This window comes from Paenibacillus oryzae (genome assembly GCF_001675045.1).
Taxonomy (GTDB): Bacteria; Bacillota; Bacilli; order Paenibacillales; family Paenibacillaceae; genus Pristimantibacillus; species Pristimantibacillus oryzae.
In genome coordinates, this window is the sequence record NZ_LYPA01000060.1 from 1 (window position 1) to 55863 (window position 55863).

A 55863-nucleotide genomic window follows, 5' to 3' on the forward strand; every position below is an offset into this window, starting at 1 on the left:
CTACATAAGTAGGAGGATGCTAATAATGATGGTTCAAGGAATCCCTTGTCCCATCTGCCTTGGCGAATGCCGAGAGGCTATACAAGATAGAAGGAGGGGAAATGATGAACAAATTAAAACTTTTACTCATTGGTATTCTATCTATTTTGGCTTTGGTAGGTTGTAATCAACCNGATAAAAGGAGGGGAAATGATGAACAAATTAAAACTTTTACTCATTGGTATTCTATCTATTTTGGCTTTGGTAGGTTGTAATCAACCCTTTGCATTTCCTGCGGAGTCAGATTTCACGTTGGTATCTAATGTCTCAAATCGCAGTCCAAACGTTGGGGAAGAATTTGAAATTAATGCAGTCTTACAAAATTCATTGGATTCAAACTATAAAATTGCTCATGGTCCTGATGTGATTGGAATTTATGTGGTTGAACTAAATCAGCCAGTTATTAAAACAGGACCAGGAAGAACAACTGATTTGAAAGCAAAAGAGAAGATTACAAAAAGTCATAAACTGAAACTTGAAAAAGCAGGTAAGTACGAAATTGTTGTCGATGCCGACTTTTCAATTTCTAATCCAAAAACAAATGAACAGAAGACTTACCTTATCAAAACTGAACCGATTGTAATTGAAGTGAAATAACTCTCAACTTACGGCAATGATAGCCCAATAAACCGCCTTTCAAAACATAGGCGGTTTTCATATGGTCAAAAATCAACATTAGAATTTAACATAGCCTTTGTTTTAAAACCGGTCTAATGCCGCTAATATCGCTAATGTCGCTTTCACTCATACAACCACCTCCTTAGAACATATTCCTTATTTTACCATACAATATTTTACTACATGACTTATGCAGTTCGTCCCAATTGATGGAAGTTTCATAGGTGTCATGCAAATGTACTCAAAAATCCTGAAAACCCCTTNGTTTATTTAAATGCTGGTATTGAACTTCAATACTGGGAGGAAAGGAGCAGCAGCTAAATGATATTTTTTGCTTTTGTAGGATTTTATCTTATGCCTATTATAGCCTTTTTATTTATTGTAGCTTTATTGAGGGCCATCAAGAAAATTGTGAAGGATAGACCCTATACCAAGGAAGTATTTTGGGGCGGAGTGTTGTTTGCTACGATGACATGGACAATCACACTCCTAGCAATTTACCCCAATGGATGATGGAAGCCGAGTTGCGGGAAGAGAAGCCAATGCTAATAAAAATGATTAAGTGTGAAGTAGATGAACAATTTAAAGATAGGTTTCATTTGGCACAAACTAAATGGACAGAGCTTAAATTAGCAAAAGGATTTGTTGCCCAATTTGGCGGCTGGAATCTTTTGAATAAGGAAGAGGCAGTCATTATAGGGGTATGGGAATCTATAGATGCATATACCCTATTTATGAATCAAAATCACGATAAAATAGTAGATGAAAATGGACAAGTGGAAACGTATAAAAATATAGAAGTGAGTTTATGGAGTACTAACGAAATCATTAGTAGTTCAGATATTGAATACTTTACATTTTTTGCACTCCATGATGCAGGAGATTTCAAAAATAATAAAGGTAATAACGACAAGACGATATTTATGACACAAATAAAAAATGAAGAATTAAAAAAAGTACTGATATGTAAGAGTGAATTAGAGGGGAATTACGGGGATTTTGAAACCGTTATAGAACTAGATAAAGAGTGGATTGTTTAATATCTTGTTTGTGCCGAGTTTCAAGACAAAAGGATAGGTGATGTAATGGAATATAAGATTATTGACCTAAGAGACTTTCCTAATCTATTAGAAACAAGTATTGAGTATGTTTCCCAAAGATGGGGATTAAATAAAAAGATATTTGAGGATTGTATCACTTCGAGCATGAATGCAGCTAACTCGCTTCCAAGATGGTATTTTATGATGAAATCCGATCTAATTATAGGCAGTTATTCGCTTATGACGAATGATTTTGTGAGTAGACAAGATTTATGGCCCTATTTATCTAACCTGTATGTAGAGGAAGAGGAGCGTGGGAAGCAATTAGGGGCAGCCCTATTAAATCATGCTCGAAGAGAAGCGTATATGCTAGGTTTTAAAAAGATATATTTATGTACGGATCATGAAAATTACTACGAAAAGTATGGGTGGACCCATCTAACAAATGGTTATCATACTTGGAATAGAGAATCAAAGATATATGTTGCTGCAACATTGGGGCAGGAATAGATTAAAAGAGCCAGTTGGATTCATTATCAACAGGTGAATTAAGCGAGGTAATCTTATGGATTTTCTTATTGATAAGACAATCAATGCATTAAAGCAAAGGCTGCAAGAAAATAATGGAGTCATTCGAATCCAATCTCCTGAAGGCAATTTGTCTTATGGAACTTGCAGCTTTTACCATCCCATTCATGAAAATGACATAATTCTGTTTGAGCAAGAGCTTGGATATAAGCTTCCCGGCGATTATAAAAAATTCCTGCTATTAACCAATGGTTGCCGATTTTTTGACCATGGTTTAAATGAAATTTTTGAACAAACGTATGAGGAACCAAGTGATGGGTTTTTAAAAATCGGTTATTTTTATCAAGACAATATTGTTATTGATTTGAAAGCATTTAATGCGGGAGAACGGAATTATTTATTAGTCAAAGGATATTTAGATCAATTTTACGAAGCTAGAAAACTTAATATGAATTTTGAAATATGGCTTGATAGATTCATTATATGTCAAGGCGCATTATTCTGGAATTGGTCCATATAGACAGCAGAAAATGATTATAGGAGATCAGATGAGCAGGATGAGCAGAATATTAATGATTAGCGATATTCATGGGTGTATTAAACCATTTAATGAGTTATTAGATGCGGTAAAATACATCCCGACAGAAGATAAGTTAATCTTGCTTGGTGATTATGTTGATAGAGGTCCACAGAGCAAGGAAACCGTTGAGCGTGTTAAAGAGCTAGTCCAAAACTATAATGTCATAGCATTGAAGGGGAATCATAATCAAAGGTTGGTTGATCTTATAAGAACAGATGGTGAAGAAGTTCAACCTAAATTTTTGGAGCATGGCGGTATGCAAACCCTTCAAAGCTATTGTCCCTTTATGACGGAGGATTGTAATGAAGAACTAATTAAGCAAGCTAGAGAATATGTGCGAGACCATTATAATACTCATATTGCATTTCTAGAATCCTTGCCTCTTTATCATGAAGATTTATATCATATCTATGTTCATGCTGGACTGAATCCTAAGTATGCAAATTGGCGTGAACAATCGGATTATGACTTTATGTATATAAAAGGAGAGTTTCATCAATCGAAACCTTTTACGGAAAAACCAATCATATTCGGTCACACCAGGACCATTGAACTTCATGATTCTCCGGATATCTGGTTTGGTCAAGGTAAGATTGGGATTGACGGCGGGTGTGCATACGGTATGCAGCTTAATTGTTTAATCTATGATGATGGCCATTATTATACAGCGGATATAAAGAACAGCTAATTCAGGTCGAATACGATTGCATGGAGGTGTCATTGAAATGAATAGCTTGTTTGATGAAAATCATGCAAATCAAATCTTACGCCGAATTAAACAATTACGTCCTGATTCACAGCAAAATTGGGGAAAAATGAATGTTGCTCAAATGCTCGCCCATTGCTCTTCCTTTCAGGATATAGCCACGGGCAGCTCAACTGCTTCAAGAAGTTGGCTTGGGGTTCTAATAGGTAGGATGGTGAAGCCTGTGTTCTATAATGATAAGCCGCTTCCGCAAAATATGTCTACGATTCCGACTATTATCATTGCTGATAACAGAGAAGTTGAAAAAGAAAAGGAAATCTTGATTCAAAAAATAATTAGGTTTCAAAAAAAGGGGCCTGAGATATGTACAAAGAAGCCACATCCGTTTTTTGGGAAACTTTCTCCTGATGAATGGGGCAGGGGCCTCTACAAACATCTAGACCATCATTTAAAGCAGTTTAGCGTTTGACCATTGTTAAGAGCACAAAATCAAAGTAGGTGAGTTCATTGGAATATAAATGTTCAACAGAACTTTCTAAAGCACATTGTGAGTCTGTAATAAGAAATAGTGTTGACTTTTATTCCCTTACACTCGATGGAGGAGAGCTTGTTGGGTGGATTAAGAAGGGGTTATTTAGTGTTTCTGTTAGCAGGGGAATGTTAAAAAGCGATTTAGTTCGAAATAAGGTGCTAGGAAAGATCAGTACAAAAAACAATAAAACGTATGTATATTTTCGAACATATAGAGGTTACACAGATATCGTTTCTATTTTAACTATATGTATGACCTGTTTTATTAGTTTGAGTATAGTTGATATTTCCGTCGGCGGTGGAATCCCTATGTGGTGGAAAATCATCATCCCCCTATTCGTTTGTTTTTTTATTGCAGCCATTTCATGGATCATTTCGCATGCCTCTGAAGATGGTCAAGAAAATGAACAGGTATTAGTTGAATTTTTGCAAAAAGGGCTTGAGCTTACGGATGAAATTGCTTCAAATGAAAAACCACTTTGATTATGGAGGGGTCAGTCAACAGTGTATATACCTAAAGCCTTTTTAGTTGAAGATCGCGCACAGCTATTTGATTTTATTAATGCCAACGGGTTTGGCATATTGTTTTCTACGCATAATAATAGTCCATATGCATCACACCTGCCTTTTTTGTTAGATAGAGAGGAAGAATATTTATACAGCCACTTTGCCAAACCTAATGAACAGTGGAAAGATATAGAGGGGCAGGAGGTAATGATTGTTTTCTCTGGTCCACATACCTACATTTCACCATCCTGGTATGAAACTGATCAAAGCGTTCCTACATGGAATTATGTAGCTGCCCATGTATACGGACGAATTGAAATAATAAATGATCAAAATGAAATTATACGCTCGCTTGAAAAACTAGTGCAGAAATACGAAAAACCTGGTAGCTCCTACAAGCTGAATGAATCAAATAAGATGTTTGTTGACGGGTTATCCAGAGGAATTGTTACGTTTAGAATGAAAATCGACAAGATAGAAGGAAAGTGGAAATTAAGTCAAAATCATTCGGCGGAAAGACAACGCAGGGTCATAGAACAACTCGAAGAATCAAAAGATCAAGATGCCAGGGAGATATCTGCATTAATGAAAAGGAATTTATTACTATGACAAGACGAATTGTTGTTACTGGCGGAGCCATCATTAGAGATAGGTTTGGAAGAATTTTAATGCAAAAGCGATCTGATTATGGAGATTGGGGTTTGCCTGGCGGAGGAATGGATGTTGGAGAGACAATAGAAGATACGATGCTTCGTGAAGTTAAAGAAGAGACAGGTCTTTCCGTAAAACAATACCATCTGTATTCTATTTATTCAGGCTCCAGAATGAAATATACCTATCCTGATGGAAATGAAGTCGTGTTTGTTATGTTTTTATTTGATGTTGAAGCGGAATTGGATGGAAAATTATTAGAAGACGGAAAAACAATAAATTATACAGATCATGAAAATGAATCATTACAGCTAGTATTTAAGAATTTAGATGAAATAGATATAGACACCATAAATATAGTGCAAAAACCTGTGTTTGAGGATTTAATGTCGAACAAAAAAGGAGTCTTAAGAAGTTAATGGAAAATACAAAACTGCATTGGAGGATGCCCGATGAGTAGTGACATTTTTCATCGTCATTTAGGGGTATATGGAGTATGTATAAGAGATAATCAATTACTTGTTATTCATAAAAGTGGCGGCCCATATTCTGGTCGTTATGATCTTCCAGGTGGGAGTGTTGATAAGAATGAGTCGATATTAGAAGCAATAAAGAGAGAATTCATTGAAGAGACTGGATTACAAATCCATATATCTAGCTTCATTGGGACTAAGGATTATATAGTTCCGTGGCGGAGGCCTGATTTTGCACATACTCATTGTCATCATATTGCTATTTTGTATGCTGTTAATTATATAGCAGGAGATATAAGTGAATCCCCCCAAATGGATGATTCTTTAGGTGCCGAATGGATAGATATTACTGACATAGATTTAGAAAACTCCTCGCCTTTAGTTGTTGAAGCCAAACAATGGATTGAAAATGGGGAAATTAAAATAGAAACGATAAAATATGAAGAATGGACTATTAGGGACTGATTTTTGCATGCTGCTCAGAAATAATTAGTAATGTCTGAGATGGAATTTGTATGAAATAGGTTGAAATTGGGGGTGCCGGCTTGAATCTTGCTAATAAAATTACAATCATCAGGATTATACTTATTCCTTTTTTTGTTATCCTTTTATTACCCTATCCTCATTGGTTGGCGAATAAAGCTCAAATCTTTTCACATCTAAATCATTATGGCGTTTATTATGCTGCTATTTTATTTGTGCTTACTGCAGCAACTGATAAGTTAGATGGGTATATTGCACGAAAATATAACATGATCACAAACCTTGGAAAATTACTGGACCCACTTGCTGATAAGCTATTAATTTCTGCAGCGCTAATCATGCTTGTATCTTTAAATAGGATACCAGGCTGGATAGCTATTATTATCATTGGAAGAGAGATCGTTATTACAGCCATAAGGTCTATAGCATCCTCTAAGGGAATAGCATTGGCAGCAGATAAACATGGAAAGCTGAAAATGGTATTTCAAATTATTGCAATAACGGCTATGTTGCTTAACAATTATCCGTTTGCATTACTAATAAGTTATCCAATTGATAAGGCTTTAATGCTAACGGCTGTATTGTTGACTATTTATTCCGGATATAACTACATAAAAACAAATTACAAGAAGCTTCAATTAAATACGTGAGGAGTTAGGCATTTAGGTCATTCGGAAGGAGGAGGATTATATGACGAATTCAAGGAAAATTGCAGGCTTGATCGGACCCTCTATTATTGCGCTTACTGCATCTGAATGGCTAAATCTTCATATCTGGGCGATCAACATGCCAACCATAACTTATCTTAATGGTATTTTATTGTTTATCGCCGGCCTTTCCATTGTCCGTGCTCACAATTACTGGACGACTAGTTGGCCTGTATTGGTAACCCTCACAGGCTGGTTTGCCATCCTTGGCGGACTGTACAGGATGTTTTTTCCGGAAGCGCAACAGCTTGCTGAAAATATCTCCACCTATGTGTTTATCATTTTTTTGGGCGTAATTGGTATCTTTATGACTTTCAAAGCCTATAGCCGGGAAGGCGGGGGAACTACCGCCGATAAAAAGTAGACAGGACGACACTGCTGAAGAGGCAGTGTTTTTCTTTTGTCCATCTGGCGTTTTATTACATTATGTGTTGAATTTGGACAGCTCCCCCTTATTTCGTTACAATAAAGCTACTGTGGACATACCCGTTATTCGTCAGGTGGCGTGAATATAGGAAACGTTAGGAGACGGTGTAAATGAGACATTTTCAGGACGAAAAGATTAATCAAACTTTATCCCTATTTTTGGAGGACATCCCGTTTATTTTGGGAGATAAATTAAGATGCATATTTATTTATGGGTCAGCTTTACATAATGATTTGTGTCCCGGATATGGAGATTTGGATTTCCTGGCCGTACTCAGCAATAATCTTACAGATAATGAAATTGAAAAATTAAATAAGCAAAGAAGCATATACAGAAACAATAATGAATTCTACAGCGTCATGTTAGAAGGCGCCTTTTTGCCCCTGCAATTAATTCGGGGAGAAGAGGGTCAAGCATTATGGTGGGGAACGAGAGATGAAAAAGTCTGGTCTAATAATCAGCTTGATTTATTTACTATGTATACTATCAAAAAACAGGGATTGTTGGTGTATGGCGAATTACAAAATGACGTGCTGCCTGACATATCGGATGATGAGATTAGACAATTCCTTGTTGATTATTCCATTTGCATGAAGGAACATGGCAAGGGAGGGAGGCTGCATTCCATTGACTGGTTATTATTATCGGCTAAATTCATTGGCTGGTTAAAAGAAGGAACTATTTTTTCGAAAAGCGAAGCTGCCGAATGGGGGCAAACCCATTTAAAAAGCAACTGGAAGGAGCATTTGCGGAGGGCTAAGGAGCTTAGACAGAATCCGTCAAAGATAAATTTGCCAGACTATATAGAATGGGTGAATAATCTTGATCCTGTAATACGGGAAGCTTCTAATGATCTGGATAGACATCTCAATATTTCATAAGTAGATTCAAGGAGGTTTTTATGAAAACCACTATTTATATGGTTAGGCATGCTGAATCACCCTATGATGAAGGAGACGAAAGAACAAGAGGGCTTACGGAAAAAGGAAAGAGGGATGCTGAAAAAGTAACGAAGTTGCTTTTTGGCGAAGGAATAGACATGGTGATATCAAGTCCATACTCCCGAGCAGTATTAAGCGTCGAGGGATTGGCTCAGCACTTAAATGTAGAGGTGAAAACCTTTGAAAACCTAAGGGAACGTCATTTTTCCTCAGAATATATTCATGATTTGATGTATGAGATTAGAGAGAATTTTTACAACTTTAAATATGCCTTGCCGGGCGGCGAATCCAATGCGGATTGTCAGAAGAGAGCAATCGTAACGCTCAAAGCCATACTAAAGGAGCATAAAGGCAAAAATATGGTTATTGGCACGCATGGCCTGGTTATGACACTGATGATGAATTATTTTGACTCTACATATGGCCTGGAATTTTTGGATCAATTAAAGAAACCGGATATTTATAAAATGGAGTTTGAAGACCAGGAATTAAAGGAAGTAAGTAGGATGTGGGATGAATAGATGTCCTGCACAAGGTGGAGGCGAATTTATTAATGCAATATACCATTAGAACCATAAGGAAAGATGATATTACATTTCTATGGGAAATGCTTTATGAATCATTATTTGTACCGGAAGGTAAGGAAGCGTTTGATAAAGCTATTATTAAAGATCCGTTCATTTCAAAATATGTTGATGGTTGGGGACGAGAAGGGGATTTTGGGTTTATAGCAATGAATAATGAAGATCAGCCAATCGGCTCTATAACAGCTCGATTTTTTAATGAGGACAACAAAGGTTTCGGGTATATAGATAAGGATACGCCTGAATTAGGGATGGCCATTTTAAATGAATTCAGGGGGAAAGGAATAGGAACTGCATTATTAAATCAGTTATTGGAAGAAGCCAAAAAGAAGGGGATTAGGAAGCTTTCCCTTAGTGTCGATCCGCAAAATCGCGCTGCTGTTCATTTATATAAAAGATTCGGATTTATTGAAGTGGGCATGGTTGACACTTCAATTACAATGGTTGTCAATCTATAGCGGTTTTGTTAAGGAGTGCTATCATATGTTACATTATATTGAAAACAACCGCCAACTATTGGGAAATCGTCCGCAATGCTTTTTAGCAGGCGATTATAATTTGCTTAACATGATGTATGAAAACGGCGAGTTAAAAATTATAGATTTTGAGCGTTTTACTATCGGTGATCCATGGGATGAATTTAATTGCATCGTTTGGAGCGCAATAGCAAGCCCTCACTTCGCAACAGGGCATATCAACGGCTATTCATGGTATTTAAGAGGGCTTAAATGAGATGACAGTGGGAGGAAGCATGAAAAAAATAGGGTTAATTATGTTTGTAGTCATTATTCTATCAGGCTGCACAGCGACTAGGGAGAACGAAGAACGTTCGGTAGGCAGCATTATGAAAAACATTATTACACATGAATTAAACGAAGTGGAGCCTGAACACAAAGATGAAGTTAATGAATGGTTAGCAGATGCAAGGCTGAAGGGAACAGAAGGACAATTTTATATAAAATCGTATTCGGACGAGACCAGTGAGTTTAAGTATTCTTACATATATGGGAAAGGATATTCCGACTATGAGGTTTCTTTTATCTATACAAGCAGTGATTTGACAAGTAAAGGGGATATTCATATAGCTGGCATAAAGAGCGAAAATAATCCAGATTCATTTGTAAAGGTTAAATCAATCAATGATCGCTCGATATTTTTTATAGTGTCGGATGAAAATAGTCAGAATAATAAGTAATTCGGGTCATGAAAGGACAGATATCATGCATTTAATAAATATTAAAAGTCTAACTGAGTCGCAAATTCTTGATATATATAATCTTGCTAACGAATTAAAAGAGAATAAAACGGAAAAAAGACTGGATGGAAAAACATTTGCATTATTTTTCCCGGAAAGCAGCCTGCGAACTCGAATTACTTTTGAAAAGGGAATAAAGGAGCTAGGCGGAACCTGCATCCTGTTTCCTCCAGATACGTTGGACAAGAGAGAAGAATTGGAGGATGTAATAAAGTATTTGGAAAATTGGGTGGATGGCCTTATCATAAGGCATTCCGATCTGGCGAAGATAAAAACATTAGCAAGCTACGCCACTATTTCTGTCATTAATGCTATGACCGCCGAAGATCATCCTTGCGAGATTTTATCCGATCTCTACTCCATTGCTGAAATTCGGAAAAATTATCGGGATTTAACCTATACATTTGTGGGCGTTGCAAACAATATTTCAAGATCGTGGATGGAAATAGCAAAGGTCATGAATCTTACCTTCAGACATGTCTGTGCCTCCGGGAATCAATTCGGAGAAGACTCCAGCCATTATTGCTTTACAACCAACCTGGACTCAGCTTTACGGGGAAGCGATGTTATATTAACAGACTCCCTTTCGGGGGAGTGCAGGAATGATGAATATATTAAAAGCTATCAGATTACAGTGGAAAGAATGCAGCTTGCGAATGAAGGCGCCATTCTAAACCCTTGTCCGCCCTTTTTCAGAGATGAAGAAGTAAGCACTGAGGTGATCAATTCTGACTATTTTGTTGGATATGAGTTTAAGAAAAATCTGATTTATGTTCAACAAGCTATCATTCTATATTGCCTTTTACGTCAATGATATGACTATGCGGGAGGATATAATATGTTAATGAAAAATAAAAATATTATTGTTATGGGAGTTGCTAATGAGAGGAGTATTGCTTGGGGAGTTGCAAAGTCTCTTTACAGGCAAGGAGCTAATCTGATCTTTACCTATCGAAAAGAAAGATCGTTAGAGAAGCTGATAAAGCTTTTAAATGAACAGGAAATGACTCCATTGTGCACCATCTCATGTGATGTATTAGATGATGAAAGTATTACATCAGCCTTTTTGGAGGTTGAACGCCGGGTAGGTCAAATACATGGCATTGTACATTCTGTTGCTTTTGCGGAGAAGGATGAGCTGCAAGGCGAATATGTGAATACAACAAGAGAAGGTTATAGGCTGGCACAGGATTCAAGCGCTTATTCATTGGTAGCCATTGCGCGAGAGGCTAAAAGATTGATGACTGAAGGCGGAAGTATTGTAACACAATCCTATATAGGCGCTGAGCGGGTAGTAAAGAACTACAATGTTATGGGCGTGGCAAAGGCGGCATTAGAGGCAAGCGTCAGATATTTGGCAGAGGACCTTGGAAAATACGGAATCAGGGTTAATGCTATTTCTGCGGGTCCTATTCGTACATTAGCAGCCAAAGGCGTCTCCGGCTTTAATGATATTATGGCAACAATCGAGGAGAGGGCTCCGCTTCGGCGAAATATTGATCAAGATGAGGTTGGCGATGCCACCATGTTTCTTCTAAGTCATCTTTCAAGAGGGATTACTGGAGAAGTTATTCATGTTGATGCCGGATATCATATTTTGGGAATGTAATATAAGGTCGGCCCAAAAAAGAGGTGTACATGTGATTTCAAAATTAGTGGGTCTGGTGCCAAGAGATTGGCTTGTTTATATGTACAAGCATATGCCTTTTAACGGGTTGAAAAATTGGCTTGTTTATCGCGCCCAAAACAAATTTTTAGTAGCGGTTCTTGGAATCTTTACGAATGAAGCTGGACAAATATTATTACTCAAACATGTGTACAGAAAAGAACCGTGGGGGATTCCAGGCGGTTGGATGGAGCTTGAAAAACCGGAATTGGCTTTAGAAAGAGAATTGAAAGAGGAAACCGGATTATCTGTAAAATCAATTGAATTGGTAAAAGCGATATATGGAACAAAGCCTAATCGAGTGGACTTGATTTTTAGAGGCAGGGTCATAGAAGGCGATTTTAAAAAGAGCTCGGAGATTTCAGAAATTATGTATTGTACAATGGATGATTGGCCAGATGGTTTGCCGATGGAACAAAGAAAATTAATTAAAGAATTTGGTTCTGTTGCACCATAAAACGATAAAGGAATGATATGAAAAATGAAAAAAGTGATCTTATTTACCTTGTTATTGTCCCTGCTGTTCATCGTAACGGCGTGTTCCAAAGAAACGGCTCCAGATGAAAAAATGTTTGAGGTTGGAAGCGACGACCTGACAAACATACAAGCTTCTCAGCCTTTTCAAATCAATGGATATGTAAAAAATAAATCCAATCATAAATGGGATATTTCACATGGTGCTGATATCTTTACCTATGAGATTTATGACAGCGAGGGAAATCTTGTGAAACAAGATTATGATATGTTGTTCACAAACAGTATCGGGTATGTAAGTGAATTGAAGCCTAAAGCGGAGTTTCGAAATAATTACGAAGAGCAACGAAACAAAGAATATTACGAATTCCAAATCGAAAAACCAGGAACCTATAAGGTTAAGACAATTGCTACATATCGGATTGAAAATGGAGATGAAAAGGTAGAGTTCGTTTTATCATCTAGTGAACTTAATGAATTTGTAGTGAAATAATAGGATCATTTGGGCGGACGGGTTCACTATTATTCAAATAAGGCGGGATAACAATGGAGTTATCTGTTGAAGCGAGACTGGAGAATTTAGGGATTAAATTGCCTAAAGCAAGCAATCCGGCTGCTAGTTACACTAATTTTGTCATTGTAAATGGGCTTATGTACGTCTCTGGAAAAGGGCCGTCAGGAAGCCCAAAGGGAAAGCTGGGCAGTGCATATACGACTGAACAGGGATTTCATTTTGCCAGGTTAGCAGGCATTGAGGTTTTGGCCGTATTAAAAGATGCATTGGGATCATTAGACAGGGTGAAAAGGGTTGTTAAGGTTCAAGGATTTGTAAATGCTGAAGCAACCTTTGAAGAGCATCATAAAGTATTAAATGGATTTTCAGAATTAATGTATGAAGTATTTGAAGATAAGGGAATACATGCAAGATCGGTTTTAGGGGCTGTTTCATTAAGGGATAACCTGCCTATTATTGTAGATTCGATATTTGAGGTACAGGTTTAATAGATCCAACACGTTGATTGGGTGGGTGATGATGATAATGAATGAAAAACAGGCAGTTGATAAGTTCGGACAGGTGATTATGACTGAATTAAGAGATAAAGCCATTGATTTTTTTGAATTATTAGTTGAAGGACGTTGGAAAGCTCCAGGGCTGCAAAAGCTCCAGGCGGAGCTACAAGAATTGAATAATGAACAGATTGAGCTGGTTAGAAAAATAGTGGTTAAAAGCTTGGATACAGGAATTCATGATTTCTTATTTAAACTCCAGGAGCAAGCTGATTTTGAGAATGATATTGAAATTAAAGTGCAGGGCATTGATGTTATCCAGTCTAGTGATGGGCTGCACGGCGAGTTGTTCACGAAGGACGGCTGGTTTTCCACCTACAGTAAATATGGAGAAAGCAAGGACGAATAGATCGAATTCAAGTAAAGATGGAGACAACTCTCAATCCATAAGGAACTGCAATAAACGTAATAGATGACTATATTCATAGTTAACCTTTGATTGTTCTTGCATATCCAATATTATGATAATGTAATGACTTAATGGAAGATGGATGGAGGAACAATTTTGAAAACAAGCATTTCAAGCAATATTGAAGCTAATAAGAAAGATTACATTAGAAGCAGGTTGATTGAATTTAATCTCAGACACTTTCCAGAGGAGTTAAAAGGGCGTTATGAGGAGTTAAAGCTGCATTTAGTTGATGAAGACGAGGACATAATAGGCGGAATTGTCGGGGAGTTTTGCTGGAATTGGTTAGAGATTCATTATTTGTTTGTCGAGGAAGAGCATCGAAAATCGGGCTATGGCCAACTGCTTATAAGAGAGGCAGAGAAGATGGCTATACAAAAAAAGTGCGATTTTATTAAATTGGATACACTCAGCTTTCAAGCCTTGGGCTTTTATGTGAAGGAAGGATATGAGGTATACGGAACAATCGAAAATGCAGGAGGACATACCCATTATTATTTAAAGAAAGACATAAAAAACCGGGCTTAAGTGAGTAACGGAGGCGCTAATAATGACCAGCAGATCCATCTATATTTTATCGGGCCCCGCCGGTGTCGGGAAATCTACAACTTCCAAAAAGCTTGTTCAGCAGCTTGAACGCAGCTCATACATCTCTGGTGATGTCATCAGCCATTTGCGTCAAGAGATTCCAGCATTCAAATGGGTGAACGAAGCGTAATTCTTTTGAATGAGTTTAAACAAGCTCTTAAGGATAACAAGCATGTATTAAATACCCAGCAATATTCTGTTGATCAGATGGATGAAGTGATTAATGAAATCATGAATAATAGCAGATTTTTATTAGGTGAGGATGATTCATTTTGAAGCAAGGTATGATTGTGCTGTTGAACGGAACTTCAAGCTCGGGAAAAACAAGTATTTCAAATGAATTGTTAGCCCAGAAAGATATTGTTTTTCATCATTTATCTGTAGATGATTTTATTAAGGATTTTTTTAATAACAAGTTCCTGGTTGATATTGAACCTGCAAGAGAAATAGCTGAACAAACGATCATGGAAATTATGTTTGATCCCATAAACTCCTTGTATTATGCGACAGTTAAATTGTATTCGGAGATGGGTTTAAATGTAATCGTAGATACTGTCATCGACAATGACAAATGGTTTAATGATTGTCTGAATGCCTTTAACGATCACCCTACGTTATTGATTGGCGTCATTTGCTCAAAGGAAGAGCTTATCAGAAGAGAGGAACAAAGGGGTGATCGAAATATTGGACTAGCTGTGTCACAGTTTAACCAAGTCTATAGCATTGATGAATACGATGTTAAAGTAAATACGGAAGAGCTTACTCCAGGTGAATGTGCCGATAAAATATTGCGTTTTGTAAAATCCAAGCAAGCTTTTACTGCTTTTAAAAAGTTAGGCAAAAGAAATGTCAAGGCTGCATCTGAGGGGGCGTGTGAGTCTTGAAGCTAAAGCCCTTTTTTCATTTTGACACAGACGAAACCAGACAAAGCTTGCTCGCAAGAGCAAGAAATGTTGCCTTATGGGCTATTCAACAGTATGAGATTGAATGGATTAGCATTCGTTTCATACAACTATCGGATACAATTACTTACAAAATAGAAACAAACACAACAGGCCATTACTTGCTTCGCATTCATTCAGAGAGAATGAACAAAGAAGAAATCATTTCAGAGCTCGTTTTCCTTAATGAACTACGGAAGCTGGGAGGCTTAGTGATGCCTGAAGGAATTGCATGCCGCGATGGCTCTTATGTTCTGGAATGCGAAACAGAGGAAGGGTACCAGAGGCCTTGTGTTTCTCTAATGAAGTGGGTGGAGGGAGAGCATAGGAGCGGCGAGTTCACCGATAGTCATGCATTCAGCATAGGCGCTTTGATGGGGAGGCTGCATGAAGCTTCAGCAAAAATAGAAATACCGCCTCATTTTCATAGACCACATTGGGGAATTGGCAGCTTTAAGGATGAACTCAGCAAATTGGAGCGTTATTACTCACGGTTTTTATCGAATAAATCATGGCTGCTCTATCAAAAAGCTATTGAAAAGATCATGACTCAACTTGAACTCATGCAACAAAACACACGTAATTATGGGCTGATTCATGCGGACTTGCATTCGGAGAACGTTGTTTTTAATAACGATCAGCCCTATCCGATTGATTTTGGAAGATGCGGGTTTGGCTATTATTTGTATGATATGGCGGCAGCACTGCTAGAGCTTTATCCTAAGCATCGCTGGCAGCTTATTCAAGGCTATGAAAGCGTAATCAAATTGGAAGAGGATTATGTTCATATTCTCGAATGCTTCTTTGTCATGTTTATGATCGAAAATTATTGCCATCACTGCTCCGACAGTAGAGAAATACCCGGTTTAATAGAAGAGCAAAAATATGCTTTAGCTTATCTTACCGAATATATAAATGACAGGTCATTTTTATTTCAAGTCATTGAACCTATTGAACCAGAACCATTAGTTTAGCGGTCTAAGGATGACTCAACAATTGTGAGGAGACAACTGAAATGTCGGATGAGGTATTTTGTGAGCTTGCACAGCTAGCTCTTCAGGAATATGACTTAGTGGAGTATGAGCTGAATTATATTGGCCAAAGCGGAACCATCATCTATCACGTTACTGAAACGGGTAATCAAAAGCAATATTCGCTTAGAATCCATCAGTCCTTATCCAAGGGAGATGAGAAAGAGTGGAGCTCAAAAGAAACCATTCAGTCTGAGTTGACTTGGTTAAATGCACTGTCTAAAGAAGCTGATTTGCAAGTCCCTGCTCCTATACGAAATAAGAAAAACAGCTTTATTACTGAACTGAATCATGAAAATTCAATTGTCTATTGCACATTATTGCATTGGATTCAGGGTGAACAAAAGCCATTTATTGCGACTATGGAGGATGCTGCCAAAGTCGGGAGCATGATTGGCAAATTGCATAAGCAATCGAGTAAATGGGAAGCGCCAGAAGGTTTTTCCAGGCCCTTTTTTGATGAGCGGAAGCTTGAAGGATCATTAAGGAAAATTAAGGAGTCTATAAATAACGGGACTTTGAAAAAGAGTGGAGAAAGTCTTCTTTTGGCTGGAGAAAAAGCGGAAAAAGTTATTATGAAGCTGGAAAAAAAGCAAACAAGCTGGGGAATCATTCATGCAGACTTAATACCCTCAAATTATATATTTTACGAGGATAAAGTAAGCCCCATTGATTTTGGCGCGTGCGGATTTGGCTTTTATTTGTTTGATCTGGGGTGGACGTTTTCATACATTCATCCGGCATTCCGGGAAGGCTTCTTGAATTCTTATTCCAGCTTTTTTGAATTGCCATCAAATTATGAGTCATTACTTGAAACCTTTTTTGTTTTAGGACAACTGGATACGTTAGGCTTTTGGTTAGGCTTGCCTGATTCCAGCGAATGGCTGGAGGGTCATATAGATAAATTGCTTGCTAGAGAATTCCAAAGCTACATCAACGATAAGCCATTTCTTTTTTCGGGAACGCCATATTGGGAATAGTTACGTCTATATGGGAGGATTATATGGAGATCCAATTTATTCGACATGGTCATGGTGATCATTTGCTTGATTATCCCAATCGTCTTGATACGATGCATCCTGGTCTCACCGATTATGGAAAAATGCAAATTTCTAACCTTCGAAGTCAATTATCTTTCAATTCTGATGATTTGGTATTGGTAAGCCCGACAAAGCGAACCATTGAAAGTGCTTTGTTGCTGACCGGCAGCACCAGCTTTACGATTTGCCCGCTTGTTGGGCCTAGAATGTTTCCTCAGAACCCTGAGCTCCCCTTTTTAAAATGTGATTATATCTATACTAGAGATGAGATTTCCAGTTTATATAAAAACATAACGATTCTAGACCTTCATTTGGAGTGTTGGGGAGAAGGAATAAATAGAATTAAACAATCAACTTTTGAAGATTATGCATGGAAGCTGCTGAATTGGATTCAAGGCAGGCATAAAAAAGTTTTTATTATTTCCCATGATGGAACCATAACAAATTACAGAGTATTGCTTGGAGAAAAAGAGCTATCAAGAAATGATTTTCTTGGCGAAGCGGGAGTATATAAGATGAACCTGTAAGACAAAAGCCAGGCAACATGAAGGAGTATTTTATGAATAAGAGATTGGAGTAGTTGCTTGTGGCTAGAGTCCAGGCGGTTTTTATTGATCGTGATGGAACCATTGGCGGAGTAGAAGATAGAGTATTATATCCTGATGAAATGATATTTTTTCCTGAGGTTGAGCAGTCTATAGCAAAGCTTAAAGAACAAGGGATATTAGTTTTTTCCTTTACCAATCAGCCAGGTATTGCAAGAGGGGAAGCCAATAAAGAGGATTTTGAAATGGAATTAATGCAAATTGGATTTGATAACATATATCTTTGTCCTCACGAGCACAACTCAGGATGTACATGTCGAAAGCCATTGCCTGGCATGCTGATACAAGCGGCTAACGATAATGATTTAGATTTAAGAAAATGTGTCGTCATAGGCGATAGATGGAGTGATCTTGTAGCGGCTAAAGAAGCGGGGTGCACCAAAATCCTGGTAAAAACAGGCGCAGGTGAAAAAGACTTGGCCAGATACCAACAGGGGCAATACTTTGGAAGCTACAAAGAGTCTTATCCTGATTTTATAGCAGAAGGCTTCAGTGATGCGGTAGAATGGATTGTTAATAACTGTACGGATTGAATTTAATATATAAATAAAAGGAGAATCCATAAATGAATGTGGATATAGTAAAAATTAGCAAAGAGCATAAGAACAAATTTTTAAACCTATACAATCTTTATTTATATGATTTATCACAGTATACAGGCGAAGACACTCAGGAAAATGGGCAATACGATCCAACAAATACATACTTATATCTGGAGAGGGATGAATTACATCCGTTTTTTATTGAATATGAAGGAAAAACCGTCGGATTTATATTAATCTGTTCTCCTCCGTTTGTGCCTGAGGGAGTAGATTATACGATTCAGGAATTATTTTTATTGAAGAAGTATAGAGGAAAAAACATCGCTTCTATATGTGTATCCAAGGTGCTGGAGCGCTTTGAAGGAAACATTAGTATTAGTCAGCTTGAGGAAAATAACCCCGCTGTTCACTTTTGGAAAACCTATTATAGAGAGCATAATCTGAACTATACAGAAGTTCATGATAGCATACAATTGGATGGTTTGGATGGGTGGCATAAAGTATTAACGCAAACATTTGAAAATGCTAAAGCACAATAAAGCATTCCAAAGTAGAAGTTAAAAAAGTTTAGAAAGGATGCATCCTTATGGATTGTTTTGGTTGCCGATTAGCCAATCATATGGAAGAAACAAATGTCGTTTTTGAAGATGAGTACATAACCTGCATTCTGGACATTGACCCTTTGAATGAAGGGCACACGTTGATACTGCCCAAAATCCATTACAAAGAACCTGAAGAAATTGATGAATCAACGATGAAAGCCATCAACAAGGCTTCGGTTATGATATCCAGGGCATTAAAAGCGATTTACAATCCCGATGGAATTACGATTATGCAAAATGGCGGAATTTTTAATGATCTAGGGCATTATCACATGCACGTGTTTCCAAGGTATAAGGACGATGGATTCGGATGGATAGAGCCAGAAAAACCATCAATTAAAGATTTGAAACAAGTAAAGTCGAGGATAACGGAAGGTTTAACTAAATTAAAATAGAAGAGGTGTCCAGTGAACTACGAAGCTACGATTCAAAAAGCCAAGCAAATATCCATTCAAATTATTCGTCAAGCAGGTGCGATTTCGAAAAGAAGGTTTGATCAGTTTGTGGATATTAAAAGTAAAGACGAACATGGCGATGTCGTTACGGAGGTTGATCACTTAATTGAAGACATCATTATCAAGGAAATTCAAGGCGCTTTTCCTGACCATCAGATTCATAGTGAAGAGGCCGGAATTATAGGAACGGCAAACGATTGGCTGTGGCTGATTGATCCGCTCGATGGAACTAATAATTTTGCGATTGGATTGCCTATATTTACGACTTCAATAACGTTAATGTATAAAAGAGAACCTGTGCTTGGGGTCGTTTATGAACCATTGACCGACCGCCTGTTTGTGTCTGCCCTGGGAGAAGGGGCGTATTGCAATGATCAGAAAATGGAAATAAGGAGCAATTCGAACCTGTTCAAAGGAAATGTTGGCTGGATTCAAGGTCATGTCGTGCAAAAGGATGAAGGGGCATTAAGGCTAAGGCAGCATATTGACGTAAGCTTCAAAAGAATGATGCGGTTATGGGCTCCAACGCTTCAATGGTGCATGCTTGCCAAAGGAGATATAGACGGCATTGTTCTGTACAATTCGGAAGGCGACGACTTGTATTCCGGCATTTTGATGGTTAAGGAAGCTGGAGGCATCGTCATAGATTTTGATGGAAATCCATTTACCGGCATGAAGGATGAGCCTTATCTGATTGCTTGTCATCCGGATCATAAGCAAGCTTTATTAAAAGTTGTAAAAGAAGGACTTGGTTAATTTAAGCAGGGAAAGGGGTGCTGCTATGTTTAAAGAGCTTTTTGATAAATTCGGCATAACATTGCCCGCGCCATTAGTTAAGGAGCTGGAAGCTCACAGCAGGAAACAAAGGCAGCAGCCCTTTTTCCTTAAACTAATGAATATTGACGGAATTGTTGAAGTTGCTGATTTTCTGTCGGAGATGGAGGTCTATCAGGATATTCTTCCTTTATGGACGGATGATCATTCCAACTACATAGGCTTATATGTCGGCGGAGCATGTAAATACAGAATCTGTTATATCAATCATGAGGAAACGGATGTGGCTCCGGCATTTAGAAGCATACCTTCATTTATTCAGAGAATTGAGCTGCATCCTGATCTGGATTGGCATGAATTGAAGAAGGAATATCCCTCCGAAGCAGAAAGCGGGACTGCGGAGATGGATGAGGACTTAACCTGTATAGCTGAGCTGGAGCTTTTTCTTGCTTCTAACCCATCCATAAGTGATGATGTACGCTGTCAATCTATTTTCTCGATTATGGCATTAACGCCAAAGTCACATCTGGATTCGTTGCTAGTCTATTTAGAGGATGAAGACATGTTTGTTCAGGAGCGGGCCTGCGAAATTTTTGGTTTTCACTGCTATATGCCAGCCAGAGAACAGTTGATCGAGGTATCCAATAACGGAATGCATAATGGAAAGCTAGCGGCTAAAAATGCATTGGCAAAAATAAGAGAGAAGCAAGCAAAGGATTTGAATCATGGTTTATTTCATCATTTTGCTGCTGTTGCCAACACGTTAAACAAAAGATTTAACATATCTCCGCTTCTGTACGGATCGCTTGGCCTGGAGGCTCTGACAAAAATACCTCTTTATCCTGAGGATATCGACTTGTTAATTCCTTTGACATTTATCCGTGAAAGATGGGAGGAGCTTCAGAGCGAGCTTGAACATCAGGGATATGAGTTGATTGATAGGAATGAGCATGAGTTTAGCAACGGACAGCACAAAATCGGCTTTTCCCATATTGAAGACCTGGAGGAATACGCTGCAATTGATAGCAATGATATCGAGCAGCGGAATTACAAAGGGGCGACATTTAAGCTTCTGAATCTTGAACAGTATCATAGGGTATACAGCAGATCGCTGCAGGACGGATACCGGATAGATACAAGGGGCAAGAAGGATGCAGAAAAAATTAAACTGATTGAAGGGCTATTACGAGCGAAAAAGCATACATAGGCCGTAATGGTGCAGGGCATCGGTTTAAAGTAAATGCGGGCAGCCCCCGGCACAATCCTTATCTTTTCGGAAAATGTCAGGGGCATACGCTCAGTTTCTAGCCCGGTTTCCAATAGCTATGCTTCTAGATCGGCTTCTCAAGCACCTTGCGTTTGGTTGAGGAGCTGCTTTTATGCTGAACCGGGGGAGCTAGTTCTACAGCAGGGACGTAGCCCTGCTCGGTATAGAGCTCCAGTATCTCGGGTTCGGATAAAGCCCGACTGAAAATCCGAAGATCATCGATTGCTCCATGAAAATAGAAGCGGGGCTCCTCTGAATTTTTCTTCCCGATATAAATCGGCTCCTCTGTGCTTGGGCGAAAGGTATATTCCTGGATTCCCTGCAATTTTCCGTTCATATAGAGGGCATAATGGCTTCCATTGTAAGTCACCGCCAAGTGATACCACTGCCCCCGCTGCACGGGATGTTGAGCTGTTACATCTGGCGCATTCATCATCATGTGAACTCTTACGCTGTTATTCATTGTGCTTAATTGAAATACACGTTGCGACTTATCGCTTTGACGTCCGTTATCATCCTGCGAAATAATCGCATTGTTCCACCACTTCATTTTTGCCGCTTCATCATAATTGACCCAAATCGACAGCGAGAATGCAGTGGCGTTCTGAAATAGCTTGGGATCAAGGACAACGAATTCTCCATTTCCTGAAAAAGCCAACGCCCGATCCGGCTCATTAAACCGGTTTACTGTTGGCGTTGCTCCTTCAACCCTGCCATGGTTCCCGTTGCCGCTTGTATCAAGGGCATTCCCGTCAAATAAATATTCCGCAACTAATCCGTTTGTTAAAACCTTCATTTGTTGACCTCCCTTTAATGCTCTGCGTATTTATCAAGCAGACGTGCTAAGAAATATACTGCTCCAGCACCCGATGCATAACTTGCAGCTGCTGTATGCCGCGTTCTTCGGCAGCCAGTGCTTGCTCAAGAAGCGTAATAGCCATTCCGGCGGTCTCCGGGTCGTTAGGCGTACCGCCTTGAGGGAATGGAAAAAGCGTCCTGATTTCTGCCAGATGACGGGCCACCTCTCGATAGTGCTCAGCGGCTGCTAAGGCCAAACGGGATATTTCCTGTGTAACTGGCAATTCGTTAAAGCTTTTTTCAGACAGCCCGGCAAGAAAACGATAGGCGTATTCGCGGGCGTCGCTGACAACCAAGGCGTTATACGCATTTCCGACAACCTCCACCGACCCGGAACGAAATGCTTGTATCCATGCTTCATAGCCTGCAAGTCCATTGCGATAAGGCTCCTCATCGTGACGCGGCAGGTGATTGAACGCATGATCTAAAACCATGTCTAATGCTCCCCGCAATGCCGCTATTTCATCGACCTCAAAGGTATCAGTTACTCCCAGAACAAAAAGCTCTCCAATGCGCCCTCGACCAAGCTTATGATAGGGTAAAAGCCCATCCTCCGCAGTATCCTTGCAGTTGAGGAGCTGCTGGCTATCATCATATCCATAGATAATTCCGAATTCCGGTACAAATAAATCCCAGGCCATAACGGGAATCCCGGTATCAATGCTGCTCTGGACAAATAGCAGGGCTTCCTGAAGCTGCCGGGGCGTAGGCGGGGTCAAATTTGGCTCGCCGATGGATTTGCAAGTAAAGCCCAGATTCATCATGCCTTGCCGAAAAACATCTCCCCAGCTTAAGGAGGCGTAAGGCCCCGCGATATTTACGGTACGGGCATGAATGTTGATCCGAAAAGCCCAGCTTGTGTAGCCCATTACATCAGTGAGAGAAATGTCTTTTTTATCCGTATAGCCAATCATTCTGTATAACGCTTGCCCTGCGCTCGTCTGCGTATACGTGGTGGAGTTGAAATCGCATTGCCTTTGGGACATTTTTTATCACTCCTTTTAGTAGGGGGGAGAAGCCAGCTTTTTTGCTACGGGCAAGCCCAGCTCTCTTCTTGTTTTGAGATAGCCTGTAATCTGAACCTTGATACGTTCCTGCTGCACCTTGCGCCTGGAGTTGGAAATGTAATTATAGACATTGCTTGTGGTAGTTTGAAACATGGCGGCTATTTCGGCAGGACGAAGCTGACTGAAAAAATACGATTCAAAAATGGCTCTTTCCCGCTTGTTCAAGCAATGCAGCAAGTCGTGAATACCCTCCAGCATCTCTTTGCGCATGATGATGGTAACGGGATCATAGCTTTGCTTGTTTGTAACCGACTGATTCAGGCTGTCCAGCACCTTATCTATGGAATCCCAATGATGAGCAGAGGCCGATGCTTGTTCTTTGGCAGGAGGGCTCATTTGAGAGCTATAGCTTGTAAACGGCATCTCATTGGCATAGGGACCACCGCGCCGGAGCTTCATATAAGCGAGATTATGGACAATGGTTCTTAGCCATGGCATGAACCGCTGGGTGTCAACTAAATCTCCCAAATGAAGGAACGCGCGAATAAGCGCGTCTTGAACGATATCCTCGGCGGCAAACGGGTCCTGGGTCAGTTTCTTTGCCCATCCGAATGCTTTCGTCCGATGGCGCCGAACCAGCTCGCCAAAGGCTGGATGATCTCCGGTTTTTGCCAGATCAACTAAATCATCATCTTCAATGGCGGCTAGATCCGCCTCTTTGGATTGCTCGGTATGCAGCAGCATCGCGTCATTTCACCCCTTATCTATATGGATGCCAACAAGCTCGTAAATCTATATGAATCTGAAAAAAATTTTGGCTCAAACCAGAAATCAGTGCTTGACTTGGGCGGAGATGGAACGCTGCGGGACAGAGGGTTCTTCCGATCGCTGTTAAAGCCCGATTCCTTTTATTTATATGAGGACTATGGTGGGAATCGGTCTTTAAAGGCGAACACTGACGTTTCTACAGAATCCCTCCACCCCTCCGCTAAGCTCTGTTTTCTGTCAAGCACTGATTATTAGGTTGAGCCAAAATTTTTGAGAAATATGGGAGGAAATGATACAAAAGTAGGGGGAGACATCCTAAATATACAACATTTTTGCAATAAATGGCGTTATAATAATTGTATGAAAAACGTCAACGGAGATGATCCTTGTGGAATTTGAGAAGGCTGCCCATTTTATATGGAAGCATGGAAGGCTTTTGGAAAGAAGGATTTTTGAATACGTTTTCTATGAGGGCTCCAAGGAGCATATAGTGCGAGCACTAAAGGCATACCAAAATGATGACGGCGGCTTTGGTCATGCGTTGGAGCCGGATTTGCGCGCACCGGAAAGTCATCCGCTCTATATGGAGTTTGCTCTCAGAACCTTGTATGACTGCAATATTAAGGACCTGGACATGTCCTCTAAAGCCTGTGGTTATGTGGAAAAACATGCAGACCTCGCTAATGGAATTCCAACAATTTTTAAATCAGCGACATCTTATCCTCGCGCTAGTCACTGGGACAATCCACTCTCTACAGAGCCCTCGTTCGATAGATTGGTTGGATTGGTAGGCCTGCTCAAGTGGCAAGGGATTAACCATTCATGGCTGAATGAAGCAGCGGCTGTATGCCTTGCTAATTTATCTGCTAGAAAATTTGAGGATGCGCATACGATTTTAACGTCATTTTGCCTCCTTGAAAGCCTTCCTCAAACCGAGCATGTAACGCAGTTGTTTAGCAAATTATCTGCGGAGCTTCTTACTTCTGCAAAGTATTTACGCTTAGACCCAAATATCAGCGAATATGGCCTTTCACCATTAGAATTTGCTCCAACGCCTTCGTCTTATTGCAGTGGAATTTTTTCTAAAGAGATAATCCATGAGCATCTGAATGTTATGAAGTCGCAGCAAAGCGATGATGGAGGATGGCCGATTAGCTGGGAAGCGCCGGGCGAAACCGCAACATGGGAATGGAGAGCTTGTGTGACACTCAAAAACCTGATGCTGCTCCATAACTATAAACAATTAACGGATTAAAAAGCGCGAGGAAGGTTTATATTTCTCCCATTTTAAAGACAGGAGGTTTTTGAATGGAACTGGAAAGGGTTAATCAAAAGCTGAAGGAAACCAGGGCTGAGCTATTAGATATCCTTAATCACTTGGGCAACGAACAATTAAACAAACAAAAAAACGCCGAGAGCTGGACTATTAGTCAAATTTTTCAGCATCTTTCCATAACAGAGGAGCTATATGTGGTAGCGATAAAGAGGGGGCTAAAGAGCAAGGAGGAGTCTTCTATAGCCAACCAGCCGGTAGAGCTCCTGCTGGACAGAAGCAAGCGGCTAGAAGCGCCTGATATTGCAAAACCATCTAATGAGGGAATGGAGCGTCAAGCTATTATAGATAAGCTATATGCTTCAAGACAAAAGCTGAATGAGCTTTTAAGTTCAGTAGAAGACCCTACGCTGTTGAATAGAAGGCATTATATTCATCCTGTTTTTAAGGAACTGTCGTTGATGGACTGGCTTAAATCCTTGTACATTCATGAACAACGGCATATTAAACAAATGAAGGAGATTATTAATTAATAGTGAATTCGAGGAAACTCATGGCAGGAGATGTAATATGAAGAAAAAAGTGACTATTTCAATATTACTTATCATTGTTATTTTATCATCCACCTATTTTCTATTATCCTTAAAGGATAAAAAGGATGTTGAAGCGGCTCTGGACGGGTTTTATACGGATTTCATTGATAGGAAATATGAGGATCTCTACAAGCATTTTGCTTTTAAGTTTTCGGATTATGAGCTTGTCGATATACAGGGGACTATTGCACAAAGCTTAATAAATGATAGAAATTTTTATGGAGATGTCAAACGTATCCGTTACAAATATATATTTTGGACCGGGCCCAATAAACGATTTGTATTTGTGGAAGTACAACGACATGATGGCGGCAATACTTCTACAGATAAGATCAAACTTCAGAAAATGAATAATGAATGGGTCATCGACTCTTACATCAACGGGGACCCAATAAAGTTGCCATAATGGAGGCGTATAGGTTGAATGACAGATATTATTTGGAGATAGCTTTAGAGGAGGCCGAGAAGGCCTTCGCAGAGGGGACTATACCTATTGGCGCGGTCATTGTAGGTCCAGATGGGGAAATCATAAGCCGTGGCCGCAATCGCGTATTTACTTCAATGGACCCCTCCTGTCATGCCGAGATTGATGTAATCAGAAGCGCAGGTAAAGAGCTGTTGAATCCCGAGTATAAAAATAAATGTACGATGTATACAACTGTAGAGCCTTGCCCGATGTGTTCGGGCGCATTGATTCTGGCCGATATAACGCGGGTTGTATGGGCTCTAAGCGATGATTATTTAGGGGCATTGAGAATTATGAAGGAGGGCAATCATTTCAGACATAAATTTGATAAAATAAGCGTTACCCCGATGCCATATCCCGATTTGGCTTTAAGATCGCAGGAGCTGCATAAGCTGTGGGATGAAAAACGGGGAGTCAAATATGTCGTAAGCAAGCTTTCTGCGGAGGAAGCCTGACATCGGAGTGTCGCACAAAAAAACAAACCGCCCGGCACGGAATGAACAGGCGGGCGGTTTGCGTCGTTGTTGATGCGCAGGCTCTGAACCGATAGAGGCTGCTATAGCGCTACACTTGCGAGGTAGTGAGCGGGGCAGCGTCTGTTCTGTCCAGCTCCAGTGATTTTAGAAGCTCCTCGTATGATGATTTCGGACCGGCTGCGCTCGTTTGCTGAGCCGGCTCCGGGCCGGCAGCCGTAAGTATCCACGCTGCGTACAAAGTGCCAAGCCCTCTTAGCATTAGCGGCAACAGCAACGTAAGAATCGCGCCGACTCCTCCGGCAATCCAGGAACGGTGTGCGGCGGTCAAGGGCCAGTCCACCAAGCGGTCAAGTCCCCAGGTGTTTGCAAATAAATTGAATTCAAACCATCGCATGCTTGCTTCATAGGCAAGCGGCGAAAGCAAAACGGAAAATGCAACAATTGGCAGCACAAGAGCCAAGGTGAAAGTCGCGATGCCGATCGGCAGCTGGAGAATGCTGAACAGAATGGCTCTATAGGATCGGCTATCCTTCAGCACGGACCTCAGCCAATGCTTCCAGCTTTGCTGGGCTTCGGGAAGAGGCTGTTCTGCAGCAGCGGCGGGGTATTCCTTTCCAGCCAGCCAACCCTCCACGTATGCTGCTTCATTCATCAATATTTTTCGGCCAAGCGCCAATGTTCCCCCTAGCAGCGGTATGCCGATTAGAACAATGGACAGCGGCAGGCTTGCCGACAATCCTGCAACGATAACGATAAAGGCGCCAATCCCTTTAGGGAGGGCCGTAATAAGCATTTTCCAGGCCAATAAGGCGCTAGGTTTCCTCATGTTCATCCCACGCTTTTCTGTATTGTTGTGTTTATTGTACCCTTAGACTATAGGCATCTTCATCATCCCAACGGATGAATCCGAGCCAGACCAGAGTCGAGGCTTTTGCAAAGGAGCAGACAGAAGCATGAAAGAAACAACTACGATCTATATTACCCGGCACGGACAAACGGAATGGAATATTCAGAAGCGTTTCCAAGGTCATAATGATTCTCCTCTTACCGAGCTGGGAATGAAGCAGGCGTCATGGCTGGGAGAATCGCTGGAGCAGGAACCGATTGATCTGATTTACTCCAGCTCAAGCCAAAGAGCTGTAAAAACAGCAGAAATCATCAGAGGAAAACGGGATATTCCAATCGGCATTTCAGATGCATTTAGAGAAATTAGCTTAGGGGAATGGGAAGGCATTACTCAGGAGGAAGCAAAGGAGCATTTTGCCGAGCAGTTTGATCACTTCTGGAATGATCCGGGTGCATTTCAGGTTGAAAACAGCGAGACCTTCCAGCAGGTATACGATAGAGCTGTTCAGAAGCTGAAAGAAATTATCCATGACCATAGGGGCAAGTCTATTTTAATCGTTACTCATACAGCGGTTATCAAGCTGCTTATGGCGTATTTTGAAAAGCGTTTGTTAAAGGATATTTGGGAACCGCCCTACATTCACCCGACTTGTTTATGCGAAATTGAAATTATAGACGGAGATTGCAATATAGTAAGGCATGGCGATACGGGTCATTACAAAACAGAATTGGATGAGAGTTGAACTAAGTAACTGGAAGTATTATAGGCCGCCATGTGAAAGGAAGGATATAAGCCATGGATATAGATATCAGATTATTAGAGGCTGGCGAAGCTGCGCCTTTTGAGTTATTGCTTTTGGCCGATCCGTCGGAAGCTATCGTTCAGGAATATTTGAGCAGAGGGCAATGCTTCGTTGCCTTAAACAATAATGAGGTCATTGGGGTAGTTGTGCTTATAAAAACGCGCCCTGAAACGATAGAAATTGTGAATATTGCTGTGTCAGAGGACTACCAGGGAAAAGGAATTGGCAAAAAGCTGATCCTGCATGCCATTCATCAGGCGAAAGAACAGCATGCCAAAACGATAGAAATCGGTACTGGGAACTCAAGCCTGCATCAATTGGGACTGTATCAGAAATGCGGATTCCGGATTACAGGCGTGGACCGGGACTTTTTTATAAGGCACTACGAGGAAGAGATTTATGAAAATGGAATGCAATGCCGGGACATGCTTCGTTTAAGTCTAGATTTATGAAATAGCCCTATGGTTCGTATTTAAAGGGCAGCTGTACAGCTATGCGGAAAAATTCAATATCGTAATACAATCGTAATACTTAGCTTAGAGAATCGTAAGCTATCTTATTTATCCTAATCCATGAAAGATAAACCAAATGGAGGATGATAAAGATGGTTAAAAGAAAACAGGGCACGACATTAATCGTAATGGCGGTATTGATGTTATCGCTGGTTTTTTCCGGGTTAGCGAATGCGGCAGGCATCAAAACGATTAAAAAGGGCGGCATGGAGCTTTTTAATCTGAGACAGGCAGCGGAAATGTATGGCTACAGCATAGAGTGGAACGCCAAGGAAAGATCAGTTACGTTGGCTTACATGGGTAAAATGGACGATATGATGATGGATGACGATATGATGAAAGACGACAAGATGATGCAGGATGACAAGATGATGCAGGATGACAAGATGATGGAAGACGATATGATGATGCAGGATGACAAGATGATGAAAGACGACATGATGATGGAAAGCGCCATGAAGCCGGCGGGCAAGATGATTAAGCTCTGGGTTGGTTCCAAAAAAGTGGATATAGATGGCATGGAGGTCATGCTGGATATGGCGCCTACGATTTCCAAAGGAAGCACTTATGTAGTGGAGTCGTTGATTAATGGATACATGATGCCTGCCAAGGCAATGAAATAAATGTGAAAAGGCTCGCCATCGCCATAGGATAGGATGAGGTCAAATGTATTTTCGGGACATGGGGTGGTTCAGTATGCATGAACGAGTGCTGGTTGCTGATGACGACACAAACATTACGGATGTTTGCCGCAGATATCTGGAAAGGGAAGGTTATCTCGTCATAACCGCCAAGGACGGCTTGGAGGCATTGGAGCTGTGGCGCAGTCAAACGCCAAGCTTGATTGTGCTTGATCTGATGATGCCTTATAAGAATGGCTGGGAAGTGTGCAACGAGATCCGGCAATCCGAGGATATTCCGATTGTCATGTTGACTGCCCGCGGTGAGGAGCAGGACCGTTTGATGGGCCTGACGATGGGGGCAGACGATTATTTGACAAAACCTTTTAGTCCGAGAGAGCTTGTTCTGCGTGTGAAGGCTATCCTGCGCAGGATGCGCAGTGTACAGGCAAAACCCGTTTCAGCATCTGAACACACCATTACATTCGAAGGACTTACAATTGACGTAGCAAAGCGTATCGTGGAGGCTGGCGGTCAAATCATTGATCTGACGGTTACTGAATTTGAAATGCTGTATTTGCTTGCAAGTCATCCTGATCAAGCCTTTTCCCGCAATCAGATCCTTAGTAAAATATGGGATTTCAGCTATGAGGGAGATACAACTACCGTTACCGTGCATATTCGGAGATTACGGGAAAAAATCGAGCCGCTTCCTTCTAATCCGAAATATATCAAAACGGTTTGGGGCATAGGCTATAAGTTTGCGAGTGATGGCAACTCATGAAGCTGCGTACTTACTTATTATTGTCCAGCCTGACAGGCATAGGCGTATTGTTGATTTGCCTGTTTGTCAGCTATTCCAAAATGCTGCTTTCGATTGAGCAGTTTTATTGGTTGTCCGGCATAACAGCTGGTGTAGGCTTGTTTTCGTTTATCCTTCAATATGTAATGACAAGGCCGCTTGAAAGATCCATTGCGCGAATTTCAGAGCAGACCATAACGATTGCAGAAGGGGATTTCGATACCGAAGTCCCCGTCATCGGCCCCCGGGAGTTTAAGCTTCTGGCAGAGCAATTTAATGGGATGAGCCTGAGGCTTAAGGAAAGCTTCGACAATTTGCACCACTCCGAATCCGCCCGGCGAGAGCTGATCGCTAATGTATCCCATGATTTGAGGACGCCCTTGGCCTCCATTCAAGCGTTTGTGGAAGCGCTGGAGGACGATGTGATTAAGGATGAGGAAACCTTTCAGCGTTATCTGAACACGATTCGGCTGGAAACGAAACGATTGGCTGGACTTATCCATGATTTGTTTGAGCTGTCGAGCCTGGAGGCGAAGGGAGAGCTGTTTGAACCGCAGCCTTGTCATGCCGATGAGCTGTTGATCAGTACATTGGAGAGCTTTTCCTTTCATCTCGCAGAAAAAAGACTGGCCGTCGAAATTGATCTGCCGGATAAATTGCCTGCTGCAATGATGGTGCCCGCGCAAATCAAGCGAGTTTTGTCCAATCTGCTGCAAAATGCCATTCAATATTCTCCAGAAGAAGGGAAAATTACGTTATCTGCTGCGGAGGAGGGACGTTGCTTGCGAATTTCGGTTAAGGATGAAGGCGAAGGCATCGAAGCAGCGGAAACGACGCGGATTTTTGAACGATTTTACCGGATTGATAAATCTCGCGGCAAAAACAATGGTGGCGCCGGGTTAGGGCTTGCGATCGCTCAATCCATTGTGGAGCATCATGGCGGTGAAATTGGGGTGTTGAGCACCAAGGGAGCCGGCAGCTGCTTCTGGTTCACGCTTCCCATTTACAGCAATTAACTCGTGTTTTAATCAGGTGGTGATAAATGATGGCTGGTGATGTCTTATTCCTGTTTGGGGTATTCGGCGCGGGAGTATTATCATTTTTATCCCCATGTATTTTGCCGTTGCTGCCTGTTTATATGTCTTATTTGTCGGGCAGCATGGTCCATGCTGCGGGCCGTGAAGAGCCGATTGCAAGCTCCGTCAAGCTGCGATTTGTGTTTTTTGGACGGACGCTGCTGTTTGTGCTGGGGCTGTCGGTCGTATTTATTATGCTTGGATTTGGCTCCGGGGTTTTTGGCAGCATTATTTCCAGCTCATGGTTTATTGTTGCCTGCGGCGTTATCGTTGTCCTGTTCGGCATTTATCAAACGGGATTGATAAAGCTGTCATGGCTGGAGCAGGAAAAAAAGCTGTCCGGCGATGGCATGAAAAAAGGCGGATATATCGGAGCTTTTTTGCTTGGCTTGACCTTTAGCTTTGGCTGGACGCCTTGCATTGGTCCTGTATTGGCGGCTGTGCTCGGTATTGCGGCAGGTGAAGGCTCTCCCGCATATGGAGGCTTTCTTATGCTTCTTTATAGTCTGGGGTTAGCCATTCCATTTCTGATCATATCCCTATTTTCGGGGTATCTTCTTAAGCATATCCGCCGTCTGTACCGTTATATGGGAGCAATCAAGGCGGTGTCAGGCTGTATCCTTATTTTGATGGGGCTATTGCTAATGACTGATCGGCTTAACATGATTGTGAGCTGGTTTCAATAATCAATGGGGGGAGTCGGAATGAACAACATATGGAAGCGGGCGGGATGGATTCTGGTCATTGGCGGAATAGTGGCTGCCTTAACCGCATGCGGTACGAAGCAGCCCGCGCAAACCTCCGGTATGAACTCAGCGGCCGGGATGAACAAGGGAGAGGCAGCGCCTGCGTTTTCATTAAGCGATTTGAAGGGCGAATCCTTCCAGCTAGCGGATTTTCAGGGGAAAAAGGTCTACGTAAAATATTGGGCATCATGGTGCTCCATTTGTTTGGCAGGGCTGGAGGAATTGAATACTTTGGCTGGGCAAACCAATGATTTTGAGATTATAACAATCGTTGCGCCAAATTATAAGGGTGAAAAACCGTCCAAGGATTTTACGGAATGGTTTAACCGGCAGCCTTATGAAAATTTGCATGTTCTTTTGGATGAAAACGGAGTATGGGCCAAGGAGTTTCAGGTAAGGGCTTATCCAAGCTCTTATTATATTGGCTCAGACGGCATTTTGGTTAAAGCGCTGCCGGGCCATGCTTCCAATGAACAGATTATTGAGACCTTAAAGGACATTTTGTAAGGAGGGATAGCGTTATGACGCGCGCTGCATATGGTCTGTGTCTCTTTGTTATAGCGATAGTGACATCGGCTTGCGGAGCCATGGAAGCAAGCACTATTGCCACCACGCCCCCTAAAACGGTCAAAGCGATGAGCGTTCCCGAAAGCGAGCTTGACGACCTGTATCTGGCGGGCGGCTGCTTCTGGGGCGTGGAGGCGTATATGGCCCGTATCAATGGTGTTCAGGATGTAACCTCAGGTTATGCAAACGGAGAAGGGGAAAACCCCACCTATAAGGATGTTATTCGCGGGGATCGGGGGTTTGCCGAGACGGTACATGTTAAATATGATCCAAAGCAGGTTTCCCTGGAAAAGCTGCTTGACCATTTTTTCAGAGTGGTTGACCCGACCAGTGTAAACAAACAGGGTAATGACCGAGGCATACAGTACCGGTCGGGCGTTTATTACACGTCGCCAGAGGATGCAGAAATTATTAAGCAGGCTGTAGCGCAAGAGCAAGAGAAATACGACAAGCCGATTGTTACCGAGGTGCTGCCGCTACAAAACTATTATCTTGCCGAGGAGTATCATCAGGATTATCTGGAAAAAAATCCGAACGGCTATTGCCACATCGACTTGAGTATTTTGGATGAGCAGGAGGTTTTTATTGATCCCGCCAACTATCCCCGTCCAACAGATGAGCAATTGAAGGCTCAATTAACGAAGGAGCAATATGCCGTAACGGTTAACAATGATACAGAGCATGCGTTCAGCAACGAATATTGGGATAATTACGAGCCAGGGCTATATGTCGACATTACTACAGGAGAGCCGCTATTCAGCAGCCGGGACAAATACGACTCCGGCTGCGGCTGGCCCAGCTTTACAAAGCCGATTGTGCCTGAGGTCGTCACCTATAAGGAGGACAAAAGCTTTGGAATGGAGCGCACGGAGGTAAGAAGCCGGGCAGGCGAAATCCATCTTGGCCATGTGTTTGATGATGGTCCTGCGGATCGCGGCGGAAAACGCTACTGCATCAATAGCGCCTCCATCCGCTTTGTACCGCTCGACAAGATGGAGGAGGAAAGGTACGGCTATTTGTTGTCAGTAGTGGAATAACGGATAGCGGGCACTCCAGGGATGGAGTGCTTTTTTCCATTGCGGGCCGTCGGGGGCGGCAAGTATTCTACCTGAAGGAGCGGCTTGCCGTTAATGGAATTGGATACAAGAGGAGAAATTTCCAAGGAAGAGATGATGATACCCTTATGAGAATTATCGATACTTATGATAAAATATTAGAATCATTTCCAAAAAGAGAATTTAATCTGGCGCAGTGGCGAAGCTACATAAATTCGATCTCAATTGGTTTGTCGCAAAAACTGGAAGACGATGCAAAGCATTATGACCTGGATAACCAGGTAACTCCAGTTATAAATGCTGCACTCAGCAACGCTTCAAAATTGGAGGAAACCCATGCCTCCTTTATTCAGGCCACGCAACAGCTAAGAGAGAGATTTATAGAAAGATTCAGTTGCGATTTAGAGGTTGATATTATTTTGTACCTAGGATTATGCAACGGTGCAGGCTGGGCAACTTCTGTTAACGGGAAAAAGACCGTTTTACTCGGAATTGAAAAGATGATTGAGTTGAATTGGTGTGATCTGCAAAGCGTGTCTTCCCTTATCTATCACGAATTGGGCCATCTATGGCATGAGCAGGTTGGGAATTTCAAGCATTCCACGAATAAGCAAAGCGAAAAGTCGATTTGGCAGCTGTATCAGGAAGGGGTTGCCATGTATTGCGAGCAATTAATGTGCAATGATTTTTCATTTTATCATCAAAATAAGGAGGGTTGGCTGGAATGGTGTATTAAAAATAAAGAGGCCCTTCTTCATGAGTTTATGAGAAGAGTTGAGCAGGAGGAAAGCACGCAACCATTTTTTGGCGACTGGTCTCATTATCAAGGTTATTCGGATGTAGGCTACTATCTGGGCTGTGAATTGATTAAAAGCCTATTGACTAAATATTCGCTAACCGAAGTTGCGAACTTAAATATCGGGGTAATAACTAGAGAGTTTAAGAATTATGCGAGGAATGGAGAATGAATGATGAGTGGATTGAAAAACAGAAAGTGGATGATTGGCTGTATTGCCGCAACGATTGTGGCGGCTGGTCTGGCCATCACTAGTGTTGCTTTAAATAATCAGGTCAATGAGCTGAAAAAGGAATCCGCTATGCAATTGAATGCCGAATGGTATCAGGTTTATCGCTTATCCGAAATCGTGGATAAAAACTATATAAAAGACGACTTTCAAGATCCGGTAAGATACCAGCTGTTTGTTAATCAAACCGCGCATCATTTCGCGCAAGCAGCAAAGGCAAACGAGTTAACGGTAAATATGAGAAACCTGCTGACACTTACCTACGACCCCTTGTTCCAGGAATTATCTCTTGAGGATGGACCCAAAAACAAAGAAGAGGCCACAAAGCTGCTTACAGCTATGAATGATGATATTATGCTAATCAGTCAAAGCATTGTAGAGATGCAGGATAAGGAAAAAGAAAAATTGCTGAACCCGAAATCATCAGAATTCAGGAAGTTAAATGATCAAGCTAAAGCTGCCTATGAAAAATATAAAGAGCTAGTGGACAATTATTTTAAGACAAATCCGTAGTCAGTTAAGGGGAGCATACATCGCACATTGAAAGTGAAGGAAGTGAGTTGTAATGAAATCGCCAGGAGGCTCAATATTTCCTTATTATTATAAAGGCGGGGAAATCCATTGCCTATCTGGAATGAATCAATGGAGACTCAAAAGAAGAATTAAACAAGCTGGAATTATACAAAACATTTCCTTTTATGCTGACCCGGAAGATGCCAAAACATGGCTAATAAGTGAAAAGAGAGGCTGACAAGGATGAAGCTTACCGGAATCTGTCTAATCACGGATGATGTGCCAAGTCTGATGACCTTTTACAAAAGCATTTTACAGGTGGAGGCCATTGGCGATGAGGTTGCTGCGCGTCTGCGCGTTGAGGGCGACTTCCATTTGGACATTTGCTCCAAGCAAGGAATGGAGAATTTAGCTCCCGGAAGTACGGATGGAATTGGGCATGGCGGTTGTACGATTGAAATTGAAGTTGAAAACGTGGATGAGGAGTACAGCCGTTTAAAGGAGCTTGATGTAACCCTCATTAAAATGCCCGAAACCTACCCTTGGGGAAGACGGTCATTATGGATTCAAGATCCTGATGGAAATATTGTAAACCTGTATACAATTGTAAGCTGAGGAAGACCTGTAACCGAATAAACGCGGATCGCACGGCCCATAAGAACGCATCTCCTTTCACGGTGTGCTTCTTACGGGCCGTTTTTCTAGACAAGATTGCACAGTGGCTCTTATACTGTCAAGGTGAGCTTCCCCAGAATGAGGTGCAGTAATATGCCAATCTTGTATTATGTTCAAACGTCTGCAATCGGACTTGGTATTCTCGTCATTATCGGTTTTCATATGCTCCTGAGAAATGTGGACAATTCCGGGCTCAAATTTATTTTCAACAGCTTGCTGGTTTCAAATATGCTGCTGCTGCTTCTGGAGATGCTATTGAACCTGCTCAATGGTGCGGACGGGAATGTTGCAGGTGGTTTGCTGCCTGCTATTGTCTGTATTTTTTATATTCTGAATCCGGTTCCCGAGGCATTGTGGATTTTTTATCTGAATGCCATTATTCGCCGGAATGAGCAAAAAGGAATGAGCCGGACAACCGCGATTGTTATATGTGTGCCCGTTCTTGCCAACGCGGCATTGTCGCTGGGAAGCTTATTCAAGGGCTATTTATTTTTTGTGGATGAGGGCAATGTGTACCATCGCGGGGAGTTATTCATTTTGATGCCGCTGCTGTGCTACATTTATTTGCTGTATTATATCGTCATGATTGTAGTGAAGCGAAAATTTATTTCCCGCAAGGAATTTCTGGCGCTGCTGTTTTCGGCATTTCCGCCGCTCTTGGCGGGGCTGCTGCAAAGTCTTTTTTTTGGCGTAAGCCTGCTTTGGATTGCGCTGGCCTTTTCTCTTCTTATTGTCTATATGAACTTGCAGAGCGAGCAGGTTTTTCGGGAGCTGGTCAGACTGGATTATTTGAAAAACCAGTTTTTGGCTAATACCTCTCATGAGCTTCGGACGCCGTTAAACGGCATTATCAATTTGACCAATACGGTGCTGGAGCAAAGCAGGGACGGCGTTCAGGAAACTCATCGAGAGGATTTGCAGATGGTGGTTGACGCTGCAAGGCGGCTGGACAGGCTGGTTAACGACATTTTGGACATATCCGGGATTCAAAGCGGCGGTTTGAAGCTTCATCGCGGCGTTATTGAGATCAAGCCGATTGTTGAAGCTTCGATACGGATTGTCAGTCAACTGAATAACGGTAAGCAAATTGAGTTTGTTAATCAGGTCCCGGATTCTTTGCCGCCAGTATGGGCCGATGAGGAGCGGGTTTATCAAATTTTTTATAATCTGATCGGAAATGCGTTGAAGTTTACGGCCAGCGGCTCCATTGCGATAGGCGCAGAGGCCATGCAGGAGCAGGTTGAAATTTGGGTAGAGGATACGGGGAAAGGTATTCCCAGGGATCAGCTGGAGGAAGTGTTTAAGCCATTTTATCAGAGTGATTCCTCGGAGACGCGGGAGGTTGGAGGAGTTGGCCTTGGTCTGCCGATTACAAAAATGCTCATTGAGCTCCACGGGGGCGCGATTCGCGTTACATCTGCTGAGGGACAGGGAAGCCGGTTTATCTTTACCTTGCCCGCAGGTTCGGAGGATGTCGTGAAGAGCAAGGTGCAGCCGTTTGAAGCGTCCTATGGAGAGCTTCAGCTTGAAGCGCCTTTGCTTGCTGGGCTGCCAAGGCTGGCAAACACGGTAAACCCTGCACATCCTGCACATCCTGCAAAACCTACAAATTCGCCAAGCCGGCCAAACCCTGCAGGCTCAGGCGGCAAGGGGAGACGGAGGAGAGGCTACTCCATTTTGGCCGCTGATGATGATCCCGCTAATTTGAATGTGTTGCTCCGCACGCTGGATTACGAGGGTTATGATGTGACCGTTGTTTCCGACGGAGAAGCGGCGCTTGCGGAGCTGGAACGGAATCGGGGCTACGATCTTGTTATTCTCGATGTTATGATGCCTAAGCTGTCGGGCTACGAGGTGTTGAAAAGCATTCGCACCTATTTTACGATGCTGGATATGCCCGTTCTGCTGCTGACTGCCCGGTCCAGACCTGAGGATTTGCAGGTTGGGTTTGAAGCCGGGGCAAATGACTATTTGACCAAGCCGTTTGAAGCTGTTGAGCTGAAGTCGCGTGTCAAAACACTGGTAGAGATGAAGAAGGCGATCAATGAACGGATATCGGCGGAGCTTTCTTTTTTACAAGCGCAAATCAAGCCCCATTTTCTCTTTAATGCCTTAAACGTCATAGCGGCGCTTATTACAAAGGACCCGCCTCGCGCGCGACAGTTATTATGCGATTTGTCCGATTATTTGCGCGGAAGCTTTCAAGTGGAGGATTATCAAGGCATGATTTCGCTGGAAAACGAATTATTGACGGTGCAAGCCTATGTGGCTATCGAGATGGAGCGTTTTCGGGAGAAGCTGCATGTTGAGATGGACATCGATAGCGAAATTCGGGGTAATATTGAAATTCCGATGCTGGTTATTCAGCCATTGGTTGAAAATGCGATTCGCCACGGCATTATGAGCAAGACGAAGCCGGGGACCGTTTCTCTGATCGTGCGCAAAGCTGCGGGCTGCGTCGAGGTTATCGTGCGGGATGACGGGGCAGGGATACCCGGGGAGAAGCTTGCGCGCCTGCTTGAGGAGCAAACAAAGCTGACAGGGCAAACCGGGCTAACAGATCAAACGTGGCAGTCCGGGCGTTCGGGAATTGGGCTGCGGAATATTCAGCGAAGGCTGCTGCTGCAATACGGGAAGGGCCTGCATATTCAAAGCGCGCCGGGCGAAGGAACAACGGTCACGCTGGAAATTCCATACGAGGGGGACTAGCTCATGCTGCGAGTGCTGTTAATGGATGACGAGCTAACGATATTGGAGGATCTGGAATTAATGCTGGGCAGCGATGATAGAATCCAGATTGTCGGCGCTTTTCATGATCCCCTGGAGCTGTTAAAAAATTTGCCTGCTTTAAAAGCGGATTGTCTGTTTATGGACATTGAAATGCCGGGTATCAATGGCATTGAATTGGCGGCACAAATTCAGGCTGCCGGAACGGACATGGAAATTATATTTGTGACGGCATACAACCATTACGCGACACAAGCCTTCGAGGTTCATGCCATGGATTATTTGCTCAAGCCGATACGCCCGGAGCGATTGGCCAAGGCGATTGATCGGGTAATCCGGCAGAGGGAGTCCAAGCAGCCCCCCGGCAGGGAGGAGAAGAGCTGCGTGATTCACAGCTTGGGTACCTTTGAAATCAAGGTCGGGGCAAGCCGGGTCAAATGGACGCGTTCCAAATCCAGGGAGCTGATGGCCTATATGCTTCAGCACGAAGGGAAGTGGCTGTCCAAGTATAAGCTCTGCGATGAGCAATGGAGAGATTATGAGCCGGAGCGGGCTTTGGCTTATTTGCAAACCTCCATTTATTCTCTTCGAAAAAATTTGCGGGAGGCTGGCTGTAACGGGCTGCTCATTGAATATTCGGAGGACAAATACCGGTTACAGGCGGGGGAGGTAGAATGGGATACCCGCAATTTTGAAGCAGCGTATTCGAGGTTTATACAGACTGGCTCCCCGGTAGCAGCACGAGAGGCGCTGGCCTTGTACCGCGGTGAATATTTGGAGGGAGAGGACTGGCCTTGGTCGGATAACGTCCGGGAGTCATACATATGCAAATATGAACGGATCAAGCAGGTTGTTTAACAAGGGCGTGTCTGAATACTCCGAGGGGAACGTTCTAGAATCGGGAACGATAAGGAAGTCTTGCGAACTATGCGAGATTTCCTTTTTTTATGTCGATTTTTGAGAGTGTTTTGCTAGAGGCGTTTCGTATGATGGAGAGTAGAGAAGGGGATCTGGACAAGGCGACTGCCCGCGTTGGAGGAAAGCGGCTTCAGCGGGGAGGCGACTGCGCAAGCAGTTGCAGCCATGTATGCCGTATCTCGAACTACATAAGGATGGAAGGATGAAGCTAGATGAAAAAAAGGCGTTTTAACCGTGTTCTGGCGCTGATGCTGTCTATTATGATGATCTACGGTCCTCTGAGCGGAGCGATTGGCACAGCGGCTGCGCAGCCTGGCAGCGATGTTGCGGAGAACACCTCCACCGGGGCGGTCTATAGTGATGTTGCATCGGCATTGGATGCTGCAGCGAATGGCGAGACGATAAGGTTGATCTCGAACGCAACGTTAGCAAACGCAATTGTCTACAATCGCAACAATGTGGGCGTTACGCTTGATTTAAATGGATACAGCATTATCCGAACTGTCTCCGGCGGCGGTGAAACAGGTGCAGACGGAGCCGTTTATGTCTCTGACGGTCTATTAACAATCTGCGACACCTCGGCCTCCGAAAGTGGCTATATCGAATATATAAATTCAGGAGGCCTTGGAGGGAGCGGGCTTAACATCGGAGCGAGCGGCTCGGTAAAGCTGCTGTCCGGCGGCATCCTGGGTACGGGGCAAAGTGTATTTGCACATGACGCGGGCGGCCGTTTCGAGATGAGCGGCGGCGTGGTGTACGGCAGCGGAGATCATCCTGGCTCTGAAGCGATAGCAGCCGTCTCTGGCGCATACGTCACGATTGCCGGCGGTTTTGTCGGAACCAAGCATGCAGGCGCTGCCATGATCTGGAGCGGCGCTACGCTTGATCCCTCCTTCTGGAGCATAACGGGAGGATACTTTACTTCCAGCTACTATAATGATGGCCCGCAGAGGGAAATTGCAGGTTTTGTAACGCAGGGACAAGTAACCGAGCTGGATACGACACGGACCCATGCTATATCGGGAGAGACCGAATACAGATACCATTTGACGATTCCGCGCAGCATTACGTTTGACGGAAACGGCGGCGTCAGTCCGGTTGCCATGCTTACAACGGATGCTTTTGGCAAGCTGGCATCGCTGCCCGCTAATGCAACCAAAAGCGGCTTGGACTTTGCAGGCTGGTTTACGGCGGCAACAGGGGGCACGCAAATTACGGCGAATTATATTTTTGACCGGGATACGACGGTTTACGCGCAATACACTGGACCGGCTGTTATTCCCGACCCTCCAGCACTGACGGCTGTTGGCGACGATGCCAATAATATGGTGAGGCTGAACTGGACCTCCTCGCTGGCCGGTCAGGAATACTACATGGTGTACCAAAAGGACAGCGGAGGGGATGGATTGGATGAATATCAGTCGATTCCGCTGAAGACGGATATCAAGGTGTTGAATATCTATCCCGATATTTCAGGCTCCGACGGAGCAAAGGATTGGATGCAGGCCATCATGGCCAGCGCTCCGGATGGCTATGCCATGGCTGTGGACAAGGTTGCGATCAGCGATTTCAACGGCAGCGATTCATCCACAAATTATGCTCATTATTTGACGAAGGACAGCAATGGCGCTTACGCCTATGATGTGCTGTATTTTGGCGCGTGGGATGTGAACTACGGCCGCGATATGTCAGCGGATGCTTACGCTGCTGTAGAAAGCTTTATTCAATATGGCGGAGGCGTACTGGTCGGGCATGATACGGCAAGCTTTAATCATGTCAACTTTATTGATTTGGCAAAAACCTATTTGAATATGGATGTGAAGTTTCAGGAGCATCAAGGTAATCCCAGCTTTCCTCCGTTTGGAAGCAGCCGGGTAGAGATCCAAAGACGGGGTTTCCCGATGAACTACCCGTTTGCGCTTGGCAATGTTGGTGATGTGCTATACACGCCGGTATCCCATAGCTATTACCAATTTGCCAAAGGCGATGTTTGGTTCAAATACAACAATCTGGAATGGGGTCCAGGCCCGGAAATCAACAGTTACATGGGGGAAAAAGGAACCACTAACTTCTACCTGACGACATGGAACAATACGGCTATGATTCAGACCGGCCACAGTAACGGGATGGCGACTGTAGACGAGCAAAAAATATTGGCCAATACGTTTTTTTATCTGGCCCAGACGTCAACTGCAAACAGCTTTAATGATCGCATGTCGCAGGATGTTGCAGCGCCAAATGCAGTGAGCGGCACAATTACGGTGGCTCCTGGAAGTGCCGTTGGCAAGCAACAGCTTGGCTGGAATGCCGCTACAGACAATGGAAGCTCTTATGCATATTATTTGAAAGCAATATCCTTTACCGATGGCAGCAGCCGCCAATCGGCGGAAGCGACTGCTACAGTCACGACCGGAATCAAGGGATACGCTGTAACCGTGGATACCAATGCCGCCGGTTCCGACCCGGGCAAAACGGTAACTACAACAACAGCGGCCGTCGAAACAAATCATTTGCAGGCGGGCATCACTTATTACGCGCATATCAGGGCAATTGACAATGCGGATAATGCATCGGAGATTGTTACTATTGCATTCACAATTGAAGCAGGCGGGCTGACGGTTACATCGCTTGATCCTAGCGGCAAGGCGAATGATGGAAAAACGAAGGTATCCGTTCTAGAAGAGCTAGGACAAGGAAACAAGTGGGTGTATTTGAATGTAAACAGCGGCACTGTAGCGGTTCCTGCCATTGGCGGAGAGCTTGAAGGGTATACGGATTTACCTGCAAACGGTCTGATTGCCGCAGCCGATGGGGATAAGATTGCTGTTGCGGAAGTGGATGCTGATGGCAAGGTGGTCCGGTTTGGCCAGACCGTAGCGGTTGTCGCCCCTTCTGCAAATGAGCTTTCCGTATTTTCCGTAGATCCTTCCGGATCGGAAAACAACGGAAAAACCCGGATGGTAGCCGGTGCAGGCACAGGTAATAATCTGGTCTATTTCAACTTTGGACAAGGCGAGGTTGCAGAACCGGCCCAAGGCCAGACGTTGAGCGATTATAAGGCTTTGCCGGCAAGCGGAATCATCCAGGCGGCAAAAGGAGACCGAATTGGAATTGCAGAGCTGAGTCCCGATGGCAAAGTGCTGCGCTTCGGCTCGGCAAAGGCGGTTGTTCAGGATGAGTGGGAGGCGACGGGACTGACCGTAGCCGTGACCGACCCGACGGGGGCTGGAACGGATGGCAAAACGAAGGTGTCGGTTCATGCAAGCCAAGGCAACAAGCTTCTTTACGTGAATTTTAAGCAAGGGCCTGTAACTATCCCCGCTGCAGGAAGCAGCCTGACAGGAGCGGGGTATGCAGAATTGCCTGATCATGGTCTTGTGGAAGCTGATAACGGCGATCTGCTTGGCATTGCCGAGATTGACCCGTCAGGCAAGGTTGTCCGGTATGCAGCCATTCCAGCAATCGTAGTGCCTGATTCAGCGGCAAAAGGGTTGCCTGTAGGAGCGAAGGATGCTACAGGAGCCGAAAGCGAAGGAAAGACGCAGCTGACAGGAAGCGTGGGAGAAGGACATAAGCTGGTGTACCTGAACTTTGGCGAAGGACCGGTAACGGCGCCGACAACAGGTCAGCCGGCAGGCAGCGGATATGTGGATGTGCCGGCGGACGGAGGAGTCGAAGCCAGAAATGGAGACATCCTGGGTGTAGCCGAGGTGGATGAAAACGGAAATGTCGTGCGGTTTGGCACGACTACTGCGGTTATGTCGCCGGAGTCGGCTGCCAAGGGATTGCCAGTATCGGCTACGGATGCAAGCGGAGCCGGAACGGATGGAAAAACAAGAATGGTAAGCAAGGCTTCTGAAGGCAACAAGCTGGTTTATGTGAATTTTGGCGATGGCTCGGTGCAAGTGCCGGGAATCGGCGAGACATTGGCCGGGTATGCAGAGCTGCCGGAGAACGGTGTGATTGAAGCAAAACCGGGCGACAAAATCGGTATAGCGGAAATTGGCCCGGACGGCAAGGTTTTAAAATACGGAGTGACCGCAGCGGTTGTTGTGCCGGAAGCGGCGGCGAAGCCGTTGCCGGCAATAAGCGTTGAGCCAAGCGGGGCGGGCAGCGACGGCAAGACGGTGGTACAAGCCGCGACGGGCACTACGATTGGCAGCGGGAATAAGCTGGTTTATTATAACGCAGGACAAAAGGCGATTGCTGTACCGGAGACTGGCGCTTTGCTGGCCGGCTATTCGGAGCTGCCGGTTAACGGGATAATTGATGCCTCGGAAGGCGACAACATCGGCCTGGCAGAAGTAGACGCCAGCGGCAAGGTGGTGCGGTTTGGCACAACCAAGGCTGTTGTGGCTAATGCCAATGCAGCGAAGGGACTAAACCCCACGGCAACGGATCCTGTTGGCGAGGGAACAGAGGGCAAAACAAAGCTTGCCATTTCTACGCAGACAGGCCAAGGCAACAAGCTGGTATACCTGAATGTTGGAACAGGCGTTATGGTTAAGCCGGAAGTGGGCGATACGTTAAAGGGGTATAAGGATATGCCGTCCGATGGATTAATTGACGCGGGCAATGGCGATGTCATTGGGGTAGCGGAGATTGATGAATTCGGCAAGGTGGTTAAATTCGGCTGGACTGAAGCGATTGTATATGCGGACGCGGCAGCAAGCGGGCTGAAGGCAACTTCTGTTGATCCGGCGGGAAGCAGTAATGATGGCAAAACAACTATTATGGCGGCAGCGGCAGCAGGCAACAAGCTGGTGTACGTCAATTTCGGTAAACAAATGGCGCTGACGCCAAATACGGGAGAGCTGTTGACCGGCTATGCCGATTTGCCCGCAGACGGCATTATTGCGGCTGTTCACGGCGATTGCATTGCAGTCGCTGAACTGGATGAGGCAGGACGGGTTATCCGCTTCGGCACCGTAAATGCGGTTGTTGTAGATTCTGCACAGGAATATTCTGGCGGAGGTTTTGTTGGTATGCCTGCTTCGTCGAGCCAGGGCGTCGAGGTTCTGGTTAATGGCAAGGTCGAATATGCAGGTACGGCCAAAGTGACAACGGATAATGGCCGTTCGGTGACAACCATTGATGTCGATCAGGCCAAGCTTCAGGCGAAGCTGGAGGCCGAAGGACACGGGGCTGTCATTACCGTACCGTGGGCGAAGTCATCCGACGTGGTAGTTGGCCAGTTGACCGGCCGCATGATTCAGGAGATGGAGGACCGGGAAGCAACGCTTGTCCTGGATATTCCGGCAGGCTCGTACCGGATTCCAACCGGACAACTTCATATCGCAACGCTTGCCAAGCAATTTGGCGGCAGCGTCAAGCTGGAGGATGTGCAGCTTCAGATTCATATTGCAGTGACCGGCCCGGAAACCGTACAGGCTGCACAGAACGTAAGCGAAAAATATGGCGTTTCTTTAATGGCTCCTCCGGTTACCTTCAAGGTTAATGCGCAATACAAGGGACAGAGCATTGAAGTTACGGATTATAGTGTATATGTAGAGCGGACCGTGGCATTGCCAGAGGGCATTGATCCCAACAAGATAACAACTGGCGTTGTGCTTGAGCCGGACGGCACTTTGCGTCATGTGCCAACCAAAGTGACCAAGTCCAATGAAACCTACTATGCAAAAATCAATAGCTTGACCAACAGCGATTACGGCATCATCTGGAATCCGATGACGTTTACCGATCTGAGCGGACATTGGTCAGAGGCATCCGTCAATAACATGGGCTCCCGCCTGGTCGTCAATGGCGTTGGTGGTGGCAAGTTTAATCCCGATGCAGACATCACCCGGGCTGAATTTGCGGCAATCGTCGTTCGTGGACTTGGTTTGCGTCTGGATCAGGGAGATGTGGCGTTCACCGACGTCAACGGCTCTGAATGGTATGCAAGCGTAGTTAATACGGCGGTACAATTCGGTCTGATCAAGGGATATGAAGATGGCAGCTTCCGTCCCAAAACCAAGATCACCCGCCAGGAAGCCATGACGATTGTGGCCAGAGCGATGAGTATTACGGGCTTGAAGGAGCAGGTGGCGGATTCAGCGCAACAGTCCGGAAAGCTTGATGCTTTCCGTGATGCCAATGCTGTAGCCTCCTGGGCAAGGGAAGGAGCTTCGCTTGCTGTAGCGGCGAAAATCATGCAAGGGCGCACAGCCGACCTATTAAAGCCGAAGGCCTTCATTACAAGAGCCGAGGTAGCGACGATTGTTGAAAGGCTGCTTCAATATTCGGACTTGATTGAAATGAAGAAATAAACCACGCAGCTATGTGAAAAAATATTTTGTTTCAAACCACCGCAGCCTTGATTTTTCAATCGGGGTGTGGTGGTTTTTTACTTTCAGATGTATAATAATGGAAGAAGTATAGCAGCAAAAGCTCCGGCTTCAGGAAAGGAATGTTATACTATCAAATTCATAGATATAATTCTGGCGCTGCTTTTTTATCGTTCGCCACAAGTTTCTTTTTGTGATGAGGAGATTAAGGAGTTTGATACCATCTTCAATGCTGCAATACATGGAGATGGGCTTATTAAGTATACGAGTCTATTCCCGAAACAAAGATTTCTTTTGTACATCTCTATGAATAAGAACGTCTTAATGCATGGTTCAACCCAAAAAAGCATAGCGGAGTTCGAACCAAGAAGGCAAACCTTGTATAACGGGAAATATGTTGAGGCTGTGTTTGCTACAAAGGATGGGGTATGGCCCGTATTTTATTCCATTTTTAATAAAGACAAACTGGCAGGGAATTTTAGAAATGGCTGTCTTGAAACCAGGAGCGGGAAAAAGTTTTACTTTTTTTCAATCACCAAGGAAACATACATGAATAGTCCTTGGACTCAGGGCATGATATATTTCTTACCCCGTGAATCGTTTGAGAGGGCAAGAAAAGAAATCATTTCTTTTGATGAGTGGATAAGCGAAGAGCCGGTGAAGCCAATGGCGAAAATAGAAGTTGATTTGACTGATTTTTATTTTATGGATAGGGTCTCGATACACAAAGCTAAAGAGCCGGTATTGAAAACATGGTTGTTGTATAAATGGCGAAACCTATTTTCTGGTTAACTGAGGAAAAAATTATTGATTTAACGCTATATAAGTTGAACAAAAGAAAAGTAGCGACAGGCCAGAGTGTGAGGGGTTCTGGAGAAGCGGAGCGGTCGCTTGTGTTCCCGGATTTCACCATTTGAACCTATCATTCATGGAAATCTGGGAACAACTGCGATCGGAAGAACTTTTCACACGCCGGCCTACACCGCTGAAACTCAGAAGAGTAGGAGGTGAATGATTGTCTGATCAACCTAAAAAGTTATCCAAACCAATCTCAGGTAAAAGAGCTGCTGGCATGTTGTATGTGGCCGGATGAAGAGAAGATTGCACAAGAGCTGAGTGCATATTTGGAAGATGATTCGAGGAGTCTTTTGGGAGAAGTCATTGACCATACTTTAGTGGGTCTGATGGGGATAACTCGGATTTCAAATGAAAAGGTTATTTTGAAACATATCGCTGTCAAAGAAGAATATCGGAATAAAGGGATCGGGAAAAAAATGCTGCAAGCCTATATCGCCAATCAAAGGATCAGCCTTCTGGAAGCTGAAACAGACTTGGAAGCAGTTGATTTTTATAGAAGGATAGGCTTTCAAATCTCAAGCTTAGGCGAGAAGTATAAAGGGGTCGAAAGATTTAAATGTCAGTATACAAAATGAGTAGCAAGGGATGTGTCGATATGGATGTACAAGAGATTGCCACACGAGCATGCCAGGAATCTAAAAACTTTTTAGTTCCTGGTATATCTGAAAAGGCTTTTTCGAATAAATGTGAAGAAATGCCTTAGGAGCAGAGGACTTGTGGTATCCTATGCTGGTTAATTTTAATACCAACTCTATTTATTGCACGCGAGGCGCTCATTTGCCCTCGGATGAGGTTATCCTGAAGGTTTCAGATATTGTGCTTGTTGATTTTAGTCCGAGGCTAAAGGGAAAATGGGGAGATTACTCTGAAACCGTTGTTATTGGGGCTGATGAAAGGTTCACAAAGCTGGTTGAGGATGCAAAGCATATATTTGAACAAATATATAGCTATGCTGAAAATTGTAAAACGGTGGGAGAACTGTTTCACTATTGTAACGGGCTAATCCAGCAAAGCGACTATCATTTGCTTGATCCATACGGAAATATCGGGCATACCATAGAGGACTATGACAATCATGATAAACGGATATTTATTAGTCCGGAAAATGCTAATGTACCATTAAAGGGGAGAAAATGGGCAATAGAGCCGCACATAGGTCTTGGAAAATTTGGAGCCAAATTTGAGAACGTAGTGACTTGCTCTTATTAAGCTTAAAATTCTGAATAACATCCGCCGAGTTAACAGCTTTAACGGATAATGATAGAAGCAGAAAGGACATACGAGGAATGATAACTCTTAAATATTTTGGACCAGATGATTTTGATCAGCTTATAGAATGGAGTGGAGATGCTGAATTTTTGCTTCAGTGGGCAGGGCCGCAATTTCAGTATCCACTTTCCAAGGAGCAATTGTCCCTTTATCTGGATGCAGCAAATGACAAAAATACATCCAATAAGTTTATCTATAAAGCGGTCGACGAAGCTCTTAATGAAACAGTAGGACATATTTCCTTAGGCGGTATAGACAGATATAATCGTTCAGGCCGTATTGGCAAGGTTCTTGTTGGCCGACCCTATCAGGGCAAGGGCTACGGAAAGCAAATGATAAACGAAGTGTTAAAAATAGGTTTTGATGATCTGAATTTGCACAAGATCAGTTTGGGTGTATTTGATTTTAACCTCTCGGCTATCCGCTGTTATGAAAAATCAGGCTTCGTGAAAGAAGGGCTCATCAGGGATGCCAGAAGATGCGGGAATACCTATTGGAATTTGTTCGAAATGGGCATTTTGGAAGATGAATGGAAGAGAATGCAGGCAACGGGATTGTAGTTTAAGCAGCACAGTCGCAATTGCGGTCATTGATGACCGTTAGAGACTGAATTAGCTGTATTTCCCTAATGTAGCGGTCACCGATGTCCTTTAAAGCTCCAAAATGGCTCATAAAAGCGAGTTTGTGAGGAGTGACGGACGCAAATGTCCTTTACAAATTGCGATTCCGCAAAAAGAAGCTCCTAAAGGACAGAAATGTCCGTAGGCCTGAAAAGCGTACCGGATGACTTGATTAAATGGATTAGAACAAAAACGTAGAAGAGGGTCAGTCCTATGAATGATTCATACAATCTGCAATTTGAAAAATTATGCGATTCGTTAGAGCTTGGGGTATTGCTTAAAGCGCCAGAGGCAATATCAGGCGGTTTGCTGCACAGGATGTTTGCGATTGAAACTTCAACGGGCAAATACGCGGTGAAAGCACTGAATCCGCAAATTATGGCGAGGCCAACTGCCTTTGATAATTATATCCAATCAGAAAAAATCGCTGCTATTGCAGCTAGCCATGTGCCTGTTCAACTAGCAATAATCGATAAAGGAGTTTTTTTACATCATATTGACGGTCAATATTATATGGTTTTTGACTGGATCGAAGGGTGTAGTTTGCAGCCAAAAGAGATTACACGGGCTCATTGCAAAGAAATGGGATGTATTCTTGCTGAAATGCATAAAACGGATTTTTCCAAGCTAGAGAAAAGCCACGTGATTTCTAATGCAATAGAAGAGATTGATTGGCGTAGCTATTTAAATAAAGGAGCAGAGAGCCGTTCAGTATGGTTAAACCCATTATGTGAGAACGTAGATCAGCTGTATGAATGGAATAGCCGGGCTAAAAGGTCTTTTGAAATATTGGCAGAGGAACGAATTTTCAGCCATAGAGACCTGGAGCCGAAAAACGTAATGTGGAAGCAAGGAAGCCCAATACTCATTGATTGGGAGTCTGCCGGAGAGATAAACCCAAAACACGATATGATTGAAACAGCGATTTATTGGTCCATAAATGAATTTGGCAAAATCGAAAAAGACAAGTTTTTAGCTTTTGTTGATGGTTATCAAGAACGATATGGGAAGATCCATGCAAACTGGAAAACAGCTCTGGAGCTTGGTTATTGGAGTAAGCTAGAGTGGCTGGAATATAGCCTTAAGCGGTCATTACGGATTGAATGCGCAGATGAAAAGGAGCAGGAACTGGGTACACAGCAGGTCGCAGGCACCCTAAAAGCACTTATAGATTATGAGGGAATGGTGTCTGAAATAGTGGGTTGGCTGTAGTAGTTGTTACTCAATAAAAAGGAGTAAACAAAAAAAGCGGAGGTATTCCAATGAAACAGTTAGCAAAAGAGATTTATAATGTATCCCATTTAACTGGTGAATTTCTGTTGCGCTCTGGAAAAGTTTCAACCGAATATTTTGACAAGTATCTTTTTGAGTCTCAGCCTCAATTGTTGTCCCTAATAGCAGAGGAGCTTGCAAAGTTGATACCGCCTGGCACGGAGGTGCTTGCAGGACTTGAATTAGGGGGAGTGCCGATTGCAACGGCTTTATCGTTAAAATCAAATATTCCGGTTGCTTTTGTAAGAAAAAAGGCAAAAGAATATGGTACCTGTAAGTTGGCTGAAGGAATAGATGTAAAAGGCAAGAGGGTTTGCATCATTGAAGATGTGGTGACAACTGGCGGACAGGTTATTTTGAGCGCAAAGGATTTAAGAGATGCGGGAGCTATCGTAACGGATGTAATGATTGTGATAGAGAGAAACATAGAAGGAAGATTAAGACTGGAGGAGGAAGGGCTGAATCTGCACTCTTTATTCAAAATGGAGGATTTGCTTAAAGCAGCAGCAGGAAAAATTTGACCAAGCCGTATGGGTTTAAAGTCATATTGCCTTCTAACAAACTTTTTTTGGGGGGGCTACAGTGGGAAAACTTGTGAGTACCTTTCTTATTGGTTTGTTGCTGGTTTGTTCCGGTTGTACCACACAAAAGGATCAAGTAGCAAGGGATCAGACGGAGAGTTTTTTTGAAAGTGAACCTGCCAGTGTACCTGAGCCTTTTGTTGAACATTCTGTCTCAACCTCTTCAGATGGCAAATACCGCATTGAATCGTATGGAGTCATAAAAGATGTAACGGCAGGAGGGTTATATCCAGCAGAAGGTATACGTTTAGTAGATATCACAGCTGATAAGGAATTATGGACGATGACTCCCGGATATTATAAACAATCTTTCGTCTGGTCTCCCGATAATCGATATGTAGCCGTATACATTGAAACAAGAACATCCGGATCTACCTTTGTTGTTGATACCCAAACTATGCTGAGCAATCATTTGCCCTATGTGGATGAGGTTATTGAATTGGCGGGCTTGAAGGAAGCGCGAGATGAAAATCGTACCGATGCTTACTTTAATGTTCTGAATTGGGTGAACGAGGATCAACTCAGTATATCGTTTTTGTGGAATGGAATAGATGGCTATGAGGGTAAATATACGTTTGATGTAAAAAAAGATAAGTTCCTGATTGTTTCAATTGTTTCTGCGAATTCAATAGAGAATAAGTTTATAACTGACTTTACGACTTGGAATGATAAAGAGTTGTTTGCTTTTCTTGAGGAAGTGCAGGAGCATGTAAGAAATATTCCGAAAGTGACAGATTCCATAGAGGAGGTCATTAAGGATTATAGTATTTATTTCTCTCAGCAACTGAGCGAAAAAATTGTACAATCACTCTACAATCAAGAAGGAGAGCAATGGGCAATTCCGAACAGTGATGGCGGGTACATCTTTTTTGTTCCTGGCCGTTCAACTAAAAGTGAGGTTGTCATTAAATATGAGAAGGATTTTATCACAATACGTGAAAGCTATGAAGCCGAGGTCACCATGTATAAAGCCGTTGAATATAAGATAGAATACGACGACAAAAAACCAATCATTACAGAATGGATTCAAATCATTGAATGAGCTGCTGTATCAACACATGAATGGCCTATTTCAACCCTGCTCCAAAAGGAAAAGAGTGCAATTGTGTGAATTATATCTCACTTAGTTCTCCGATTACGGCGAAAAAAGATCCGTGTCGCAGACGATCAAATGGCATAGTTGTCATCCACGAGCGCACTAGGCCCTCGGTTTCGCCGGGGGCTTTCATTTTAGGGGGAGAGACCAATGGCAAAAATCTTTATCGTTGGAAGCGTAGCTAGCGGAAAAACTACGCTTGCGAAAAATCTTTCACAAAAATGGAATATTCCCTGGTATGAGCTGGATCAAGTTGTACACAATCGGCAGGTTACCGTGCAAACAAAACGTACGGATGAGGAGCAGCGGGCTATTATAAAGGAAATTGATGAAAAATACCGCATGTGGATTTTTGAAGGAACGGACAGAAAGTCGTATCAGTGCTTGTATGAAATGGCCGATACCATACTGTACCTTGACCCGCCATTGTGGATACGCAAAAAAAGAATCGTCACCCGGTTTTTAAAGCAGCTCTTGAAGCTTGAAAAATCGCATTACAAGCCGGACTTTCAAATGCTTAAACTAATGTTTCAATGGACAAAGGATTTTGAGAAAAGCCGTCAAGAAAGTGAAAAGAAACTGGAGGCCTATAAAACCAAATTAATCAGGATAAGGAATCAAAAATCATTGCAGTATGTACTGAATTCTATCACCTTATAACAGGAGAGCATTATGATCAAAATTATAGATATCCGCAATCATGCGGAGTTGATGGATGAAGCGGTTCAGATGGTGAGCTTGTGATTCGTACGTTTACAATGGAGGACTTGGATTATATCATTGAAGCTCATGTTCGGATTTATCATCTTGAATATCAATTCGATGAATCTTTTAATCGGTTTATAACCGATGCCGTCTATTCTTTCAGAGAGAATATGAATGGTCTAAACGAAATGGTTTTTATTCTGGAGCTGGAGGGAAGGCCCAAAGGGAGCATTGGAATTACCAGGTTAAACGACGATACAGCTCAATTACGGTGGTTTCTTCTGGAAAAGGAGGCGCGTGGCCGGGGCTGGGGAAGAAAATTAATTGAAGAAGCATTGAGGTTTGCCGAAGCAAAGCAATACAAAACGATATCATTATGGACCAATCAGAGGTTAACCGCAGCAAGGAGTCTGTATAAACGGCATGGCTTTAGCATAGTTGAAAGCAAGGTCGAAATCCTATCAAATCAGGAAATGATCGAGGAGCGCTGGGAACATCAAATTTGAGGTGAATGTACGATGGGATCGAGAATCATGCATCTGCTTATTGGCAATAACATTGCGGAACGATTAAAAATAGAGGACCGAACATCATTTTTGCTAGGGAGTATTGCACCTGACGCGGTTCATTCAAAGGATTCCTCCCATTTTTTTAAGGGAGAACATCGGGATTTTACAAGGTATATCGATTATTATGGTTTTTTTGAAAAATATAAGGCCTGCCCGGATCAGTTGTATGTACTTGGTTACTTTGTCCATTTAATTGCTGATGATCTGTGGCTAAAGGGGTTTTATATTCCCTGGTTAAAAAATAGAATGGATAATGATAGCGAGTTATATGCCTTATACCACAACGATTTTAGGCTGCTGAATGGGAAGCTTCTTGAACATTATGGAAGTGCCGATAAATTGAGATCATTGATTTCTGCCCCCTGCAAAGTCACGGATTTGGACGAGGTGAAGTCAACCAATGTCACTGATCTGGTTTCCCACGTATTGGGAGATATGGACTATGATAAAAAGGATTTAGATACTGCTCTTCGGGTATTTCATTTTATTCAAATTGAAGGTTATATCGAAACGGCAGTAAATATGGGGGTTATGCACTTAGAGAGCTTGGGGTAAATAGAAATAAGGCATTATAGGCAACTGATGGTGTTGGATACAAGTTGCGTCGGGAGACAGTAGTCAATGTAAACTATTGGTCGTATAGTAAGTTTAGGAGCAGAGTTGATTACATAGTAGGAGGAGCAAAAATGGACTTTAAACCGCTTGCTTCATTTATTGACCGTATCACGTCCTGGAGGATTCCGTGGGCAGAGGTAGTGGTTATGCATCGAAATGAGACTGTTTTCCGGTATCGCAATGGTTTTGCGGATTTGGAGGAGAAAACGCCCATTAGTGACAATGCAATCTTTAATCTGTATTCCATGACCAAAATTATGACTTGTGTTGCCGGGCTACAATTGGTGGAGAAAGGGCATATGCTGCTTGGCGATAATTTATGTGATTATTTGCCTGAGTTTGCCGAGATGACGGTAAGGAAAACGCTGCCTAACGGAGAGGTCAGGCTGGAAAAAGCAACAAAGGCTATTACAGTCAGGGATTTGTTTACAATGACAGCCGGATTTTCCTATGACATCGGCACGCCAATCCTTCAAGAAGCTATCAAAAACTCAAACGGCACCCTCTCGACGCGCGATTGCGTGAAAGCACTTGCGAAGGAGCCGCTTTTGTTCGAACCTGGCACGCATTGGCATTACAGCATGTGTCATGATGTGCTGGGAGCTTTGGTTGAGGAGGTTAGCGGCAAACGCTTTAGCGCTTATCTCCAGGAGAATATCATCGGCCCGCTCGGCATGAAGGATACGGCATTTGATTTGAATGATGAGCAGCAGACCCGTATGGTTCCACAATATACGTATGATGAAGAACATGACAAAACCATTCGGACGGATGGCAATGGATTCCGCTTTAGTACGGAGCTGGAGAGCGGCGGCGCTGGTTTGATGTCCACGGTGAGCGACTATGTGCTGTTCCTGAATGCGCTGACACAACGCGGCACTAGCCCGGAGGGCGTGCGTATTTTGTCACCGGCTTCTGTGGAGCTGATGCGAACAGATCACTTGAACACTTCGACTCGCGCCGATTGTAACTGGGATCATATGCAGGGATACGGTTATGGCTTGGGCGTCCGCACTCATGTCTCCAGAGCGGAAAGCGGCTCGCTAAGTCCGCATGGTGAGTTTGGCTGGAGCGGCCTCGCGGGATGCTTGGGCATTATTGACCCTGACTCGGAGCTTACTGTTATGTATGCGCAGCATTTGTTGAACAGCCAGGAGTCTTATGTTCAAAGACGCTTGCGGAATATCGTGTACGGCTGCCTGTAAGGGTAGGACAAAGCCTTATATAACCAAAGAGCCTTTTAAGGACAGCAAGTGTCATAAAGGCTCTTTTCTTTTTTTGGGACAAGTTTTAGGGATAAGGAGTGAGCTTGGGGTAGCATGTGTATGGCAGATTTGCATAGGGAGGAAAAGATATGGATGAATATATGAAAGAGCTGAGGGAGCTGGTTGGGAGCCGTCCCGTTTTGATGTGTGGCGCCAGTGTTATTCTCTATAATGCCGCGGGTGAAGTATTAATGATGCACAGGACAGATAACGATAGCTGGTGTTTTCCGGGAGGCGCTCTTGAGCTTGGCGAAAAAGTCGAGGAAGCAGCAGCTAGAGAAGCTTTAGAAGAAACAGGATTAACGGTTGATCAGTTGAGGCTGTTTGGCGTTTTTTCGGGAAAAGAGATGTACTATAAATACCCTAACGGGGATGAAGTATACAATGTGGACGTTGTTTTTGCGAGCCATTGTTATCACGGCGAGATCAGGGTGAATGACGAGGGGCGAGAAATCCGTTTTTTTGCAATCAACGAGTTGCCCGAGAACATAAGTCCCCCGGTGTTACCGGTAATTGAAGATGTAAGGAAGAGGAAAGAGGAGTTTTATAGTGCTGCTGAATAAACCTGGGAATGGGGGGCATGAAGCAAAAGGTGGATCTTGGGGCATGCTAGCGAGATTTTGAACGATATTTCACACAAATTATTGTAATCCCTATTGTAAATATTGCCATGTTGTATGAAAAAACGCACAAAAACATAGGTTTGTTGAGCCGAAAACAGCATTTTATACGATCTGTCGTACAAAATGCTCAGTCCACCCCGCTTGTCCCCAGCTTTTGTATGATGAATCGTTACTACTCAGGTACCACTGCAAAGGAAAAGCTATTTTTGCCTACCTGAATAAGGGATTGAAGGATTCCAAGTCCC

68 protein-coding genes are annotated in these 55863 nt (G+C 43.2%); 64 read left to right on the forward strand and 4 right to left on the reverse strand.

What is annotated here, in order from left to right:
• The first annotated feature begins 1199 nt into the window (after window positions 1-1199).
• The 33 genes from A7K91_RS13405 to A7K91_RS26850 all read left to right on the forward strand — a co-directional run bounded on the left by A7K91_RS13405 (window position 1200) and on the right by A7K91_RS26850 (window position 21472).
• Window positions 1200-1697, forward strand: coding sequence for a DUF4937 domain-containing protein (locus A7K91_RS13405; RefSeq protein ID WP_169833409.1), 498 nt, complete (start codon window positions 1200-1202; stop codon window positions 1695-1697).
• Between the two features lie 45 nt (window positions 1698-1742).
• The gene (locus A7K91_RS13410) at window positions 1743-2207 is read left to right on the forward strand and encodes a GNAT family N-acetyltransferase (protein WP_068683521.1); all 465 of its coding nucleotides are present in this window, start codon (window positions 1743-1745) and stop codon (window positions 2205-2207) included.
• A gap of 55 nt (window positions 2208-2262) precedes the next feature.
• Window positions 2263-2745, forward strand: a complete 483-nt coding sequence (locus tag A7K91_RS13415; protein ID WP_156739540.1) for an SMI1/KNR4 family protein — start codon at window positions 2263-2265, stop codon at window positions 2743-2745.
• A gap of 37 nt (window positions 2746-2782) precedes the next feature.
• Window positions 2783-3493, forward strand: coding sequence for a metallophosphoesterase family protein (locus tag A7K91_RS13420; protein WP_068683525.1), 711 nt, complete (start codon window positions 2783-2785; stop codon window positions 3491-3493).
• A gap of 37 nt (window positions 3494-3530) precedes the next feature.
• On the forward strand, window positions 3531-3980 hold the full coding sequence (locus A7K91_RS13425) for a DUF1569 domain-containing protein (RefSeq protein WP_068683527.1): 450 nt from the start codon (window positions 3531-3533) through the stop codon (window positions 3978-3980).
• Window positions 3981-4018: 38 nt separating this feature from the next.
• Window positions 4019-4525, forward strand: a complete 507-nt coding sequence (locus A7K91_RS26455) for a hypothetical protein (protein ID WP_156739542.1) — start codon at window positions 4019-4021, stop codon at window positions 4523-4525.
• A gap of 21 nt (window positions 4526-4546) precedes the next feature.
• Complete coding sequence (locus tag A7K91_RS13430) at window positions 4547-5158, forward strand: FMN-binding negative transcriptional regulator (protein WP_068683529.1); 612 nt, start codon at window positions 4547-4549, stop codon at window positions 5156-5158.
• A complete protein-coding gene (locus tag A7K91_RS13435; RefSeq protein ID WP_068683531.1) occupies window positions 5155-5619 on the forward strand; it encodes an NUDIX domain-containing protein in 465 nt (154 codons plus the stop codon). Before A7K91_RS13430 ends, A7K91_RS13435 begins: the two co-directional genes overlap by 4 nt.
• Window positions 5620-5652: 33 nt before the next feature.
• The gene (locus tag A7K91_RS13440) at window positions 5653-6138 is read left to right on the forward strand and encodes an NUDIX hydrolase (protein ID WP_068683533.1); all 486 of its coding nucleotides are present in this window, start codon (window positions 5653-5655) and stop codon (window positions 6136-6138) included.
• Between the two features lie 80 nt (window positions 6139-6218).
• Window positions 6219-6806, forward strand: coding sequence for a CDP-diacylglycerol--glycerol-3-phosphate 3-phosphatidyltransferase (gene pgsA, locus A7K91_RS13445; RefSeq protein ID WP_068683535.1), 588 nt, complete (start codon window positions 6219-6221; stop codon window positions 6804-6806).
• Between the two features lie 40 nt (window positions 6807-6846).
• Window positions 6847-7227 (forward strand): hypothetical protein, encoded by a 381-nt coding sequence (locus A7K91_RS13450; RefSeq protein WP_068683537.1) that lies wholly within the window; start codon window positions 6847-6849, stop codon window positions 7225-7227.
• 173 nt (window positions 7228-7400) lie between these two features.
• The gene (locus tag A7K91_RS13455) at window positions 7401-8171 is read left to right on the forward strand and encodes an aminoglycoside adenylyltransferase domain-containing protein (RefSeq protein ID WP_068683539.1); all 771 of its coding nucleotides are present in this window, start codon (window positions 7401-7403) and stop codon (window positions 8169-8171) included.
• Between the two features lie 20 nt (window positions 8172-8191).
• Entirely contained in the window at window positions 8192-8752 is a 561-nt protein-coding gene (locus A7K91_RS13460; protein ID WP_068683541.1) for a histidine phosphatase family protein, read from the forward strand.
• A gap of 32 nt (window positions 8753-8784) precedes the next feature.
• Window positions 8785-9273 (forward strand): GNAT family N-acetyltransferase, encoded by a 489-nt coding sequence (locus A7K91_RS13465; RefSeq protein WP_068683543.1) that lies wholly within the window; start codon window positions 8785-8787, stop codon window positions 9271-9273.
• A 25-nt stretch (window positions 9274-9298) separates the two neighbouring features.
• On the forward strand, window positions 9299-9547 hold the full coding sequence (locus A7K91_RS13470) for a phosphotransferase (protein WP_068683545.1): 249 nt from the start codon (window positions 9299-9301) through the stop codon (window positions 9545-9547).
• A gap of 1 nt (window position 9548) precedes the next feature.
• Window positions 9549-10010, forward strand: a complete 462-nt coding sequence (locus A7K91_RS13475) for a hypothetical protein (protein WP_068683547.1) — start codon at window positions 9549-9551, stop codon at window positions 10008-10010.
• Window positions 10011-10035: 25 nt separating this feature from the next.
• Complete coding sequence (locus A7K91_RS13480; protein ID WP_068683549.1) at window positions 10036-10884, forward strand: ornithine carbamoyltransferase; 849 nt, start codon at window positions 10036-10038, stop codon at window positions 10882-10884.
• Window positions 10885-10908: 24 nt separating this feature from the next.
• Window positions 10909-11679, forward strand: coding sequence for an enoyl-ACP reductase FabI (gene fabI / locus A7K91_RS13485; protein ID WP_068683551.1), 771 nt, complete (start codon window positions 10909-10911; stop codon window positions 11677-11679).
• Window positions 11680-11710: 31 nt separating this feature from the next.
• Window positions 11711-12193 (forward strand): NUDIX hydrolase, encoded by a 483-nt coding sequence (locus tag A7K91_RS13490; RefSeq protein WP_068683553.1) that lies wholly within the window; start codon window positions 11711-11713, stop codon window positions 12191-12193.
• 24 nt (window positions 12194-12217) lie between these two features.
• Window positions 12218-12703 (forward strand): hypothetical protein, encoded by a 486-nt coding sequence (locus A7K91_RS13495; RefSeq protein ID WP_068683555.1) that lies wholly within the window; start codon window positions 12218-12220, stop codon window positions 12701-12703.
• Between the two features lie 53 nt (window positions 12704-12756).
• Window positions 12757-13212 (forward strand): RidA family protein, encoded by a 456-nt coding sequence (locus tag A7K91_RS13500; protein WP_068683557.1) that lies wholly within the window; start codon window positions 12757-12759, stop codon window positions 13210-13212.
• Between the two features lie 37 nt (window positions 13213-13249).
• Window positions 13250-13627, forward strand: coding sequence for a hypothetical protein (locus A7K91_RS13505; RefSeq protein ID WP_068683632.1), 378 nt, complete (start codon window positions 13250-13252; stop codon window positions 13625-13627).
• A 156-nt stretch (window positions 13628-13783) separates the two neighbouring features.
• Window positions 13784-14215 (forward strand): GNAT family N-acetyltransferase, encoded by a 432-nt coding sequence (locus tag A7K91_RS13510; protein ID WP_245697497.1) that lies wholly within the window; start codon window positions 13784-13786, stop codon window positions 14213-14215.
• A 22-nt stretch (window positions 14216-14237) separates the two neighbouring features.
• Complete coding sequence (locus A7K91_RS27080) at window positions 14238-14405, forward strand: nucleoside/nucleotide kinase family protein (protein WP_245697498.1); 168 nt, start codon at window positions 14238-14240, stop codon at window positions 14403-14405.
• Between the two features lie 142 nt (window positions 14406-14547).
• A complete protein-coding gene (locus A7K91_RS13515) occupies window positions 14548-15159 on the forward strand; it encodes a chloramphenicol phosphotransferase CPT family protein (RefSeq protein WP_068683561.1) in 612 nt (203 codons plus the stop codon).
• Entirely contained in the window at window positions 15156-16190 is a 1035-nt protein-coding gene (locus tag A7K91_RS13520) for a phosphotransferase enzyme family protein (RefSeq protein WP_068683563.1), read from the forward strand. The genes A7K91_RS13515 and A7K91_RS13520 overlap by 4 nt, the downstream gene beginning before the upstream one ends.
• A gap of 41 nt (window positions 16191-16231) precedes the next feature.
• The gene (locus tag A7K91_RS13525; RefSeq protein WP_068683565.1) at window positions 16232-17227 is read left to right on the forward strand and encodes a phosphotransferase enzyme family protein; all 996 of its coding nucleotides are present in this window, start codon (window positions 16232-16234) and stop codon (window positions 17225-17227) included.
• A gap of 23 nt (window positions 17228-17250) precedes the next feature.
• On the forward strand, window positions 17251-17814 hold the full coding sequence (locus A7K91_RS13530; protein ID WP_068683567.1) for a phosphoglycerate mutase family protein: 564 nt from the start codon (window positions 17251-17253) through the stop codon (window positions 17812-17814).
• 59 nt (window positions 17815-17873) lie between these two features.
• Window positions 17874-18425 (forward strand): HAD-IIIA family hydrolase, encoded by a 552-nt coding sequence (locus tag A7K91_RS13535; protein WP_068683634.1) that lies wholly within the window; start codon window positions 17874-17876, stop codon window positions 18423-18425.
• Between the two features lie 32 nt (window positions 18426-18457).
• Entirely contained in the window at window positions 18458-18973 is a 516-nt protein-coding gene (locus A7K91_RS13540) for a GNAT family N-acetyltransferase (RefSeq protein ID WP_068683568.1), read from the forward strand.
• Between the two features lie 47 nt (window positions 18974-19020).
• Entirely contained in the window at window positions 19021-19431 is a 411-nt protein-coding gene (locus A7K91_RS13545) for an HIT family protein (RefSeq protein ID WP_068683571.1), read from the forward strand.
• 12 nt (window positions 19432-19443) lie between these two features.
• On the forward strand, window positions 19444-20247 hold the full coding sequence (locus tag A7K91_RS13550) for an inositol monophosphatase family protein (protein ID WP_082967455.1): 804 nt from the start codon (window positions 19444-19446) through the stop codon (window positions 20245-20247).
• A gap of 25 nt (window positions 20248-20272) precedes the next feature.
• The gene (locus A7K91_RS26850; RefSeq protein WP_068683573.1) at window positions 20273-21472 is read left to right on the forward strand and encodes a hypothetical protein; all 1200 of its coding nucleotides are present in this window, start codon (window positions 20273-20275) and stop codon (window positions 21470-21472) included.
• Window positions 21473-21596: 124 nt separating this feature from the next.
• Here A7K91_RS26850 and A7K91_RS13560 read toward each other — a convergent pair whose 3' ends face one another.
• Genes A7K91_RS13560 through A7K91_RS13570 form a run of 3 tightly spaced genes read right to left on the reverse strand, consistent with a single transcriptional unit; the run spans window position 21597 to window position 24141 of the window.
• Window positions 21597-22328, reverse strand: coding sequence for a LamG domain-containing protein (locus tag A7K91_RS13560; protein WP_068683575.1), 732 nt, complete (start codon window positions 22326-22328; stop codon window positions 21597-21599).
• Between the two features lie 46 nt (window positions 22329-22374).
• The gene (locus A7K91_RS13565; RefSeq protein WP_068683577.1) at window positions 22375-23376 is read right to left on the reverse strand and encodes a hypothetical protein; all 1002 of its coding nucleotides are present in this window, start codon (window positions 23374-23376) and stop codon (window positions 22375-22377) included.
• Window positions 23377-23391: 15 nt separating this feature from the next.
• On the reverse strand, window positions 23392-24141 hold the full coding sequence (locus A7K91_RS13570) for an RNA polymerase sigma factor (RefSeq protein ID WP_068683579.1): 750 nt from the start codon (window positions 24139-24141) through the stop codon (window positions 23392-23394).
• Window positions 24142-24553: 412 nt separating this feature from the next.
• Between A7K91_RS13570 and A7K91_RS13575 the strand changes: the two genes are divergently transcribed.
• From A7K91_RS13575 to A7K91_RS13590, 4 genes are read left to right on the forward strand one after another with little or no spacing between them, the layout of a single operon-like run.
• Window positions 24554-25420 (forward strand): hypothetical protein, encoded by an 867-nt coding sequence (locus A7K91_RS13575; protein ID WP_068683581.1) that lies wholly within the window; start codon window positions 24554-24556, stop codon window positions 25418-25420.
• A gap of 53 nt (window positions 25421-25473) precedes the next feature.
• Window positions 25474-25971 carry a DinB family protein gene (locus tag A7K91_RS13580; protein ID WP_068683583.1) on the forward strand — a complete coding sequence of 166 codons (498 nt, stop codon included), beginning with the start codon at window positions 25474-25476 and terminating at the stop codon, window positions 25969-25971.
• Between the two features lie 37 nt (window positions 25972-26008).
• Window positions 26009-26437 (forward strand): hypothetical protein, encoded by a 429-nt coding sequence (locus A7K91_RS13585; RefSeq protein ID WP_068683585.1) that lies wholly within the window; start codon window positions 26009-26011, stop codon window positions 26435-26437.
• Window positions 26438-26451: 14 nt separating this feature from the next.
• The gene (locus A7K91_RS13590; protein WP_211274530.1) at window positions 26452-26952 is read left to right on the forward strand and encodes a nucleoside deaminase; all 501 of its coding nucleotides are present in this window, start codon (window positions 26452-26454) and stop codon (window positions 26950-26952) included.
• A 109-nt stretch (window positions 26953-27061) separates the two neighbouring features.
• Here the strand turns inward: A7K91_RS13590 and A7K91_RS13595 are convergent, their stop codons facing one another.
• Complete coding sequence (locus A7K91_RS13595) at window positions 27062-27799, reverse strand: sensor domain-containing protein (protein WP_169833411.1); 738 nt, start codon at window positions 27797-27799, stop codon at window positions 27062-27064.
• Window positions 27800-27926: 127 nt separating this feature from the next.
• On the opposite strand from A7K91_RS13595, the gene A7K91_RS13600 reads away from it, so the two are divergent.
• The 27 genes from A7K91_RS13600 (at window position 27927) to A7K91_RS13730 (ending at window position 55558) form a co-directional block, all read left to right on the forward strand.
• Complete coding sequence (locus A7K91_RS13600) at window positions 27927-28562, forward strand: histidine phosphatase family protein (protein ID WP_068683591.1); 636 nt, start codon at window positions 27927-27929, stop codon at window positions 28560-28562.
• Window positions 28563-28621: 59 nt separating this feature from the next.
• Window positions 28622-29074 carry a GNAT family N-acetyltransferase gene (locus A7K91_RS13605; RefSeq protein ID WP_068683638.1) on the forward strand — a complete coding sequence of 151 codons (453 nt, stop codon included), beginning with the start codon at window positions 28622-28624 and terminating at the stop codon, window positions 29072-29074.
• Between the two features lie 152 nt (window positions 29075-29226).
• Window positions 29227-29757 carry a stalk domain-containing protein gene (locus A7K91_RS13610; RefSeq protein ID WP_068683593.1) on the forward strand — a complete coding sequence of 177 codons (531 nt, stop codon included), beginning with the start codon at window positions 29227-29229 and terminating at the stop codon, window positions 29755-29757.
• A 73-nt stretch (window positions 29758-29830) separates the two neighbouring features.
• Window positions 29831-30538, forward strand: coding sequence for a response regulator transcription factor (locus A7K91_RS13615; protein ID WP_068683640.1), 708 nt, complete (start codon window positions 29831-29833; stop codon window positions 30536-30538).
• Between the two features lie 164 nt (window positions 30539-30702).
• Complete coding sequence (locus A7K91_RS13620) at window positions 30703-31572, forward strand: HAMP domain-containing sensor histidine kinase (RefSeq protein ID WP_425415662.1); 870 nt, start codon at window positions 30703-30705, stop codon at window positions 31570-31572.
• Between the two features lie 26 nt (window positions 31573-31598).
• A complete protein-coding gene (locus A7K91_RS13625) occupies window positions 31599-32318 on the forward strand; it encodes a cytochrome c biogenesis CcdA family protein (protein WP_245697500.1) in 720 nt (239 codons plus the stop codon).
• 18 nt (window positions 32319-32336) lie between these two features.
• Complete coding sequence (locus A7K91_RS13630; RefSeq protein ID WP_068683597.1) at window positions 32337-32885, forward strand: redoxin family protein; 549 nt, start codon at window positions 32337-32339, stop codon at window positions 32883-32885.
• Window positions 32886-32899: 14 nt separating this feature from the next.
• Complete coding sequence (gene msrB, locus A7K91_RS13635) at window positions 32900-33982, forward strand: peptide-methionine (R)-S-oxide reductase MsrB (protein WP_082967457.1); 1083 nt, start codon at window positions 32900-32902, stop codon at window positions 33980-33982.
• A 146-nt stretch (window positions 33983-34128) separates the two neighbouring features.
• Window positions 34129-34968, forward strand: a complete 840-nt coding sequence (locus A7K91_RS13640; protein WP_156739544.1) for a hypothetical protein — start codon at window positions 34129-34131, stop codon at window positions 34966-34968.
• On the forward strand, window positions 34969-35538 hold the full coding sequence (locus tag A7K91_RS13645; RefSeq protein ID WP_156739546.1) for a hypothetical protein: 570 nt from the start codon (window positions 34969-34971) through the stop codon (window positions 35536-35538).
• A gap of 52 nt (window positions 35539-35590) precedes the next feature.
• Window positions 35591-35776: a hypothetical protein gene (locus A7K91_RS13650; protein ID WP_068683603.1), complete on the forward strand. Its 186-nt coding sequence runs from the start codon at window positions 35591-35593 to the stop codon at window positions 35774-35776.
• A gap of 5 nt (window positions 35777-35781) precedes the next feature.
• Window positions 35782-36153: a VOC family protein gene (locus A7K91_RS13655; RefSeq protein ID WP_068683605.1), complete on the forward strand. Its 372-nt coding sequence runs from the start codon at window positions 35782-35784 to the stop codon at window positions 36151-36153.
• A gap of 153 nt (window positions 36154-36306) precedes the next feature.
• Window positions 36307-38922: an ATP-binding protein gene (locus A7K91_RS13660; RefSeq protein ID WP_068683607.1), complete on the forward strand. Its 2616-nt coding sequence runs from the start codon at window positions 36307-36309 to the stop codon at window positions 38920-38922.
• A 3-nt stretch (window positions 38923-38925) separates the two neighbouring features.
• Window positions 38926-39798 (forward strand): response regulator, encoded by an 873-nt coding sequence (locus A7K91_RS13665; RefSeq protein ID WP_068683609.1) that lies wholly within the window; start codon window positions 38926-38928, stop codon window positions 39796-39798.
• Between the two features lie 272 nt (window positions 39799-40070).
• Window positions 40071-46127, forward strand: coding sequence for an S-layer homology domain-containing protein (locus tag A7K91_RS13670; RefSeq protein WP_068683611.1), 6057 nt, complete (start codon window positions 40071-40073; stop codon window positions 46125-46127).
• 87 nt (window positions 46128-46214) lie between these two features.
• Window positions 46215-46937 (forward strand): hypothetical protein, encoded by a 723-nt coding sequence (locus A7K91_RS13675; RefSeq protein ID WP_082967459.1) that lies wholly within the window; start codon window positions 46215-46217, stop codon window positions 46935-46937.
• A gap of 215 nt (window positions 46938-47152) precedes the next feature.
• Window positions 47153-47578 carry a GNAT family N-acetyltransferase gene (locus tag A7K91_RS13680; RefSeq protein WP_245697502.1) on the forward strand — a complete coding sequence of 142 codons (426 nt, stop codon included), beginning with the start codon at window positions 47153-47155 and terminating at the stop codon, window positions 47576-47578.
• 151 nt (window positions 47579-47729) lie between these two features.
• The gene (locus A7K91_RS13685) at window positions 47730-48212 is read left to right on the forward strand and encodes a M24 family metallopeptidase (RefSeq protein WP_245697505.1); all 483 of its coding nucleotides are present in this window, start codon (window positions 47730-47732) and stop codon (window positions 48210-48212) included.
• Window positions 48213-48289: 77 nt separating this feature from the next.
• On the forward strand, window positions 48290-48832 hold the full coding sequence (locus A7K91_RS13690) for a GNAT family N-acetyltransferase (RefSeq protein ID WP_068683614.1): 543 nt from the start codon (window positions 48290-48292) through the stop codon (window positions 48830-48832).
• A gap of 273 nt (window positions 48833-49105) precedes the next feature.
• Window positions 49106-50104, forward strand: coding sequence for a phosphotransferase (locus A7K91_RS13695; RefSeq protein ID WP_068683616.1), 999 nt, complete (start codon window positions 49106-49108; stop codon window positions 50102-50104).
• Between the two features lie 50 nt (window positions 50105-50154).
• On the forward strand, window positions 50155-50685 hold the full coding sequence (gene pyrE, locus A7K91_RS13700) for an orotate phosphoribosyltransferase (RefSeq protein WP_068683618.1): 531 nt from the start codon (window positions 50155-50157) through the stop codon (window positions 50683-50685).
• A 61-nt stretch (window positions 50686-50746) separates the two neighbouring features.
• Window positions 50747-51787, forward strand: coding sequence for a hypothetical protein (locus tag A7K91_RS13705; protein ID WP_068683621.1), 1041 nt, complete (start codon window positions 50747-50749; stop codon window positions 51785-51787).
• A gap of 204 nt (window positions 51788-51991) precedes the next feature.
• Window positions 51992-52501: a P-loop NTPase family protein gene (locus A7K91_RS13710; RefSeq protein WP_068683623.1), complete on the forward strand. Its 510-nt coding sequence runs from the start codon at window positions 51992-51994 to the stop codon at window positions 52499-52501.
• An 80-nt stretch (window positions 52502-52581) separates the two neighbouring features.
• Window positions 52582-53052: a GNAT family N-acetyltransferase gene (locus A7K91_RS13715; RefSeq protein WP_068683624.1), complete on the forward strand. Its 471-nt coding sequence runs from the start codon at window positions 52582-52584 to the stop codon at window positions 53050-53052.
• Window positions 53053-53079: 27 nt separating this feature from the next.
• Window positions 53080-53670 carry a zinc dependent phospholipase C family protein gene (locus tag A7K91_RS13720; protein ID WP_245697503.1) on the forward strand — a complete coding sequence of 197 codons (591 nt, stop codon included), beginning with the start codon at window positions 53080-53082 and terminating at the stop codon, window positions 53668-53670.
• Window positions 53671-53801: 131 nt separating this feature from the next.
• Window positions 53802-54935, forward strand: coding sequence for a serine hydrolase domain-containing protein (locus A7K91_RS13725; protein ID WP_068683628.1), 1134 nt, complete (start codon window positions 53802-53804; stop codon window positions 54933-54935).
• Window positions 54936-55084: 149 nt separating this feature from the next.
• Entirely contained in the window at window positions 55085-55558 is a 474-nt protein-coding gene (locus A7K91_RS13730; protein ID WP_068683630.1) for an NUDIX hydrolase, read from the forward strand.
• Window positions 55559-55863 lie beyond the last annotated feature (305 nt).

Coding starts and splice junctions, on each gene's coding strand:
- A7K91_RS13405 (WP_169833409.1), top strand. CDS start 1,200: ATGCTAATAAAAATGATTAAGTGTGAAGTAGATGAACAATTTAAAGAT.
- A7K91_RS13600 (WP_068683591.1), top strand. CDS start 27,927: ATGAAAGAAACAACTACGATCTATATTACCCGGCACGGACAAACGGAA.
- A7K91_RS13565 (WP_068683577.1), bottom strand. CDS start 23,376: ATGTCCCAAAGGCAATGCGATTTCAACTCCACCACGTATACGCAGACG.
- A7K91_RS13730 (WP_068683630.1), top strand. CDS start 55,085: ATGGATGAATATATGAAAGAGCTGAGGGAGCTGGTTGGGAGCCGTCCC.
- A7K91_RS13670 (WP_068683611.1), top strand. CDS start 40,071: ATGAAAAAAAGGCGTTTTAACCGTGTTCTGGCGCTGATGCTGTCTATT.
- A7K91_RS26850 (WP_068683573.1), top strand. CDS start 20,273: ATGTTTAAAGAGCTTTTTGATAAATTCGGCATAACATTGCCCGCGCCA.
- A7K91_RS13525 (WP_068683565.1), top strand. CDS start 16,232: ATGTCGGATGAGGTATTTTGTGAGCTTGCACAGCTAGCTCTTCAGGAA.
- A7K91_RS13625 (WP_245697500.1), top strand. CDS start 31,599: ATGATGGCTGGTGATGTCTTATTCCTGTTTGGGGTATTCGGCGCGGGA.
- A7K91_RS13665 (WP_068683609.1), top strand. CDS start 38,926: ATGCTGCGAGTGCTGTTAATGGATGACGAGCTAACGATATTGGAGGAT.
- A7K91_RS13580 (WP_068683583.1), top strand. CDS start 25,474: ATGGAACTGGAAAGGGTTAATCAAAAGCTGAAGGAAACCAGGGCTGAG.
- A7K91_RS13585 (WP_068683585.1), top strand. CDS start 26,009: ATGAAGAAAAAAGTGACTATTTCAATATTACTTATCATTGTTATTTTA.
- A7K91_RS13540 (WP_068683568.1), top strand. CDS start 18,458: ATGAATGTGGATATAGTAAAAATTAGCAAAGAGCATAAGAACAAATTT.
- A7K91_RS13450 (WP_068683537.1), top strand. CDS start 6,847: ATGACGAATTCAAGGAAAATTGCAGGCTTGATCGGACCCTCTATTATT.
- A7K91_RS13495 (WP_068683555.1), top strand. CDS start 12,218: ATGAAAAAAGTGATCTTATTTACCTTGTTATTGTCCCTGCTGTTCATC.
- A7K91_RS13425 (WP_068683527.1), top strand. CDS start 3,531: ATGAATAGCTTGTTTGATGAAAATCATGCAAATCAAATCTTACGCCGA.
- A7K91_RS13660 (WP_068683607.1), top strand. CDS start 36,307: ATGCCAATCTTGTATTATGTTCAAACGTCTGCAATCGGACTTGGTATT.
- A7K91_RS13440 (WP_068683533.1), top strand. CDS start 5,653: ATGAGTAGTGACATTTTTCATCGTCATTTAGGGGTATATGGAGTATGT.
- A7K91_RS13505 (WP_068683632.1), top strand. CDS start 13,250: ATGAATGAAAAACAGGCAGTTGATAAGTTCGGACAGGTGATTATGACT.
- A7K91_RS13645 (WP_156739546.1), top strand. CDS start 34,969: ATGATGAGTGGATTGAAAAACAGAAAGTGGATGATTGGCTGTATTGCC.
- fabI (WP_068683551.1), top strand. CDS start 10,909: ATGTTAATGAAAAATAAAAATATTATTGTTATGGGAGTTGCTAATGAG.
- A7K91_RS13500 (WP_068683557.1), top strand. CDS start 12,757: ATGGAGTTATCTGTTGAAGCGAGACTGGAGAATTTAGGGATTAAATTG.
- msrB (WP_082967457.1), top strand. CDS start 32,900: ATGACGCGCGCTGCATATGGTCTGTGTCTCTTTGTTATAGCGATAGTG.
- A7K91_RS13560 (WP_068683575.1), bottom strand. CDS start 22,328: ATGAAGGTTTTAACAAACGGATTAGTTGCGGAATATTTATTTGACGGG.
- A7K91_RS13725 (WP_068683628.1), top strand. CDS start 53,802: ATGGACTTTAAACCGCTTGCTTCATTTATTGACCGTATCACGTCCTGG.
- A7K91_RS13470 (WP_068683545.1), top strand. CDS start 9,299: ATGTTACATTATATTGAAAACAACCGCCAACTATTGGGAAATCGTCCG.
- A7K91_RS13630 (WP_068683597.1), top strand. CDS start 32,337: ATGAACAACATATGGAAGCGGGCGGGATGGATTCTGGTCATTGGCGGA.
- A7K91_RS13640 (WP_156739544.1), top strand. CDS start 34,129: ATGAGAATTATCGATACTTATGATAAAATATTAGAATCATTTCCAAAA.
- A7K91_RS13480 (WP_068683549.1), top strand. CDS start 10,036: ATGCATTTAATAAATATTAAAAGTCTAACTGAGTCGCAAATTCTTGAT.
- A7K91_RS13410 (WP_068683521.1), top strand. CDS start 1,743: ATGGAATATAAGATTATTGACCTAAGAGACTTTCCTAATCTATTAGAA.
- A7K91_RS13420 (WP_068683525.1), top strand. CDS start 2,783: ATGAGCAGAATATTAATGATTAGCGATATTCATGGGTGTATTAAACCA.
- A7K91_RS13685 (WP_245697505.1), top strand. CDS start 47,730: ATGCTGGTTAATTTTAATACCAACTCTATTTATTGCACGCGAGGCGCT.
- A7K91_RS13710 (WP_068683623.1), top strand. CDS start 51,992: ATGGCAAAAATCTTTATCGTTGGAAGCGTAGCTAGCGGAAAAACTACG.
- A7K91_RS13695 (WP_068683616.1), top strand. CDS start 49,106: ATGAATGATTCATACAATCTGCAATTTGAAAAATTATGCGATTCGTTA.
- A7K91_RS13690 (WP_068683614.1), top strand. CDS start 48,290: ATGATAACTCTTAAATATTTTGGACCAGATGATTTTGATCAGCTTATA.
- A7K91_RS13610 (WP_068683593.1), top strand. CDS start 29,227: ATGGTTAAAAGAAAACAGGGCACGACATTAATCGTAATGGCGGTATTG.
- A7K91_RS27080 (WP_245697498.1), top strand. CDS start 14,238: ATGACCAGCAGATCCATCTATATTTTATCGGGCCCCGCCGGTGTCGGG.
- A7K91_RS13650 (WP_068683603.1), top strand. CDS start 35,591: ATGAAATCGCCAGGAGGCTCAATATTTCCTTATTATTATAAAGGCGGG.
- A7K91_RS13615 (WP_068683640.1), top strand. CDS start 29,831: ATGCATGAACGAGTGCTGGTTGCTGATGACGACACAAACATTACGGAT.
- A7K91_RS13435 (WP_068683531.1), top strand. CDS start 5,155: ATGACAAGACGAATTGTTGTTACTGGCGGAGCCATCATTAGAGATAGG.
- A7K91_RS13595 (WP_169833411.1), bottom strand. CDS start 27,799: ATGAGGAAACCTAGCGCCTTATTGGCCTGGAAAATGCTTATTACGGCC.
- A7K91_RS13465 (WP_068683543.1), top strand. CDS start 8,785: ATGCAATATACCATTAGAACCATAAGGAAAGATGATATTACATTTCTA.
- A7K91_RS13530 (WP_068683567.1), top strand. CDS start 17,251: ATGGAGATCCAATTTATTCGACATGGTCATGGTGATCATTTGCTTGAT.
- A7K91_RS13455 (WP_068683539.1), top strand. CDS start 7,401: ATGAGACATTTTCAGGACGAAAAGATTAATCAAACTTTATCCCTATTT.
- A7K91_RS13545 (WP_068683571.1), top strand. CDS start 19,021: ATGGATTGTTTTGGTTGCCGATTAGCCAATCATATGGAAGAAACAAAT.
- A7K91_RS13620 (WP_425415662.1), top strand. CDS start 30,703: ATGACAAGGCCGCTTGAAAGATCCATTGCGCGAATTTCAGAGCAGACC.
- A7K91_RS13570 (WP_068683579.1), bottom strand. CDS start 24,141: ATGCTGCTGCATACCGAGCAATCCAAAGAGGCGGATCTAGCCGCCATT.
- A7K91_RS13655 (WP_068683605.1), top strand. CDS start 35,782: ATGAAGCTTACCGGAATCTGTCTAATCACGGATGATGTGCCAAGTCTG.
- A7K91_RS13675 (WP_082967459.1), top strand. CDS start 46,215: ATGTATAATAATGGAAGAAGTATAGCAGCAAAAGCTCCGGCTTCAGGA.
- A7K91_RS13720 (WP_245697503.1), top strand. CDS start 53,080: ATGCATCTGCTTATTGGCAATAACATTGCGGAACGATTAAAAATAGAG.
- A7K91_RS13415 (WP_156739540.1), top strand. CDS start 2,263: ATGGATTTTCTTATTGATAAGACAATCAATGCATTAAAGCAAAGGCTG.
- A7K91_RS13460 (WP_068683541.1), top strand. CDS start 8,192: ATGAAAACCACTATTTATATGGTTAGGCATGCTGAATCACCCTATGAT.
- pyrE (WP_068683618.1), top strand. CDS start 50,155: ATGAAACAGTTAGCAAAAGAGATTTATAATGTATCCCATTTAACTGGT.
- A7K91_RS13475 (WP_068683547.1), top strand. CDS start 9,549: ATGACAGTGGGAGGAAGCATGAAAAAAATAGGGTTAATTATGTTTGTA.